Annotated in this window: 56 protein-coding genes and 1 tRNA gene (2 of these 57 cut by a window edge); 22 read left to right on the top strand and 35 right to left on the bottom strand. The window is 68.4% G+C overall.

What is annotated here, in order from left to right:
- The 6 genes in view from ACYVG2_RS18075 to ACYVG2_RS18050 are tightly spaced (each overlapping or abutting the next) and all read left to right on the top strand, a layout consistent with a single transcriptional unit that may run on beyond the window.
- On the top strand, positions 1-243 hold the final stretch of the coding sequence (locus ACYVG2_RS18075) for an FHA domain-containing protein (RefSeq protein WP_460782245.1). The gene continues 468 nt to the left of window position 1, outside the view; the window shows 243 of its 711 coding nt (coding positions 469-711); its start codon lies off the left edge, out of view; the stop codon is at positions 241-243.
- Positions 240-761 carry an OCRE domain-containing protein gene (locus ACYVG2_RS18070; protein ID WP_460782244.1) on the top strand — a complete coding sequence of 174 codons (522 nt, stop codon included), beginning with the start codon at positions 240-242 and terminating at the stop codon, positions 759-761. The genes ACYVG2_RS18075 and ACYVG2_RS18070 overlap by 4 nt, the downstream gene beginning before the upstream one ends.
- Entirely contained in the window at positions 758-2,077 is a 1,320-nt protein-coding gene (eccD, locus tag ACYVG2_RS18065) for a type VII secretion integral membrane protein EccD (RefSeq protein WP_460782243.1), read from the top strand. Before ACYVG2_RS18070 ends, eccD begins: the two co-directional genes overlap by 4 nt.
- Positions 2,074-2,721: a hypothetical protein gene (locus tag ACYVG2_RS18060; protein ID WP_460782242.1), complete on the top strand. Its 648-nt coding sequence runs from the start codon at positions 2,074-2,076 to the stop codon at positions 2,719-2,721. The genes eccD and ACYVG2_RS18060 overlap by 4 nt, the downstream gene beginning before the upstream one ends.
- A complete protein-coding gene (eccCa, locus tag ACYVG2_RS18055) occupies positions 2,718-6,653 on the top strand; it encodes a type VII secretion protein EccCa (RefSeq protein WP_460782241.1) in 3,936 nt (1,311 codons plus the stop codon). Before ACYVG2_RS18060 ends, eccCa begins: the two co-directional genes overlap by 4 nt.
- The gene (locus ACYVG2_RS18050; protein WP_460782240.1) at positions 6,650-7,183 is read left to right on the top strand and encodes a hypothetical protein; all 534 of its coding nucleotides are present in this window, start codon (positions 6,650-6,652) and stop codon (positions 7,181-7,183) included. Before eccCa ends, ACYVG2_RS18050 begins: the two co-directional genes overlap by 4 nt.
- Positions 7,184-7,223: 40 nt before the next feature.
- Here ACYVG2_RS18050 and hisH read toward each other — a convergent pair whose 3' ends face one another.
- Genes hisH through ACYVG2_RS18030 form a run of 4 tightly spaced genes read right to left on the bottom strand, consistent with a single transcriptional unit; the run spans position 7,224 to position 9,940 of the window.
- The gene (gene hisH, locus ACYVG2_RS18045; protein WP_460782239.1) at positions 7,224-7,859 is read right to left on the bottom strand and encodes an imidazole glycerol phosphate synthase subunit HisH; all 636 of its coding nucleotides are present in this window, start codon (positions 7,857-7,859) and stop codon (positions 7,224-7,226) included.
- Entirely contained in the window at positions 7,856-8,461 is a 606-nt protein-coding gene (hisB, locus tag ACYVG2_RS18040) for an imidazoleglycerol-phosphate dehydratase HisB (protein WP_448967732.1), read from the bottom strand. Before hisB ends, hisH begins: the two co-directional genes overlap by 4 nt.
- A complete protein-coding gene (locus tag ACYVG2_RS18035; protein ID WP_460782238.1) occupies positions 8,458-9,552 on the bottom strand; it encodes a histidinol-phosphate transaminase in 1,095 nt (364 codons plus the stop codon). Before ACYVG2_RS18035 ends, hisB begins: the two co-directional genes overlap by 4 nt.
- Positions 9,553-9,565: 13 nt before the next feature.
- A complete protein-coding gene (locus ACYVG2_RS18030; protein ID WP_460782237.1) occupies positions 9,566-9,940 on the bottom strand; it encodes a LysM peptidoglycan-binding domain-containing protein in 375 nt (124 codons plus the stop codon).
- A 310-nt stretch (positions 9,941-10,250) separates the two neighbouring features.
- On the opposite strand from ACYVG2_RS18030, the gene lexA reads away from it, so the two are divergent.
- Positions 10,251-10,937 carry a transcriptional repressor LexA gene (lexA, locus tag ACYVG2_RS18025; protein WP_448967729.1) on the top strand — a complete coding sequence of 229 codons (687 nt, stop codon included), beginning with the start codon at positions 10,251-10,253 and terminating at the stop codon, positions 10,935-10,937.
- Between the two features lie 88 nt (positions 10,938-11,025).
- The gene (locus ACYVG2_RS18020; RefSeq protein WP_460782236.1) at positions 11,026-12,900 is read left to right on the top strand and encodes a S9 family peptidase; all 1,875 of its coding nucleotides are present in this window, start codon (positions 11,026-11,028) and stop codon (positions 12,898-12,900) included.
- A 5-nt stretch (positions 12,901-12,905) separates the two neighbouring features.
- Here ACYVG2_RS18020 and smpB read toward each other — a convergent pair whose 3' ends face one another.
- From smpB to prfB, 4 genes are all read right to left on the bottom strand, one after another.
- Positions 12,906-13,382: an SsrA-binding protein SmpB gene (smpB, locus tag ACYVG2_RS18015; protein WP_460782235.1), complete on the bottom strand. Its 477-nt coding sequence runs from the start codon at positions 13,380-13,382 to the stop codon at positions 12,906-12,908.
- Positions 13,383-13,471: 89 nt separating this feature from the next.
- Positions 13,472-14,386 carry a permease-like cell division protein FtsX gene (gene ftsX / locus ACYVG2_RS18010; RefSeq protein ID WP_460782234.1) on the bottom strand — a complete coding sequence of 305 codons (915 nt, stop codon included), beginning with the start codon at positions 14,384-14,386 and terminating at the stop codon, positions 13,472-13,474.
- Entirely contained in the window at positions 14,383-15,411 is a 1,029-nt protein-coding gene (ftsE, locus tag ACYVG2_RS18005; protein WP_460782233.1) for a cell division ATP-binding protein FtsE, read from the bottom strand. Before ftsE ends, ftsX begins: the two co-directional genes overlap by 4 nt.
- A 67-nt stretch (positions 15,412-15,478) precedes the next feature.
- Positions 15,479-16,588 carry a peptide chain release factor 2 gene (gene prfB / locus ACYVG2_RS18000; RefSeq protein ID WP_460782232.1) on the bottom strand — a complete coding sequence of 370 codons (1,110 nt, stop codon included), beginning with the start codon at positions 16,586-16,588 and terminating at the stop codon, positions 15,479-15,481.
- Positions 16,589-16,637: 49 nt separating this feature from the next.
- Between prfB and ACYVG2_RS17995 the strand changes: the two genes are divergently transcribed.
- On the top strand, positions 16,638-17,453 hold the full coding sequence (locus tag ACYVG2_RS17995; protein ID WP_460782231.1) for an endo alpha-1,4 polygalactosaminidase: 816 nt from the start codon (positions 16,638-16,640) through the stop codon (positions 17,451-17,453).
- Positions 17,454-17,512: 59 nt separating this feature from the next.
- Positions 17,513-18,730, top strand: a complete 1,218-nt coding sequence (locus ACYVG2_RS17990) for an MFS transporter (RefSeq protein ID WP_460782272.1) — start codon at positions 17,513-17,515, stop codon at positions 18,728-18,730.
- 10 nt (positions 18,731-18,740) lie between these two features.
- Here the strand turns inward: ACYVG2_RS17990 and ACYVG2_RS17985 are convergent, their stop codons facing one another.
- The 13 genes from ACYVG2_RS17985 to phnD all read right to left on the bottom strand — a co-directional run bounded on the left by ACYVG2_RS17985 (position 18,741) and on the right by phnD (position 30,463).
- A complete protein-coding gene (locus ACYVG2_RS17985) occupies positions 18,741-19,193 on the bottom strand; it encodes a pilus assembly protein TadG-related protein (RefSeq protein WP_460782230.1) in 453 nt (150 codons plus the stop codon).
- Positions 19,190-19,645, bottom strand: a complete 456-nt coding sequence (locus tag ACYVG2_RS17980; protein ID WP_448967721.1) for a TadE family protein — start codon at positions 19,643-19,645, stop codon at positions 19,190-19,192. Before ACYVG2_RS17980 ends, ACYVG2_RS17985 begins: the two co-directional genes overlap by 4 nt.
- Positions 19,614-20,015, bottom strand: a complete 402-nt coding sequence (locus tag ACYVG2_RS17975) for a TadE/TadG family type IV pilus assembly protein (protein WP_448967720.1) — start codon at positions 20,013-20,015, stop codon at positions 19,614-19,616. Before ACYVG2_RS17975 ends, ACYVG2_RS17980 begins: the two co-directional genes overlap by 32 nt.
- 1 nt (position 20,016) lies before the next feature.
- Positions 20,017-20,214: a hypothetical protein gene (locus ACYVG2_RS17970; RefSeq protein ID WP_460782228.1), complete on the bottom strand. Its 198-nt coding sequence runs from the start codon at positions 20,212-20,214 to the stop codon at positions 20,017-20,019.
- A 40-nt stretch (positions 20,215-20,254) separates the two neighbouring features.
- Positions 20,255-21,193 carry a type II secretion system F family protein gene (locus ACYVG2_RS17965; protein WP_460782227.1) on the bottom strand — a complete coding sequence of 313 codons (939 nt, stop codon included), beginning with the start codon at positions 21,191-21,193 and terminating at the stop codon, positions 20,255-20,257.
- Positions 21,190-22,050, bottom strand: a complete 861-nt coding sequence (locus ACYVG2_RS17960) for a type II secretion system F family protein (RefSeq protein WP_460782226.1) — start codon at positions 22,048-22,050, stop codon at positions 21,190-21,192. Before ACYVG2_RS17960 ends, ACYVG2_RS17965 begins: the two co-directional genes overlap by 4 nt.
- On the bottom strand, positions 22,047-23,189 hold the full coding sequence (locus ACYVG2_RS17955) for a CpaF family protein (RefSeq protein ID WP_460782225.1): 1,143 nt from the start codon (positions 23,187-23,189) through the stop codon (positions 22,047-22,049). Before ACYVG2_RS17955 ends, ACYVG2_RS17960 begins: the two co-directional genes overlap by 4 nt.
- Positions 23,190-23,281: 92 nt before the next feature.
- Entirely contained in the window at positions 23,282-24,691 is a 1,410-nt protein-coding gene (locus ACYVG2_RS17950) for a prolyl oligopeptidase family serine peptidase (RefSeq protein WP_460782224.1), read from the bottom strand.
- A gap of 46 nt (positions 24,692-24,737) precedes the next feature.
- On the bottom strand, positions 24,738-25,706 hold the full coding sequence (locus ACYVG2_RS17945; RefSeq protein ID WP_460782223.1) for a PaaX family transcriptional regulator: 969 nt from the start codon (positions 25,704-25,706) through the stop codon (positions 24,738-24,740).
- A gap of 35 nt (positions 25,707-25,741) precedes the next feature.
- Positions 25,742-26,995 carry a cytochrome P450 gene (locus ACYVG2_RS17940; protein WP_460782222.1) on the bottom strand — a complete coding sequence of 418 codons (1,254 nt, stop codon included), beginning with the start codon at positions 26,993-26,995 and terminating at the stop codon, positions 25,742-25,744.
- A gap of 1 nt (position 26,996) precedes the next feature.
- The gene (gene phnE / locus ACYVG2_RS17935; protein WP_460782221.1) at positions 26,997-28,634 is read right to left on the bottom strand and encodes a phosphonate ABC transporter, permease protein PhnE; all 1,638 of its coding nucleotides are present in this window, start codon (positions 28,632-28,634) and stop codon (positions 26,997-26,999) included.
- On the bottom strand, positions 28,631-29,407 hold the full coding sequence (phnC, locus tag ACYVG2_RS17930) for a phosphonate ABC transporter ATP-binding protein (protein WP_460782220.1): 777 nt from the start codon (positions 29,405-29,407) through the stop codon (positions 28,631-28,633). The genes phnE and phnC overlap by 4 nt, the downstream gene beginning before the upstream one ends.
- 45 nt (positions 29,408-29,452) lie before the next feature.
- Positions 29,453-30,463 carry a phosphate/phosphite/phosphonate ABC transporter substrate-binding protein gene (phnD, locus tag ACYVG2_RS17925; RefSeq protein WP_460782219.1) on the bottom strand — a complete coding sequence of 337 codons (1,011 nt, stop codon included), beginning with the start codon at positions 30,461-30,463 and terminating at the stop codon, positions 29,453-29,455.
- A gap of 229 nt (positions 30,464-30,692) precedes the next feature.
- On the opposite strand from phnD, the gene ACYVG2_RS17920 reads away from it, so the two are divergent.
- Both ACYVG2_RS17920 and ACYVG2_RS17915 read left to right on the top strand, forming a co-directional pair.
- Positions 30,693-30,774 (top strand) — tRNA-Leu (locus tag ACYVG2_RS17920).
- A 46-nt stretch (positions 30,775-30,820) separates the two neighbouring features.
- On the top strand, positions 30,821-31,579 hold the full coding sequence (locus tag ACYVG2_RS17915) for a DedA family protein (RefSeq protein WP_448967696.1): 759 nt from the start codon (positions 30,821-30,823) through the stop codon (positions 31,577-31,579).
- Positions 31,580-31,596: 17 nt separating this feature from the next.
- Here the strand turns inward: ACYVG2_RS17915 and ku are convergent, their stop codons facing one another.
- Positions 31,597-32,403, bottom strand: coding sequence for a non-homologous end joining protein Ku (gene ku / locus ACYVG2_RS17910; protein WP_448967695.1), 807 nt, complete (start codon positions 32,401-32,403; stop codon positions 31,597-31,599).
- Positions 32,404-32,463: 60 nt separating this feature from the next.
- Between ku and ACYVG2_RS17905 the strand changes: the two genes are divergently transcribed.
- Positions 32,464-34,884 (top strand): ATP-dependent DNA ligase, encoded by a 2,421-nt coding sequence (locus ACYVG2_RS17905; protein ID WP_460782218.1) that lies wholly within the window; start codon positions 32,464-32,466, stop codon positions 34,882-34,884.
- Positions 34,885-34,892: 8 nt separating this feature from the next.
- On the opposite strand, the gene ACYVG2_RS17900 is transcribed toward ACYVG2_RS17905, so the two are convergent.
- The 4 genes from ACYVG2_RS17900 to murI all read right to left on the bottom strand — a co-directional run bounded on the left by ACYVG2_RS17900 (position 34,893) and on the right by murI (position 38,101).
- Positions 34,893-35,810, bottom strand: a complete 918-nt coding sequence (locus ACYVG2_RS17900; protein ID WP_460782217.1) for a cation diffusion facilitator family transporter — start codon at positions 35,808-35,810, stop codon at positions 34,893-34,895.
- Between the two features lie 97 nt (positions 35,811-35,907).
- Positions 35,908-36,498 carry an RdgB/HAM1 family non-canonical purine NTP pyrophosphatase gene (gene rdgB / locus ACYVG2_RS17895; protein WP_460782216.1) on the bottom strand — a complete coding sequence of 197 codons (591 nt, stop codon included), beginning with the start codon at positions 36,496-36,498 and terminating at the stop codon, positions 35,908-35,910.
- A 2-nt stretch (positions 36,499-36,500) separates the two neighbouring features.
- A complete protein-coding gene (gene rph, locus ACYVG2_RS17890) occupies positions 36,501-37,238 on the bottom strand; it encodes a ribonuclease PH (protein WP_460782215.1) in 738 nt (245 codons plus the stop codon).
- Entirely contained in the window at positions 37,235-38,101 is an 867-nt protein-coding gene (gene murI, locus ACYVG2_RS17885; RefSeq protein ID WP_460782214.1) for a glutamate racemase, read from the bottom strand. Before murI ends, rph begins: the two co-directional genes overlap by 4 nt.
- A 95-nt stretch (positions 38,102-38,196) precedes the next feature.
- Here murI and ACYVG2_RS17880 point away from each other — a divergent pair, with 95 nt between their 5' ends.
- Complete coding sequence (locus ACYVG2_RS17880; RefSeq protein ID WP_460782213.1) at positions 38,197-39,522, top strand: nicotinate phosphoribosyltransferase; 1,326 nt, start codon at positions 38,197-38,199, stop codon at positions 39,520-39,522.
- Between the two features lie 25 nt (positions 39,523-39,547).
- Here the strand turns inward: ACYVG2_RS17880 and ACYVG2_RS17875 are convergent, their stop codons facing one another.
- Genes ACYVG2_RS17875 through ACYVG2_RS17865 form a run of 3 tightly spaced genes read right to left on the bottom strand, consistent with a single transcriptional unit; the run spans position 39,548 to position 43,169 of the window.
- Entirely contained in the window at positions 39,548-39,814 is a 267-nt protein-coding gene (locus ACYVG2_RS17875) for a DUF3039 domain-containing protein (protein WP_033106861.1), read from the bottom strand.
- Positions 39,815-39,864: 50 nt separating this feature from the next.
- Positions 39,865-41,394, bottom strand: a complete 1,530-nt coding sequence (locus tag ACYVG2_RS17870; protein WP_460782212.1) for a hypothetical protein — start codon at positions 41,392-41,394, stop codon at positions 39,865-39,867.
- An 11-nt stretch (positions 41,395-41,405) separates the two neighbouring features.
- Complete coding sequence (locus ACYVG2_RS17865) at positions 41,406-43,169, bottom strand: ABC transporter ATP-binding protein (protein WP_460782210.1); 1,764 nt, start codon at positions 43,167-43,169, stop codon at positions 41,406-41,408.
- 235 nt (positions 43,170-43,404) lie between these two features.
- Here ACYVG2_RS17865 and ACYVG2_RS17860 point away from each other — a divergent pair, with 235 nt between their 5' ends.
- The 3 genes from ACYVG2_RS17860 to ACYVG2_RS17850 all read left to right on the top strand — a co-directional run bounded on the left by ACYVG2_RS17860 (position 43,405) and on the right by ACYVG2_RS17850 (position 45,510).
- Positions 43,405-44,097 (top strand): phosphocholine cytidylyltransferase family protein, encoded by a 693-nt coding sequence (locus ACYVG2_RS17860; protein WP_448967686.1) that lies wholly within the window; start codon positions 43,405-43,407, stop codon positions 44,095-44,097.
- 81 nt (positions 44,098-44,178) lie between these two features.
- The gene (locus ACYVG2_RS17855; protein WP_460782208.1) at positions 44,179-45,126 is read left to right on the top strand and encodes a hypothetical protein; all 948 of its coding nucleotides are present in this window, start codon (positions 44,179-44,181) and stop codon (positions 45,124-45,126) included.
- A 75-nt stretch (positions 45,127-45,201) separates the two neighbouring features.
- Positions 45,202-45,510 (top strand): hypothetical protein, encoded by a 309-nt coding sequence (locus ACYVG2_RS17850; RefSeq protein ID WP_448967684.1) that lies wholly within the window; start codon positions 45,202-45,204, stop codon positions 45,508-45,510.
- 14 nt (positions 45,511-45,524) lie between these two features.
- Here the strand turns inward: ACYVG2_RS17850 and ACYVG2_RS17845 are convergent, their stop codons facing one another.
- The gene (locus ACYVG2_RS17845; RefSeq protein WP_460782207.1) at positions 45,525-46,091 is read right to left on the bottom strand and encodes a putative immunity protein; all 567 of its coding nucleotides are present in this window, start codon (positions 46,089-46,091) and stop codon (positions 45,525-45,527) included.
- On the bottom strand, positions 46,054-46,494 hold the full coding sequence (locus tag ACYVG2_RS17840) for a DUF6194 family protein (RefSeq protein WP_460782206.1): 441 nt from the start codon (positions 46,492-46,494) through the stop codon (positions 46,054-46,056). The genes ACYVG2_RS17845 and ACYVG2_RS17840 overlap by 38 nt, the downstream gene beginning before the upstream one ends.
- Positions 46,495-46,573: 79 nt before the next feature.
- Between ACYVG2_RS17840 and ACYVG2_RS17835 the strand changes: the two genes are divergently transcribed.
- From ACYVG2_RS17835 to ACYVG2_RS17825, 3 genes are all read left to right on the top strand, one after another.
- Positions 46,574-47,278 carry a MerR family transcriptional regulator gene (locus ACYVG2_RS17835; protein WP_460782205.1) on the top strand — a complete coding sequence of 235 codons (705 nt, stop codon included), beginning with the start codon at positions 46,574-46,576 and terminating at the stop codon, positions 47,276-47,278.
- A gap of 119 nt (positions 47,279-47,397) precedes the next feature.
- Positions 47,398-48,993 (top strand): acyl-CoA carboxylase subunit beta, encoded by a 1,596-nt coding sequence (locus tag ACYVG2_RS17830; RefSeq protein WP_448967807.1) that lies wholly within the window; start codon positions 47,398-47,400, stop codon positions 48,991-48,993.
- Entirely contained in the window at positions 48,990-49,211 is a 222-nt protein-coding gene (locus ACYVG2_RS17825) for an acyl-CoA carboxylase subunit epsilon (protein WP_448967680.1), read from the top strand. The genes ACYVG2_RS17830 and ACYVG2_RS17825 overlap by 4 nt, the downstream gene beginning before the upstream one ends.
- Positions 49,212-49,430: 219 nt before the next feature.
- Here ACYVG2_RS17825 and ACYVG2_RS17820 read toward each other — a convergent pair whose 3' ends face one another.
- Genes ACYVG2_RS17820 through ACYVG2_RS17805 form a run of 4 tightly spaced genes read right to left on the bottom strand, consistent with a single transcriptional unit; the run spans position 49,431 to position 53,508 of the window.
- Positions 49,431-50,465: a hypothetical protein gene (locus ACYVG2_RS17820; RefSeq protein WP_460782204.1), complete on the bottom strand. Its 1,035-nt coding sequence runs from the start codon at positions 50,463-50,465 to the stop codon at positions 49,431-49,433.
- On the bottom strand, positions 50,462-51,628 hold the full coding sequence (locus ACYVG2_RS17815) for a sensor histidine kinase (RefSeq protein WP_460782203.1): 1,167 nt from the start codon (positions 51,626-51,628) through the stop codon (positions 50,462-50,464). Before ACYVG2_RS17815 ends, ACYVG2_RS17820 begins: the two co-directional genes overlap by 4 nt.
- Positions 51,618-52,280: a response regulator gene (locus tag ACYVG2_RS17810; RefSeq protein ID WP_448967677.1), complete on the bottom strand. Its 663-nt coding sequence runs from the start codon at positions 52,278-52,280 to the stop codon at positions 51,618-51,620. Before ACYVG2_RS17810 ends, ACYVG2_RS17815 begins: the two co-directional genes overlap by 11 nt.
- Before the next feature lie 28 nt (positions 52,281-52,308).
- A complete protein-coding gene (locus ACYVG2_RS17805) occupies positions 52,309-53,508 on the bottom strand; it encodes a class I SAM-dependent RNA methyltransferase (RefSeq protein WP_460782202.1) in 1,200 nt (399 codons plus the stop codon).
- Between the two features lie 23 nt (positions 53,509-53,531).
- Between ACYVG2_RS17805 and ACYVG2_RS17800 the strand changes: the two genes are divergently transcribed.
- Complete coding sequence (locus ACYVG2_RS17800; RefSeq protein ID WP_460782271.1) at positions 53,532-54,173, top strand: Maf family protein; 642 nt, start codon at positions 53,532-53,534, stop codon at positions 54,171-54,173.
- 78 nt (positions 54,174-54,251) lie between these two features.
- Positions 54,252-55,175, top strand: partial view of an acetyl/propionyl/methylcrotonyl-CoA carboxylase subunit alpha gene (locus ACYVG2_RS17795; protein WP_460782201.1) — the 5' portion only. Its footprint extends 843 nt past the window's final position; only the first 924 of its 1,767 coding nucleotides appear in the window; its start codon is at positions 54,252-54,254; the stop codon falls past the right edge of the window.

Raw genomic sequence — 55,175 nt, 5'->3', positions numbered from 1 at the left:
CACTCACTCGTCGCGATCCCCGATCTCACCCGCACGATCTCGAAGGTGCACATGCTCGTCCAGATCGGCACGGACGGATTGTCCGTCACCGACCTGGGCTCATCGAATGGGACATACGTAGAGGGTGCGGATGCGCCCTTGATCCCGCACCTCGCGACCGTCGTGCCGTGGGGAGCCGCGCTCCTTCTCGGCGATCGTCGGGTCACCCTGGAACAGCGACGACGCTCGACGGAGGTCTCGTGATCGACTACGACCAGACCCTGCTGGAGTCGACGCGCACGCACCGCGATCGACTCACCGCGGCCTTCGTGCACGGCGCGCAGCGCGACCGGCGCAAGGTCAACAACAACCTCAGGCGTCTGACCGGATCCATCATCCTGGGCGCTGTGATCTGCGCAGGCTGCCTGGGTACCGGCTTCGTGCTGAACATCATCGAGACGCAGCGCGAGGACAAGGCGATCGCCGCATTCCGCTCGGCGATCGCCTCCAGTCCGCTGCAAGCCGGTGACGGGCTTATCGAGGATGAGGAGACCGGTTATCTGATCGACACCGCGACCTCTGAACTCATCGATCCGCGCACGGGATTCATCGTGGACCCGACGACCGGATGGGCCACCGACCCGCAGGGACGCACGATCGATCCGCGCACGGGCTGGTACATCGATCCCGAGACCGGCTATTACACCGACCCGGAGACCGACGTCACCATCGATCCCGAGACGCTCGAGGTCATCGAATCGATCGAAGATCAGAAGGAATGATGGAATACACGCGCGTCACAGTCATCGGCAGCCGCCGCAAGGCGGACCTCGTGCTGCCGGACGACCACCCCGTCGACGAGTTGCTCCCGGAGATCATCGACCTGCTCGAGGAACCCGTCGCAGCAGGCTCCCCGCTCGTGCTTTCCACGCTGCTGGGTCAGCCGGTCGACGGACGCGCGGCGCTGTCCGATCAGGGCATCGACCACGGTGCGCTGCTCCGCCTCCTCCCCGCCGATGACGCACCGCGTCCGCCCGACGTCGCAGAGGTCACCGAGGCGGTCGCCGATGCGTCGGTCGGTCGCCCTGATCGTTGGAACAGCCGGCTCACGGCGATCGTGGTCGCATCGACGATCGCCGTGGTCACCACGACGGCCGGTCTGCTGCTTCCGCAGCCGGCGACGGCCGCGATCATCCTTCTGTCCTCCGTCTTCCTGCTCGCCGCCGTCGGTGGCGTCGTGCTCTCCCGGCGCGACAACATCTCAGGACAGCACGGCCTGCTCGGACTGTGCATCGGTGCCGCCCTGCCGCTCGGACTCCACACGGCCGTCTCCTTGCCTGCGCAGGGTGCCGCGGTGATCCCGGTCGCACTCGCGATCACCTGGGCACTGATCTGGGCCGCGGTGGCCGTCGTGGTCGGTATCGGCGGCCGGCATCCCGGAGTACTGACGGGCGCAGCGCTGGCCCTCCTGAGCAGCGCCGTCGTGCTTGTGGCGACGCTGAGCGCGGCGTCGATCCCGCTCGTGGCGGCGTTCTCGGGTATCGCGGCGGCTGTCGTCCTCGCACTCGCACCGTCGTTCGCCCTCAGCAGCGCGGGTGTGACCAGGCTGGACGACAGCGCCATGGACGGCGACACGGTCAAACGCACCGACATCGACTCGGCATTGGCCACGGCGTTCGCCTCGCAGACCGCTCTCGTACTCGCACTGACGCCCCCGATCGCATCGACGGCCATGATCCTCGGCGCCGGTGACACCTGGCAGGCCGGCCTCGCCGCAGCCCTCGTCATCCTTGTGCTGGTGCGCAGCAGACTCTTCCCCTTCGCGACCGCCCGCATCGCCCTGCTCGCGGCGACCGTGCTTCCGGCCGCCCACTGGTTGTGGACCACTGACATGCTGCCCCAGCCGTGGCCCGTCCTCATCAGCGGGGTTGTCGTCCTCCTTCTCGTGCTGGTCGCCGTCATGCGACCGTCTGCGGCAGCGCAGGCGCGTTTGCGGCGCTTCCTCGGCGTCCTCGAATCGTTGTCCGCGATCGCACTGATCCCACTCCTGCTCGGCATCCTCGGCATATTCGACGATCTTCTCGGAGCGTTCTCGTGAGCAGGTGGGGAGGGCTGCTCCAGGTCTGGTCGACAGCACGGCACGAGCAGGCGATCTCCGCCGAACGCGACCTGCGCGCGCCCCTCCCGGTGGTGCGTCGGATCGGATTCGCATCGCTTCGGGGCGGAACCGGATGCTCCACCGCAGCGCGTGGCGTCGCATCGACGCTCGACGGGCGCAGAAGCGGTGGTGTCCTGCTCCTCGACGCGGCCGACGCCAGCCCCACCCGGTCCCCTCTTTCGGACTCGGGCACAGGGCGCGCCCCCGAACTCACGCTCACCGACTGGGGCTCCATCGACGCCGCACGGCTCTCCACGATCTCGGCGTCATCTCACGTGCTGTGCTTGACGTCGACGACCGAACGGCCGGCGGTGCAACAGGCCCTGGACGCGGCATCCTCCGTGATCGCATCGGGAACGCCGACGGTACTGGTGGCGTCGTCCGTGCGCGGGAGGGCGACGCCCGCGGCGCGACGGATGCTCGCATCGTCGCCGGTCCCCGTGTTCCTCCTGCCCTTCGACCGCACCGTTCGCCTCGGTGAGCCCGGCGCCCGCAGCAATGCGAGCGCCTTCGCCCTCGCGACGCTGAGCGCAGAGGTCGTGCGCCTCGGCGGACGCTCCTCGACGGAGGTGCTGGTCGCATGACCCGGACGTTGTTCCACCGCCCCACACGGGTGACGGCGCCTCCGACTCCACCGGAGCCCGAACTCATCCCGCCGCCCCCGGCGCTCACCGATCAGGGCGGCGGCATGCCGCTGCAGTTCATGCTTCCGCTGATCGGGGCGTTGTCGTCCGTCATCATGATGGTCGTGCTGCGCAACGGACAGCCGTTGTTCCTCGTTCTGGCCGCCGTGATCTTCGTCGTCGCCATCGTCGGCGGACTCGGTTTCGCCCTGTCCGCACGCGGTCGGGCGGCACGCAAGGCCCGCACTCAGCGCGAGTTGTATCTCGACTACCTCGAGCGCTACCGGTCCGAGTTGCGTGAGCGCGGCGCCAACGACCGAGCCGCTGCGATCGCCGTGCATCCCGCCCCGGAAGCGCTCGTCGGCATCATGCGCGATCCGGCTCGCCGATGGGAACGCCGCCGCTCCGATGACGACTACCTCTCCGCACGGCTCGGCGTAGCATCCCGCCCGTGGTTCTCGCTCACCGTCGCCCGGAGCGACTCACCGCTCGAGCCCGCGGACCCCATCCTGCTGCGCGAGGCGGAGATCGTCGCACGCAGCCTCGACGCCGTACCCGAGATGCCGGCGACGGCAGATCTGAAGGACGCATGGGTCGTGTCCGTGGTCGGCGACCGTGACCGCGGCATGTCGGTGATCCGCTCACTGATCGCCCAACTGGCCACCGCGCACACTCCGGACGATCTGACCCTGGCCGCCGCCTACGCACCGCAGCACGCCGATCAGTGGAACGGATTCGATCTCCTGCCCCATGTGCAGGATCCCGGTCTCTTCGACGGCCCTGTCCCTGCACGCCGGATCGCTCCCGACATCCGTTCCCTCGCTGATGTCCTCGCGGGCGACCTCGGCAAGCGTGCCGGTTCCGCCGCAGGCGTGCAGCGCCACGGCCGAGGCGAGAATCCGCACGGACGCCTCCTCGTCTTCCTCGATGACCACGGGCGGGCCGCGTCGCGTCTGAACAGCCCGGATCCGCACCTGCGCATTCGTGACCTCAACATCACCGTCGTCCATCTGCTCGCAGACCGTCTGGATGAGCCGGACGACGTCGACATCCGCGTCACCGTCGACGACGACGGTGCGGTGATCACCTCACAGGCGTCTTCGGCCGCTCCCGCGCATGTCGCCTTCACGCCGGATCGGACACACGACGGGACGGTGACGACGCTGGCTCGCTCGATGGCCGCGTTCCGCACGGTGCACGCGTCTCGGCCGCAGAGCGGCACGACCGAGGCCTTCGACATCACCCAGCTTCTCGGGATCACGGATGCGTCCGCGATAGACCCGGATGAGCTGTGGACTCCCCGCTCGCCCAGCGCCTTCCTGCGCGTGCCGTTCGCGCTCGACGACAATGACCGCCCCGTCTTCCTCGATCTGAAGGAGAGCGCGCAGGAGGGCATGGGCCCACACGGCATCTGCGTCGGCGCCACAGGTTCGGGCAAGTCCGAGATGCTGCGCACCCTGTTGCTGGCCCTCGCCCTGGCGCATCCGCCTGAGGACCTGAGCTTCATCCTCGTCGACTACAAGGGCGGCGCGGCCTTCTCGCCTTTCCAGAAGCTGCCGCACGTCGCCGGTCTCATCGACAACCTCGCCGACGACCCTCAGCTCACCACTCGCGCACGCGCCTCGCTCCAGGGCGAGGTGGTCAGGCGACAGCAGCTGCTCAAGGATGCTGATGCGTCGCCCTCCATCACGCATTACCGGGAGCTCCGCAAGACTCGGCCCGATCTGCCGCCGATGCCGCATCTGTTCATGGTGATCGACGAGTTCGGCGAACTGCTCACCGCCGAGCCGGAGTTCATCGACCTGTTCCTGCAGATCGGCCGGATCGGCCGCTCCATCGGCATCCATCTGCTCCTTTCCAGCCAACGCATCGAGGCGGGCAAGCTGCGCGGACTCGACACGTATCTGTCCTATCGGCTCGGATTGCGGACGTTCAGCGAGAGTGAGTCGCAGGTCGTGCTCGGGACGACGGACGCCTATCGACTTCCGGCCTTGCCCGGTTACGGCATCCTCAAGGTCGACACGTCGCTGTATCAGCGATTTCGTGCGGGCTATGTGTCCGGTCCGGTGCCGGTCCGGTCCGCGCCTGCACCCAGCGAGGGTGAGCTCACACGCGTCTTCCGCGTGCCGACGTACAACGGCATCAGCCGGGACGACGACGATGACGGGCCATCGGCGAGTCCGGCGTTCACCACGCCAGAGGTCGGGCAGCTGCTCGTGGACGAGGCCGTTCTGCGACTTCGCGCCGACGATCGCACCGTCTCGTCGGCGTGGTTGCCTCCGCTGCCGGAGACCCTCGCTCTCGGGCAGATCCTGGGAGAGCGGGAGCGGACGGTCGCCCCGGAGACGCCGATCGGGCTGATCGACGATCCGGCGCACCAGAATCAGCAGCCGTGGATGCTCGATCTCACGCGCGGCGGCGGCCATCTCGCCATCGTCGGAAGCCCCCAGTCAGGGCGCACCACGCTGCTTCGGACCATAGCCGTGTCCCTCGCGCTCGGTCGCACCCCGGCCGAAGTCGCGGTGTACGGGATGGATCTCGCCGGCGGGGGACTTCGCCGACTCGAGCCGTTCCCGCATGTCGGCGGCGTCGCCACTCGATCGGATCCCGCGCGAGTGCGCCGGCTGATCGAAGAACTCGAGGCGATGCTCGCCACGCGTGAGCGCGTGTTCAAGGACTCCGGCATCGATTCGGTCTCGCAGTTGCGTGCACGGCACGCCGCCGGACAAGTGCCGCAGCTGTCGTCCGCAGACGTGGTCGTGCTCGTCAACGGATACGGCGCCCTCAGACAGGAGTTCGACGATCTCGATGCCGCGTTCACCGCTGTGATGCTGCGTGCGTCGAACTACGGCGTGCACATCGTGCTCGGACTCTCCCGGTGGAGCGAGTTGCGCATCGCCCACCAGTCGCTGTTCGGGACGAAGATCGAACTGCGACTGAACGACCCGACCGAATCGACGATCGACCGCTCTCTCGCCAAGACGATCAGCACGTCGACGCCGGGGCGGGCCCTCGCCGACAGCGGACTCCTGGGCCATGTCGCGCTGCCCGTTCTCGAGACGAGCAGCGACGAGGAACTGGGCGACCAGATCGAGGAACTCGGACGGCGGGTGGCGGCGTCGTGGGCCGGCCCGTCTGCCGCCCCCATCCGGTTGCTCCCGCAGGAGTTGGATCCGGAACAGCTGCCGGAGGCTGTCGACGAACCGGATGCCGTACCGTTCGGCCTGCGCCAGGACACGATGGCCAGCGCGTTCTGGGAGTTCCAGCAGGCGGATCAGCATCTGCTCGTGCTCGGCGATGCGCGCAGCGGGAAGTCGGCGACGCTGCGCATGATCGCCGCAGGTCTCATCGAGAGATTCACGCCGGAGGAGCTCGCTATCGCCGTGGTGGATTCCCGCGGCCACGTCGCAGAGGTCATCCCCGACGAATACCTCGCCGCACACGCCAGGACGGCGACGCAGGCGTCGGGCCTGGCGTCGTCGATCGCGACGGAACTCGCCCGCAGACCGCAGATGTCCGCGAAGGAACTCAGGAGCGTTCCCCGAGTGGTGCTGCTCGTCGACGACCACGACATCATCAGCGCGGGCGGCATGGAGCACCTGTCGGCGCTGGCGCCGCATCTGCCCACCGCACGCGACAGCAAGTTCCACATCGTGCTCGCGCGTCCCGTCGCCGGGTCGGTGCGTGCGATGTACGGCGCCTTCCTGCAGGGCATCCGCGACACCGGGGCAGCGCTGCTGATCCTGTCCGGCGATCGGAGCGAAGGGCAGATCATGCCCCGTCTGTACGCGGAGAGATTCCCGCCGGGGCGCGGACGCTATGCACGGCGCGGAGAGAGCCCGTTCGTCGTGCAGGTCGCGCATCTGCCCGACAGTGCGGAGGCGAGACCATGACCTCGTTGACGTTCCTCGGCACGAGTGGAGGCACCGGCACGACGACCCTCGCTGCTCTGAGCGTGCTGCTTCTGGTCGAGCAGGGCTCGCGGATCCCGACCGTCGTCGCGGAGGATGCGCAGTCGTTCGACCTCCGCCTCGGCACCCTCTCGTCGCCGGTGCGCGGGAGCGGGCACGAGCTGGTCGACGGCGGACGATATCAGGCCGGAAAGGCCGCGGCGGCGATCGAGCAGGGCCGCCTGGTCCTGGTGGGCGCATCCACTCCCCAGGGCGTCGCCGCGCTCGAGAGCAGTCTCTCGGACGTGGCGCAGCGCTTCGGCGCCCCCGGTCTCGAACGCACCCTCCCGGTGCTCTGCTCGGCGTTCGGGAGATCCCCGGCCGTCGCCGGCCGCGTGTCCATCCCCTTCGACGCGCGTCTCGCCGTCGGCGCGCCGCTCACGAAGACGCTTCCGTCCCTGCGCGCACGGACGAAGACCGCACTGAACATGCAGTGGCTGCCCGTCGTGCGGGAGACCTACGGTATCCGGTGACCTGTGCGTCACCGGCGCGGCTCCTCGTCGGAGCGGTTCTTCAGAGACTCTGAACCCAGTTGCGCAGCAACTGGATGCCGGCGTCTCCCGACTTCTCAGGGTGGAACTGCGTCGCTGAGAGCGGGCCGTTCTCGACCGCGGCGAGGAACGGCGTGCCGTACGTCGTCCATGTGAGCGCGGGCTGCGGGAACGGGGGGATCACGTCGAGCTCCCAGCTCTGCGCGGCATAGGAGTGCACGAAGTAGAACCGCTCGTCCTCGATACCGCGGAACAGTATGCTGCCCTCGTCTGGCGTGACGGTGTTCCATCCCATGTGCGGCAGAACGGGCGCGTCCAGTTGCGTCACGGTTCCCGGCCATTCGCCGAGGCCTTCGACGTCCTGCCCGCGTTCCACACCGTGCGAGAAGAGCACCTGCATGCCGACGCACACTCCGAGCACCGGCCGGCCACCGGCGAGTCTGCGCTCGATGATCTCGTCGCCGCCCTTGGCGTGCAGCGCCTCGCGCACCGCAGCGAACGCGCCGACGCCGGGCACGAACAATCCATCGGCCTCCAGCGCGGCCGTGCGATCACCCGTGAGCGTCGCATCGGCTCCCGCCGCGATCAGCGCCTTGACCGCGGAGTGGACGTTGCCTGATCCGTAGTCGTAGACCGCGACGGTGGGCCTGCGTGTCACAGTGCGCCCTTGGTGGAGGGGATGCCGACCACCTGAGGGTCGAGCGCCTTGGCCTGGCGGAATGCGCGTGCGAACGCCTTGAACTCCGCCTCGGCGATGTGGTGCGGGTCTCGGCCGCCCAGCACTCGCACGTGCACTGTCAGCCCCGCACCGAACGTGATCGCCTCGAAGACGTGCCGCACGAGCGAACCGGTGAAGTGGCCGCCGATGAGGTGGTGCTCGAATCCTGCAGGCTCGCCTGAGTGGACGAGGTAGGGACGGCCGCTGATGTCGACGACCGCCTGCGCGAGAGCCTCGTCGAGCGGCACGAGTGCGTCGCCGTATCGGGAGATGCCGGATTTGTCGCCCAGTGCCTCGCGGATCGCCTGGCCGAGCACGATCGAGATGTCTTCCACCGTGTGGTGAGCGTCGATGTCGGTGTCGCCCGACGCGCGCACGGTCAGGTCGGTGAGCGAGTGCTTCGCGAACGCCGTGAGCATGTGGTCGAAGAACGGCACAGACGTGTCGATGTGACTCTGCCCTGTGCCGTCGAGGTTGAGCTCGAGCTCGACGGTCGACTCGGACGTGCTGCGGGTGCGGGTCGCGGTGCGGGAAACGCTCATGACGCCGATCCTATCGAGGCCAGCGCGTCCAGGAACGCCGTCGTCTCGGCCTCGGTGCCGGCGGTGACCCGCAGGTGGTTCGCGATGCCCACGTCGCGCACCAGCACGCCGCGCTCGTAGAGTGCCTGGAACGTCGCCTGCGGATCTGCCACTCCCCCGAACAGCACGAAGTTCGACCATGACTCGTGGGGCTCATAGCCGAGCGCTTCCAGGGTCGCGGTGATCCGGTCGCGCTGCTCGACGATCTCGTCGACCATGCCGAGCATCGTCGGCGCATTGCGCAGCGCAGCCACGGCGGCCGCCTGGGTGAGGGCGCTGAGGTGGTACGGAAGCCTGACGAGCCGGAGAGCGTCGATGAACGCCGGGTCGGCGGCGAGATACCCGACCCGTGCGCCGGCGAACGCGAACGCCTTGCTCATCGTGCGCGAGACGGCGAGACGGGGGCGACCTTCGAGAAGCGTGAGAGCGGATGCCGACTCTCGGGGCGCGAACTCCTGATACGCCTCATCCACCACGACGACCCCGCTGGACGCCTCGTAGACGGCCTCGATCACGTCAAGGCCAAGCGGGGTGCCCGTGGGGTTGTTGGGCGTGCAGAGCATGATCACGTCGGGGTCTGCGTCGATGACTTGAGCCACCGCGTCCTCCACGGTGATCGTGTAATCGGGCTGACGCTCCCCCGCGACCCAGCGCCCCCCAGTGCCCTGGGTGAGAAGGGGGTACATCGAGTACGTGGGAGCGAAGCCGAAGACCGTGCGCCCCGGCCCTGCGAAGGCCTGCAGAATGTGCTGCAGCACCTCGTTCGAACCGTTGCCCGCCCAGATCTGCGACGCGTCGAGGCCGTGTCCGAGGTATTCGGCGAATCCTTCGCGCAGGGCCGTGAACTCCCGATCCGGGTAGCGGTTCACGTCGCGCAGGGCGACGGCGATGTCGTCGAGGATGTCGCTCGCGACATCATCCGGAATCGGATGCGTGTTCTCGTTGACGTTCAGCGCGACGGCCAGCGGGGCCTGGGGTGCGCCGTAGGGGGTGAGACCGCGAAGATCGTCACGGAGGGGTAAGTCGCTGAGTGAAACAGTCACCCTCCCCATGTTAACGGTGAGATCAGCCGGCGTACTCCGCCGGGATCGCGAGCTGCTGCCCGACCTGCAAGGAGCCAGCGTTCAGAGCGTTGAGCTTCTGGATCTCACTGATGACCGTGCGAGGGTCTTCGGCGGGGGCGACATCTTCGGCGATCGCCCAGAGCGTGTCGCCCGGCATGACGGTCACAGTGTCGAAGACGGTCGCCTCAGCGGCGTCGCCCGAAGCGAGCGCCGAACCGCCGCTGATCGCGGCGAACCCGATGCCGGCCGCCAGAGGGAGAGCTGCAAGAGCGAGCAGAAGTCGACGCCCGCGCGCCGTCAGCCGGAGTCGCGTCGGTGCGCTGGAAGCGGCACGAACGGGAAGAGCTGCTGGGGCGCTGATGCTGATGGTGCTCATGTGATTTCTCCTCTGCCTCTTGGCTGCCTCGGGACTTGCGCCCTTTGGCGTAGCGTTCGCATTCGCCGCTCGGCCGGGAGCGGGGAATGCGAAGCTACGTACCGAATGTATCTTCGAATTCGAACATCTGTCAAGACTTATTCGAAACCCATCCACCGAATTCACCGACACGCTCGAACAGATCTTCCGTTTCGGTGCGATTCTCGGATACGGTTTCGATACGAACACCACACCACGGGCCACCGACATTCGAAGATGAACGCCGGTGGACACGAACGCCAGCACCGTGAAAGCGCACGAAGGAGCACCCATGAGCGACATCTCCGTCCCCGGCCCTGAGGCTCCGCGCACCCGTCGGCGCAAGAACCTCAGCGCAAAGCAGCTGGCGATCCTCGAGGTCATCCAGACCTCGATCGCGCGGCACGGATATCCGCCGAGCATGCGAGAGATCGGCGACGCCGTCGGGCTGAAGTCGCTCTCCAGCGTCACCCACCAGCTCGGGCAGCTCGAGCTGAGCGGCTACCTGCGACGCGACCCTGGCAAGACGCGTGCCATGGAAGTGCTCATCGACCTGCCGGGCACGAGCGGCGAGAATCCGGCGGACTCCGCCACCCCCGTCGGCGACGCGGCGATGGTGCCGCTGGTCGGTCAGATCGCGGCCGGCATCCCGATCACCGCCGAGCAGCAGGTCGAAGAGATCTTCCCGCTGCCCCGCCAGCTCGTCGGCAAAGGCGATCTGTTCATGCTCAAGGTCTCCGGCGAGTCGATGATCGACGCCGCCATCTGCGACGGCGACTGGGTCGTCGTGCGCACGCAGAACACGGCGGAGAACGGCGAGATCGTCGCGGCCATGCTCGAAGGTGAGGCGACGGTGAAGACGTTCCGTCAGCGCGATGGCCACACCTGGCTGCTCCCCCGCAACTCCTCGTTCGAGCCCATCCTCGGCGACGACGCCGTGGTGCTGGGCAAAGTCGTCGCGGTGCTGCGCGCGGTCTGACCGCATCAACAGGTCTTCCGCTCGCCGTCGCCGAGCGCGCAACCAGCGTGACGCGGCGTGTCAGGCGGACGGCGAATAGGCTCGAGGCATGCAGCCGTACGGAACCTGGCCCTCCCCCTTCCACGCCGCCGACATCGCATCATCCGCGCCGCGCATCGACGGCGCCAGGTTCGTCGGCGATGAGATCTGGTGGGGCGAGTCCGTGCCGGCCGAGGGCGGCCGCGTCACGGTGCGCAGCTCGAACGGCACGGTGCTCCTCCCCGAGCCGTGGAGTGCCCGATCGCGCGTGCACGAGTACGGCGGTGGGGCATGGACGGCGGATGCGGACGGCACGCTGTTCTTCGTCGATTCCGGTGATCAGCGCGTGTACCGGATGCCGCGTGGCGGGACGCCGGAACCGCTGACACCGACCGGCACGGACGGAACCTGCCCGAACCATGGCGGGCTGCGTCTGCAGCAGGGGCGGCTGCTGGCCGTGCGTGAGGATCTCTCGGTGGAGCCGCACCGGCGGGCGATCGTTGAGATCCCGACCGACGCGTCCGCCGCCTCGGACGAGACCGCGATTCGTGTGCACCTCCAGGGCAGTGCCTTCTTCGCACACCCCGCGCTCTCACCGGACGGCACGCGTATCGCGTGGGTCGAGTGGAGCGGGCGACGGATGCCGTGGCAGGAGGCCATGCTCTGCGTCACGGAGCTCGGCGGGGATGTCTTCGCCGACACGCGCGCACGCGCGGCGCTGCAGCCCGAGTGGATCAGCGACACAGAACTCGTATACGCGGACGACCCCACCGGACGCTGGAATCTCTATCGACGGGAGATGAATGGGCTCGATGCGGGCGCTCCGGAGCCGATCGCGCCGGCGGACGCCGACACCGGCTACGGCCTCTGGGTGCTCGGGAACCGCTGGTACCAGCCGCTGGCCGACGGCCGCATCGTCGCCGTGCGCACGAACGGCTCGGACGAGGTCGTGCTCATCGGGCACGACGGGTCGGAGGATCGCATCGAGGTGCCGGCCACGGCCCATGTGAGCGTCGATGACGCGTCCGGCTCGCGCGTGCTCCTCTCCGGCGGCGGCGCCGGTGTGAGCGCGGGCCTGTGGTGCGTCGACGTCGACTCCGGCGCCGTCGAACGGGTGCGCGGCGGACGACCGGTCGACGAGGACTGGATGCCCCCGGCGACCCGCATCACATTCGACGGTGCGAACGGGCCCGTCCACGCGTTCGACTACGCACCCTCCAACCCCGACGCCACCGCGGCCGAGAGCGAGCTCCCGCCGTACATCGTGCTCGTGCACGGCGGACCGACCGCGCACGTCGCGGGCGCGGCATCCGCCGCCATCGCGTTCTACACGACCCGCGGGATCGGCGTGCTCGATGTGAACTACGGCGGGTCCACCGGGTACGGCCGCGCGTACCGCGAGCGACTGGACGGCCGGTGGGGCGTCGCCGACGTGGACGACGTACTGGCCGCCGCACACGGACTGGCCGATTCCGGTCGTGCGGACCCGCACCGCATCGCGATCCGCGGCGGGTCGGCGGGAGGGTGGACGGTGCTCGCGTCACTTGTGCGCGGAGGGGTGTTCTCGGCGGGCATCAGCCGCTACGGCGTGACGGATCTGCGCGCGCTCGCGGAGGACACGCACGACTTCGAGAAGTACTACCTGGACGGCCTCGTGGGTCCGTTGCCCGCGGCCGAACAGGTCTACATCGATCGCTCCCCGCTCACGCACGCGGAGCGGATCGACGTACCGGTGCTGCTGCTACAGGGCGCTGACGACCGGGTCGTGCCGCCGTCGCAGTCGGAGTCGATCCGCGACGCCCTTGCGGCGCGCGGCATCCCGCACGAGTTCGTCGTCTACCCCGGTGAGGGGCACGGCTTCCGTCGTGCAGAGACGATCATCGACGCCCTGGAGCGTGAACTGCGCTTCCTCGGCGAGGTGTTCGGCTTCGAACCAGAGCTGTAGGTCGGCTACTCGCCCACGCGGTTGCGCATGCGCATGGCGCGCTGGGCCTCGCGGGTGTCCTGGCGTTCGCGCAGCGTCTGACGCTTGTCGAACTCGCGCTTGCCCTTCGCGAGGGCGATCTCGACCTTCGCCCTGCCGTCGGAGAAGTAGAGCTTGAGCGGGATGAGCGTGTAGCCGCCGGCGGACACCGCGTGCTGCAGCTTCTCGATCTCCTCGCGGTGCAGCAGCAGCTTGCGGATGCGCTTGGACGAGTGGTTCGTCCAGTGCCCCTGCGAGTACTCCGGGATGTGCACGGAGTCGAGGAACACCTCGTTGCCCTTGACGAACGCGTACCCGTCGCTGAGGTTCGCGCGGCCCTGCCGCAATGACTTCACTTCGGTGCCGGTGAGCACCATCCCCGCCTCGTACGACTTCTCGATGTTGTAGTCGTGACGTGCGCGACGATTGGTCGCGACGACCTTCTCCCCGCGTTCCCTGGGCATGATGCTCTCCTGATCCGTGCCGCGCCGAACGCACGACAGCCCATCAGTCTACAACGGCGAAGGCCGCTGCCGGGACGCGCGGCCGGATGCTACGTGCGCAGCCACCGGCGGATCGCGAACCCTGCCGACAACGCGGCCAGGATCACGCCTATGCCGATGAGCACCGGCACGACGAACGCAGCATCCTGCATCGTCACCCAGGTGGTGATGAACGGCACCCTGCCCTTCAGATAGCCGTTGACACCGAAATGCACGCCGGCGATGACGGCCCCGCTGGCGAGCACGGAGCCGATGAACGCCGCGAACACGCCCTCGAGCACGAACGGCGTCTGGATGAACCGGTTCGAGGCGCCCACCAGGCGCATGATGCCGATCTCCTTGCGTCTGGCGTACGCGGACAGTCGGATCGTGGTGGCGATCAGCAGGATGGCGGCGATGAGCATGAGCACGGCGATGCCGACCGCGATGTAGGTCGCGACGGTGAGCGCGGAGAAGAGCGGATCGAGGTACTGCAGCTGGTCGCGCACCTCCTCCACGCCGCTGATGCCGGCGAACGCCTCGACGATCACCTGGGACTGGCCTGGGTCCTTGAGGGTGACGTAGAACGTCTCCGACATCTGCTCCTCGGTGAGCACGCTGGCCTGTTCCTCACCCAGAAGTTCGGTGATGTTGGCGTAGGCCTCCGCCTTGGTCTCGAACCGGAGGTCGCCGATCAGTGACGCCAGCGGATCCGCTTCGAGCTCGGCTCGCACCTGATCGACCTGCTCGGGTGTGGCGGCGCCGTCGATGCAGCTCTCACCGGTCGAGACCGTCGAGCACATGGAGACCGACACCTGCGCGCGCTCGGTCCAGTAGTCGCGCATGGTGCTGATCTGGCCCTGCATGAGTATCGCCGCGCCGACGAACGTCAGCGACACGAACGTCACCAGCACGACGGAGATCACCATCGAGATGTTGCGCCGAAGGCCCCCGAGTGCCTCGGTGAGGATCAGACCCACCCTCACGATGTCGGCCCCACTTCCTCGTCGTCCTTGCCGTCGGAGAGTCCGAGGCGATCGGCGACACCGAGCTCGGCGACATCGACATCCGGCAGCACGATCGGATGCGTGCCAGGGCCGACGTTCGTCGGAGCCTGCTCGGCCGCCGGAGCCTGCGCGGATGCCGTCGCATCTGCGACCGGTGCCGCGGGAGCGTCAGCGCTGCGCGCCGCCTTCATCTGCGAGATCATCTCGGCGGTGAGGGGCTCGAGCGACTCGGTCTGACGCTGCACCTCCTGCACGGCGGTGAGGGCAGCGGTCGCAGCGGCGCCGCGTTCCTGCTCAGGGACGAGCTGCGGGATCATCGAGCGGTCGCCGTAGCCGCCGTGCACCTCGTCGCGCACCATCTCGCCGTCGCGCAGCTCGATCACGCGGCGCTGCATCTGGTCGACGAACGCGGCTTCGTGCGTGGCCATCAGCACCGTCGTGCCGCCCGCGTTGATGCGTGCGAGCAGCTGCATGATGTCGACCGAGGTCGCAGGGTCGAGGTTTCCGGTCGGCTCGTCCGCGAGCAGCACCTGAGGGCGGTTGACGAGCGCGCGGGCGATCGCGACGCGCTGCTGCTCTCCGCCGGAGAGCTCATGCGGCATCCGCTTCTCCTTGCCTTCGAGCCCGACCAGCGCCAGCGCCTCCGGCACTGCCTGCTGCACGAACCCTCGCGAAGAGCCGGTCACCTGGAGAGTGAAGGCCACGTTCTGGAACACGGTCTTGGTGGAGAGCAGACGGAAGTCCTGGAACACCGAGCCGATGTGACGGCGGAAGTACGGCACCTTGCGGTTCGCGAGCGAGCGCAGGTCTCTCCCGAGCACCGCGACACGTCCGGCGGACGGCACCTCCTCGCGGAGAATGAGCTGGAGACAGGTGGACTTCCCCGACCCGGAGGCTCCGACGAGGAAGACGAATTCGCCCCGTTGGACTTCGAAGTCGACCCCCGAGAGGGCCGGTCGCTTCGTCCCGCGGTAGCGCTTGGTGACGTTCTCGAACCGAATCATGGCGTTATGAGCCTAAGCGCGCGCCTGTCGCTCGACGCGAGCGACACCCCATCGAGACGGAGAGAGCTCAGTCGTCATCCCTGCGCTTGCGCCAGCGAATGCCTGCCGAGATGAAGTCGTCCAGATCGCCGTCGAACACGGCGGCGGGGTTGCCGGATTCCTGGCCGGTGCGCAGGTCTTTCACCAGCTGCTGGCCGTAGAGGAAGTACGAGCGCATCTGATCGCCCCAGCTCGCCGTGATGTTGCCGGCGAGCTCCTTCTTCGTCGCCGCTTCCTTCTCCTTCTGCAGCAGCAGCAGGCGGGTCTGCAGCACGCGCATGGCGGCGGCCCGGTTCTGGATCTGCGACTTCTCGTTCTGCATCGAGACGACGATTCCGGTGGGGAGGTGCGTCAGGCGCACTGCCGAGTCGGTCGTGTTGACCGACTGCCCACCAGGGCCGGAGGAGCGGAAGACGTCGACGCGGATGTCGCCCTCGGGGATCTCGACCTCGGTGGCCTCCTCCATGAGCGGGATGACCTCGACAGCGGCGAAGCTCGTCTGACGCTTGTCGGCGGAGCCGAACGGGCTGATGCGCGCGAGGCGGTGCGTACCGGCTTCGACGGACAGCGTGCCGAACGCGTACGGAGCGTCGATCTCGAAGGTCGCGGACTTGATGCCCGCGCCCTCCGCGTACGAGGTGTCCATGACCTTGGTCGGGTACTTGTGCTTCTCAGCCCAGCGCAGGTACATGCGCATGAGCATCTCGGCGAAGTCGGTGGCATCGTCGCCACCCGCACCCGAGCGGATCGTGATGATCGCCGAGCGGTCGTCGTACTCGCCGTCGAGCAGCGTCTGCACCTCGAGCTGGTTGATGACGTCGGTCAGCGCGGCGAGTTCGCCCCGTGCCTCCTGGCCCGAGTCCTCATCACCCATCTCGTTGGCGAGTTCCACGAGCACCTCGAGATCGTCGAGGCGCTGCGCGATGCCGGTGATTCGGGCGAGCTCGGACTGGCGGTGGCTGAGGGCGCTGGTGACCTTCTGAGCGCGCTCGGTGTCGTCCCAGAGGTCGGGTGCGCCCGCTTCCTCACTGAGCCGGGCGATGTCCTCGCGAAGTCGGGAAACATCGACGACCTCGCTGATATCGCCGAAGGTGTGCCTGAGCGCCTGGATTTCGGCGGAGAGATCTAGTTCGAGCATGACACCCCAGCCTATCCTGCCGCGGTTAGTCTGAGGTGTGCGTATCCGCGTGAGCCGATCTGTCGCCGTCGCGGCCGCCGCCGCGAGCATGCTCGCCCTCACCGCGTGCACGGCGTCAGGGCCCGCCGCAGACCCCATCGACCTCGCGGTTCTGCCCCACGACCCGGTGTTCGATTACCAGCTCGGCGGAGGATACCCGCCCGCCGACGATGTCACGGTCGTCGTGCGCGATCGCACTGATGCGCCGGAGAGCGGCCTGTACTCCATCTGCTACATCAACGCCTTTCAGACGCAGCCGGGCGAGCTCGACGACTGGCCGTCGGATGCGGTGCTCGTCGACGACTCCGGACTGCCCGTGCGCGACCCGCACTGGCCGGACGAAGCGCTGCTGGACATCTCCTCCCCCGCGGGGAAGGAGATCGTCGTCGCCACCGTCGGCGATTGGATCCGGGGATGCGCGGCGGACGGATTCGACGCGGTCGAGTTCGACAACCTCGATTCCTTCACCAGGGCCGACGGACGGATCGCGATCGACGACGGCGTCGAAGTGGCGGCGAGACTGGTGACCGTCGCGCATTCCGCAGGCCTCAGCGCCGGCCAGAAGAACGCCGCCGAGTTCGCCGCCATGCTCCGCGAGGAAGCGCACTTCGACTTCGCCGTCAGCGAGGAGTGCGCTGCGTACGACGAGTGCTCCGCGTATGTCGAGACCTACGGAACGGGCGTGCTGAACATCGAGTACACCGACAATCTGGCCCGCCCGTTCACGGAGGTGTGCGCCGATGCGGACACGCCTCCGTCGACGATCCTGCGCGACCGCGACCTGGCGACGCCTGCCGAGCCCGCGCACCGCAGGGAGGTGTGCTGAGCGCGGAGTAGCGTGGTCGTGTGAGCAGCGCGTCGTCGGTCCTGAGAGAGTTCGGGCCGATGGTGTACCTGCCGACGATCCTGTTCGCCCTCGGCGAGGGCGCCGTCATCCCGCTGATCCCGGTGATCGCGGCGAACATGGGCGCCGATGTCGCCTCCGCCGCACTGGTCGCCTCCGCCCTCGTGATCGGGCAGCTGTGCGGAAATCTTCCGGCCGGGTGGGCGGTGGCGCGCATCGGCGAGCGCTTCACGATGGTGATCGCCGGGGTCGTCTCGATCGGCGCGGTCGTGGGGATGGTGTTCGCCCCCGTGCTGGCCGCGTTCGCGGCATCCGTCTTCCTGCTCGGATTCTGCGCGGCCGCCTTCGGCCTCGCCAGGCACGCCTTCATGACGACGCGCGTGCCGGTGGCGTTCCGCGCCCGTGCGCTGTCGTTACTGGGTGGCAGTTTCCGGCTGGGTGTGTTCGTGGGGCCGTTCGTGACGGCCGTCCTGCTGCAGGTCTTCGGCGACGAGCATGCTGCGATCTGGTTCTTCCTCGCGTGCCTGGTCGTCATGGTGGTGCTGGTGCTGTTCGGACCCGATCCGGAGAAGACCACACCGCCGGTCGCGCTGAGCTCCGCCTTCGCCGAGGACTCCGGTGAGGTGGTGACGGGGTCCATCCCGACCGTCGAGCGCGTGGGGATATTCCGCACGATGTGGCAGCACAGGAGCGTGCTCGGGAAGCTGGGACTCGCAGCCGCGTGCCTGTCGGGAGTGCGATCGGCACGGCAGGTCGTGCTGCCGTTGTGGGGCGTCTCGCTGGGGCTGGACGCGCAGACCATCGCCCTGGTCGTCGGCGTCTCGGGTGCCATCGACTTCGCCCTGTTCTACGCCAGCGGCCAGGTGATGGACCGATTCGGTCGCCTGTGGGCGGCGATGCCGGCCATGGTGCTGATGGGGATCGGGTTCCTCGCACTCTCCTTCACGCACGACGGGGACGCCGCGGTGCTGTGGTTCGGGATGCTGGCGGCGGTGCTCGGCGTCGGCAACGGCCTCTCCAGCGGTATCCTGCTGACTCTCGGTGCCGACACCGCGCCGAAGCAGGAGCCGGCGGCGTTCCTCGGCTCATGGCGGACGCTCACCGACGCCGGCGGAGCGATCGCCCCGCTGATCGTGTCCGGCGTGACCGCGATCGCGTCGCTGTCGGTGGCTTCAGGCGTGATCGGCGTCGTCGGCCTGCTCGGCGCGCTCGGGTTCATCCGCTGGATCCCCCGGTTCAGCCCTCGCCCTGACCGCTAGGTCGCTCGTCTCAGCGCAACGCCGTACGGCTCGTCGCCGTGGCTTCCAGCGGCACACCGCCAGGAACGAACGGCGAGAGCAGCGGTGGATGCCAGGCAGCTGCGACCGTGACGCGGGCTGTCACACCGTCGGGGGCGGATGCCGACACGAGAGCCGCATCGGTCGTCACGGCACCCACGATCGCGACCGCCTGCTCGTGCACTCCGGCGTCCGTCAGCTCCGCCCGTACCGATTCGCCGTCGACCACGAGGGTGAAGCCGTCCGCGCCGGCGAGCGCCGCGGCATCCGCGAGGGAATCGAGTCGCTTCTGCGCGATGTACAGGTCGGTCGCGCAGGTGCAGACGAAGATCACGGCGACCGCGAGCACGACGTATCCCAGCAGGAGCGGCAGGACGCTGCCGTCCTCGGCATCCCGCTCCTCCGCCTCTGTCGCGAGCCTCGAGAGAGAGGGACGGCGCATCATCCCGTGCCCCACAGACGCGAGACCTTCTGCGCGGCGGCGGCCTCGAGCGGGATGCTCGCCGCCCTGTCCAGCCCGAAGATCGGCGGCACGAACGGCAGCGAGACGCGGGTGGTGACGGTGACGATGACCGTCGCACCGGCCGATGGACACGCCGTGACTGCCGGGGTGCAGGTCATCGACACGTCGACGCTCCCCTGGTCGATCCCGTATTCCTCCAGCACGCTCGCGAGCACGGCGTCGCTGTTCGCCGCTGCGGAGTCGACGTCATCCGCCTGGCCGATCACCCGCGCTGTGTGCCGTGCGGCGGCCTCGACGCCGAGAAGGCTCTCCTGCACGGCGCCGAGCGTGATCACGAGGTATGCGAGCGGGACGAGCAGGATGACGCCGACCGTGATGAACTCCAGCGCCGCTGATCCGTCGTCATTCTTCGCCCAGAGTCTCCAGCGGGGCATCCGCGTTCACCTCCATTGCGTACGGGATGCCGAGCAGACCGATGATGGGCAACGTGGTGCGCACCGTCACGACCGCCGTCGGGTGTCCGAGCCGGTCGCTCTCCGCGACGGCGACGTCCTCGGCGTAGGCCGCACCGACCGCTCTGGTGATCGACATGCGTGTGCGGTCGGCGCCCTCCTCCAGCGCGGTGTCGGCGAGGGCCGCGTAGTGCGCTCCCTCCACGGCCGCATCGTGCACGACGTTGCGCACATACACCGCGAAGCCCAGTTGCAGCACGGCGAGGGTGAGGACGGTGAGCAGCGAGCCGACGAGCACGAACTCGACCGGGCTCGACCCGCGGTCGTCCGTCGCCGCCTCGCGCCAGCGCACGTCAGAGCCCGGACACTCGCGAGATCGCCTGCTCGAACAGTCCGGTCAGAGCCGGGCCGGCCACCGCCCAGATGAGCACGACGAGCCCGGCCGTCATCAACGTCACCAGAACCCAGCCGGGCACGTCGCCGGATTCGTCTTCGGCGAGCGCCCTGGTGTCGGCGGTGAGCGCTGCCCACCAGCCTTGGATTGCTCTCATCATCTGTCCTCTCATGGATGGGGTGGTTCAGGTCGTCGTCTCAGCCGAGTCCGAGTCGCAGGATGAACAGTCCGGGGAACACTGCGAACAGCACGCTCAGCGGGAGGATCAGGAACACCAGTGGCAGCATCATGTAGATCTCGCGCCGGCCGGCCTGTTCGATGAGCACCCGCTTGGCGTCCTCCCGGGCATCCGCCGCCTGCGAATGCAGCACGCCGGCCAGCGGTGCCCCGTGCTCGAGCGCCGCGATCACCTGATCGACCGCTCGCGACAACCCAGGCAGCCGCAGCCGTGCGGACATCTCAGAGAGGGCATCCGCCAGCGGCGACCCCGTGCCGACGGCGAGCACCACCTGTCGAAGCTCGTGGGTGAGCTCGCCCGAACCTATCGAGGCGACGCGGCGCAGCGCGTCCAGGAACCCCTCGCCCGCCGACAGGCAGAGCGCGAGGAACTCCAACGTGGTCGGCAGCTCGTCGCTGAGCCGCGACAGCCGCGCCTTGACTCTCGCGTTGAGCATCAGATCGACGGCCACCGCACCCGCGGCACCGACCAGCACCGGCAGCACTGCGGCGGGCGGCGTCATCCGTCCGGTCAGCGCGAGGATCACGACGAGCACGCATCCGGCGCCGAATCCGGTGACCGCCCACCCGAGTTGGCGGGCGCGGAAGGACGCGGGCGTGTCGTCGGTGCCCGCCTGTGCGAGGCGGAGCGCCAGTGCGTCACTGCCGCCGAGGCCGCGCGCGAACATGCGCTTGAGGCGCTCCCAGCCGTTTCCGCCGTGGAGGGGAAGGACTCCCGCTCGGGGAAGGATGCCGGTCGGCAGCGCTGCATCGTCGACGGCATCCCGCACGTAGGGAGCGATGCGGACCGTCAGGGACGCGGCACCCCAGCGCGGGGCGGCGGCGAGGATGCACAGCATCCCCGCCGCAAGCAGTCCGCCGAGGAGGAGCGCCATGGCGGCATCCGTGACACCGCTCATGCGAACCACCGTCTGGGCTCTGGAAGACGGCCGATGCGCACCATGATGCGGAATGCCACGACAGACACGGCCGCACCGGCGATGATCACGAGCACTCCCTCTGGGCTCGTGTACGCCTGCGCGCCCTCCGGTCGCAGGGCCAGGAGCCCGAGGATGACCCACGGTGCGATCACGCCGAGGACCGCCGCACCGCGGATCCAGGACTGCCGCGCTTCGACCTCGCCGCGCAGCGCGGCGTCCGCGCGCACGGACGATGACAATGAACGCAGCACGCCGGTGAGCTCGGTCCCGCCCACCTGGCGCGCCATCTTCAGAGTCTCGATGATCCGATCGGCGATGGGATCGGCCAGCGAGCTCTTCAGCCTCTCGATGCTGGTCTCGAAGCGTCCGGTCGAGTGCAGATCCCTCGCGAACACGACGAACGCCGGACGCACCATCGCAGGCGCCGACTCCGCCAGGGAGGCGACCGCATCCGGCAATGACAGCCCGACGCGGATCGAGGCGATCAGGAGATCGCAGACGTCCGGCCAGAGCTGTCTCCGCGCCTTGAGCAGCCGCAGTCGACGCGCCCGCAGGAACGCTATCGGAGCGGCCGCTCCCCCGATGGCTGCCAGCACCGCCAGCGTCGGGATGCCGGTGACCAGCCACGTGGCCGCGGCCGCAGCCGCCGCGACGGCGATGATGACGACCACGGCGGTGCGCTGCGGCACGGAGGCGTACCCTGCTTCATCCATCAGACGGACGAGCCGCCCGCGGCTGCTCGTCTCCCGCTGCTCCTTGTCGCGTCGCGGCCACAGCCATGGCGATGCGCACAGCAGGAGTCCGGCCGCGAGGATCGCGCCGATGAGCAGCGTCATACCGGTGGCTCCGCCCGGTAGATGGTTCGCGTGATGATGCGCCCCTCCACGACCTCTCCGGTCGGCGCGATCACCTCGGTGACGCGCCGGGCGCCCGCGGCGTCACGCGTGCAGTGCACGACCATCGAGACCGAGGCTGCGAGTGCCGGTGCGATGAAGGAGCGATCGATGTTGCGGCCGGCGAGCAGGGGCAGGATCGTCAACTTCTCGAGCGCCTCGACCGCCGAGTTCGCGTGCACGGTGCCCGCACCCGGTACCCCGGTGTTCAGCGCGAGCACGAGATCGAGCGCCTCCGCGTCGCGGACCTCGCCGACGACGAGGCGATCGGGCCGCATGCGCAGGGCCTCCTTCACGAGACGGCGCAACGTGATCTCGCCACTGCCCTCCAGACTCGCCTGACGCCCCTGCAGCGCGACGAGATCGGGACCCTGCACGGCCAGTTCGAAGGTCTCCTCCACTGTGATGATGCGCTGGTTGTCCGCGCACGAGGCGAGCAGAGCGCCGAGGAGGGTGGTCTTGCCCGCGTGGGTCGCGCCCGAGACGATCACGCTGAGCCCGTCGCGCATCGCCGTGCGCAGCATGTCGGCGACCTCCGCCGGCAGCATTCCCAGCTCGACCAGCGCATCGAGCGTGCGATACCGGGGCAGGAACTTCCTGATGTTCACAGCCCAGGAGCCGCGGACGACATCCGCGATGGCGACGTGCAGTCGGGAACCGTCCGGCAGCGAGGCATCGACGAACGGTTGGCTGATGTCGACGCGGCGGCCGGTCGCCTGCAGCATCCGCTCCACGAGGTCACGGATCATCGCGTCGGTCAGACGCAGCCCGATCCGCTCCGAGACGCCCTCGCGCGCGACGAAGACGCGGTCGGGCCCGTTCAACCAGATCTCCTCGATGTCGGGATCATCGAGGAGCGGCTGAAGGGGCCCGAAACCGCTGACCGAGGCGAGCACGTCGCGTACGCAGGCGATCTCGTCGTCGATCGTCTCTTCGCCACGCGACAGCGCGAGGTCGTTGTGCCTGCGGACCTCCGCCTGCGCGACGCGTCGCGCCTCTTCCGGCGCGAGCGAGGGATCGGTGCGCTCCGCACGCAGACGCCGGCGCACGCGCTCGGCGACGACGAGGGTGCTCTGGCTCACACGGGCATCCTCGCAAGAATCGACGCCCGACCTCGGAAGTTATCCACAAGGGACTGCTCAGAACCGTATCCCGCCGACGACGGCGGCGAGGTTCACCCAGCCTCGCGCTCCGGCCGGAGCATCGAGTCGGGACGGAACTGCGCGAACGTCCCCGTCCCCCGATCGAGGTCGCTCTCAGCCGCGACCTGATCTGCACGGGCGTTCAGAGCAGTCGTCATGGCGACGTTCGCCCAACGGCCGGTGTCGAGCCTGTCCTGCAACGCGCCGACGACGGCGGCGAGCTCGGCATCCGAGTAGGCGCAGTGCCCCGGACGATCGACGAACACCTGCCGGAGCTGCGCGTTGGCGCCGGCGTGACGGACTCGTTCGGCGTACGTCTGCGCCTGGGCGACGGTCGGCGCGGTGTCTCCGGTCTCATGCAGCGTCAGGACCGGCCCCGAGATCTGGCCGGTCGGCGTCGCATTGCGCTGCATGTACTCGACGGCTGCCGTATCGGCAGAGATGCGATCCGCACTCTCGAGGAGATCCAGGTCCTCTCTCAGGTCGAGACCGGCTTCGGCGTACAGCGCGCGAACGAGCTGCGCATTGTCTGATCCGTTCAGGGACTTCGAATAGTCGACTCCGGTGTTCCAGGAGAAGTTGCCCCCGGCGCGGGCCTCCAGCGGTTCTCGCGGAGAGATCACGCCGAACATGAACGCGCGGTACAGCTGCTCCTGCTGCGTCGCGATGTCTGCGCGTCCCGGCTCGACGGTGCCCTGCTGAGTCCACGGCGGTATCTGAGCGAGACTCGCGGCCAACGCGATGCGGGCGCGCCCCTGCGGGGTCTTCTGAGCCTCGTCCAGCACCTCGCGGAAGGCCGCCTGCCGCTGCGGCTCGTCCTGCACGTCCACGAGTTCCAGGCGATCGTCGTACGGCGCCAGCAACATCCGCAGCGCGAACGCGCCGTCCAGCGCCTGATTGAGCATCGGGATCGTGCCGGCGACCGACCCGCACAGCGGCAATGCCGCGTCGAAGACCGAGGGATGGTTCTCGAGCAGCGCGACCGAGGTGAGCCCACCCATCGACGACCCCCACGCGACCACGTGTTCGGGTTCGCCCAGCGAGGCGCCGGCGACGTCGGCGAGCTGCGGCTGGTCGACGAGCAGGTCCTGCACGCTCCATCCGGAGGTCGAAGGCTTCGAGCCGGCGAGTGCGTACCCCTCGTCGAGCAGCCAGGTGATGACGTCGGCATCCGGTCCGGCGACGGCCTCGCCTCCGGCGCTGCCCGAGTAACCGGGGCTCCAGACGAGCAGCGTGCCGTTCCAATCCGCGGGCGTCAGCAGCACGTACCGGCTGCCGCTGGCCAGGCTGCCGCGGGTCTCGCCGTGCTGCTCCGAGCCGGCGGTGGACGAGGCAGGAATCGCGCTCGAGGTCGACGTGGCCCCAGCGGTGAGGGGCGTGAGGACGAGCGCGCCGACGGCGATCAGGCAGGCGGCCGCGCGCGGGAAGAACGTTGAAGGCATGGTGATGTCCTTTGCCGGGCGTGCGAGCGCCCGAGGTGATGAGGGTTCAGCCCTCTGTCAGCAGCGACGTCGCTGCTGCGAAAGTGTGGTGGGTGACGTGTCCGGCGAGATCGTCACGGTACGGCCGAAGGATGCGCCGGACTGCCGACTCGGCCGCGGGGCCGAGTGCGTCGTAAACGGTTGCGCACACCGCGACGGCGGGATGCAGCGGATAGTCCGCTCCGAGCAGCTCGTCAGGCAGCTGCGGGTCGCTGCGACGCAGCATCCGCCAATCCGCCATGATCGACGTCCGGATACGGAGGGCCTCGTCGGCCGGACGCTCCGCAGAGTCCGACATCGCATCCAGCACAACCGTCGGACCATCGCTCTCGAGGCGTCGGGCGACGGGCGCCCAGCGATCGAGGAACCGCTGATAACCGGCGGCGCGCTCCTGGAGCTGGAACGCTCCCACGATCGCCTCCCGATCGGTCCCCCGGGGAAGACGTGCGGCGGTGAACACCGTCAACTGCTCGGGGCCGAGCTCGACAGGCATGCTCGAGAGCATTCCGGCGATCGATTCGGACGCGTCTCCCGGTCGAAGCCACAGGGCGTCGTACAGCGGGGCGAAACGCAAGAGCCGGAGCCGATCGCGCAGCGCACGTCGCGTCCCAGCGGCGTCCTCCGGTACGGAGTACGCCACGACCGTCCAGGTTCCATCCCACTCCGGTATGCGGTGGCTCAAGAAGAGCACGCGCACATGCGAGTCGATGATCTCGCGCGTCATGGGCGCCACGGCGTACTCCGTGTGACGTCCGGACCTGGCGCCCACGAGGAATCCCCGCTGGGCGAGTCTCTGGATCGCGCCCCTCGCACCGGCCGCACTCACATCGAAGAGCCCGAGAAGGTCCACGAGCGCTGCCGAAGGCAGAGATTCGGCCTGCGCGAACCAGTAGTCGCCGAGCAGCACCGACAGCAGCTGCTGAGAGTGCGCACCGCGCTGAGAGCGCGGCAGAACTGTCTCGGAAGGCGACGGCATGGGGCGATTCTGTCACGTGTCCACTCCGCACCGGTTCAGCGGGTCGGGTGCAGCGTCAGCGGTGCGCAACGCGGTCCGTATTCGAGCCAGTTCATCATCGTCACCTCACCGGCGAGCTCGAATCCTTCGGTGCGCTCGAGGATCGTCTGCAGCGCCACGAGGAGTTCCAGTCGCCCCATGGTCGCCGCCGGACATCTGTGGGCGCCACGGCCGAACGCGAGATGGGAGTTGCCAGGGCGGCGGAGGATGAAGTCGTCCGGAGCGTCGAACACCTCCGCGTCCCTGTTCGCCGACGGGAACAGCAACGCGATCGGCTCCCCCTCGCGCACGAGGCGCCCGCGTAAAGTCGTGTCGCGCACCGCGGTGCGCGCGAACACCCGGTACGGGGCGTGCAGACGCAGGAACTCCTCTATGGCGGCAGGAAGGTCGTCGGGGTGCCGCCGTAGATGCCGCTGCAGGTCCTGATCCTGCGCGAGGTGCACAAGGCAGCTGCCGAGTGCCGCCTGCGGTGCCCCCATCCCCGCGACGATCATCTGCCTCACCGTGGCGACGGCGGTCTTTCTCGTGATGTGGTTCGCCGGATCCTGCGCGGCCGCGTCGAGGCTCGCGACGAGATCTAGGTCAGGATCCGGATGCTGTGACAGCCGGTCCTCGTAGACGCCTTCGGCGATCTCGTAGAGCTGCGCGCTGCATTCCGCGATGACGGCGTCATCCATGTCCTGGATCGCGAAGGAGTAGCGCACGCCCACCTCGCGGATGCGTCGCGTCAGTGGTGCGGGGACACTCAGGAACGCGGCGAAGCAGTCCATGACGTACGGCGCCGCGAAGTCGCTGACCGCATCGGGGGCGCCGCTGCGCAGCATCTTCGCGACGAGATCCTCTGCGCTCGTGCGGAACGCCGCCTCGTGCGCTCTCACGACGCTGCGGCGCAGCACCGGATCGATCGCATCCCGATACGCGGTGTGCTCCGGCGGGTCGAAGTGCAGCGGGGGGCGCCGCGAGCTCCGCGGGACGTGAGGCACGACGTTCTGCACTGACGTGATGAACAGCTCGTCGTCCTGGGCGATGCGCACGACGTCGTCGTACGTGGTGGCAGCCCAGAACCCTCCGAACTCCTCACTCCACGGGAACGCGTTGCCGGCGCGCAGCGCCGCATAGTCGGCGTGCGCGCTGCCGAACTCCTCCTCCAGAGCCGGCGCCCACTCCGAGCCGCGCTCCTCGCGCGTTCGAGCATCCGGCTTCGCGGCGACGGTGTCGTCGGAACCGTACCCGAATGGACATGTCGCCACGTCAGATCACCTTCTTCCGCGCCCAGCGCGCGACGGACTCGAGCGCCACGACCACAGCCACCAGGCAGATGAGGATGCCCGCCGTCTTCTGATAGTCCAGGGAGGCGACCGATTCGTCGAGGAGGAAGCCGATACCGCCGGCCCCGACGATGCCCAGCACTGCGGACTCGCGCAGCGCGAGGTCGGACGTGAACAGGCTGTTCCCGATGAAGCTCGGCACGAACTGCGGCCACACGCCGCTGACGAACACCTGCAGCCGATTCGCCCCGGTGGCCTCGAGCGCGCGAAGCGGCGCCGGATCGACCTTCTGCAGCGCGTCCGTGAAGAACTTGGCGGCAAGGGCCGTGCACGAGATCGCCAGGGCGAGGAACCCTGCGAACGGCCCCAGCCCCAGCGCTGCCACGAACACGAGCGCATAGATGATGTCGGGAACGCCTCGAACGAGCACGATGATTCCCCGCAGAAGCAGCGACAGCGGCGCGAACCGGATGACCAGGTTCGTCGAGAGCACTGCGATGACGAGGCCGAGCACCACCCCGAAGGTGGTGGCGGTGAGGGCCATGATGACGCTCTCGAACACGCCGCCGAGGACGTCCATCGTAATGATGGGCGGCACGAACCCGGAGAGCAGCGCGAGAGCGTTCTCCCCCGCTCGCTCGAGTCGCGCGGGATTGAAGCCCAGCTGCATGAGCGAGAACGCGAACAGCGCGACGGCGACGAACGCACCGGCGGTGCGCAGTGTTCGCCCGCGGCTCCAACCGGTGACGACCGGATCGGTTCTGCGTCCGTAGAGCTCGGTCGCCGTGCCGGTGTCGGCATGCTCGGCCACCGCGCGTTGAACGGCGTACGACACGACCTCGAGCACGAGCAGCATCCCGATGATGACGAGGATGATGCCTGCCGCGCGGGGATAGTTCAAGGATCCGATGGCGGTCTGCAGCGCGACACCTATGCCGCCGGCACCCACGACGCCGAGCACAGCGGACGCGCGGATGTTGATGTCCAGTCGGTACAGCACGAGCGACGTCATCGCCGGCAGCGCGCGGCTGAAGGTCGTCGCGACGAAGTTCTGAAGTCGTCCCGCCCCCACGGCGGCGACGGCGTCCTTCGGCGACGGATCCTGCTCCTCGAACACATCGGCCATCATCTTGCCGATCATCCCGACCGAGTGCACTGCGATGGCCATGCCGCCGGCGAGCGGTCCGAGCCCGAAGATCCTCACGAAGATGAGCGCGAACACGAGAGAGGGCACAGCGCGCGTCACGACGATGATGAGCTGTGCGATCCATCGCACGACGCGCGGACCGGTGAACGTGCTCGCCGCGGCGGCCGCGAGGAAAACGGACAGCAGCGCGGCGATGCCGGTGCCCGCGATCGCGATCCACAGCGTCTCGAGCGCACTGGAGAGCAGGCTGGGAACGCTGCCGGTCGCTGGTGGCAGCATCCGTTCGAGCAGCCGGGCGATGTCGCCGAAGCCGGCGGCGAGCGCCTCCGGGCGGATGTCGATCCACCACACACCGAACGCGGTGACTGCGAGATAGGCGAGCGGGATCGCCCACGTGGTCGCACGCCGGACCGGGCGCGTGTCGTCGCCCGCCCGCCGTCCGACGCGGGGAGGATCTTCGAGTGTCTGCGTCATGCGCCGGATGCCTCGGCGGTGCGATAGACCGCCCTGAGCTGGTCCTCGGTCGTGTCGCTCGTCGCGGCGTCGAGGACGATCCCGCCGTCGCGCACGGCGACGATGCGATCACTCACCTGCAGAGCGAGGTCGACCTGGTGGAGCGAGCAGATCACGGTGAACCCGTCCTCGGCACTGAGCCTGCGCAACATGGCCAGCACCGACACGCTCGCGGTCGGATCGAGCGAGGCGACCGGCTCGTCTGCGAGGACGATCTCCGCGTCCTGCAGCAGGCTGCGAGCGATCGCCACGCGCTGCTGCTGGCCCCCAGAGAGCGTGTCGCAGCGTTGGAAGCGCTGATCGACGAGTCCGACGCGCTCGAGCTGCACGGTCGCGCGCTCGCGCAGCGCCCGTGGATAGCTCGCCACTCCGTAGCGCGGCATCCGCAGCGCCCCCAGTGAACCCATCAGCACGTTCTCGACCGCCGAGAGGCGCCCGACGAGACCGAACTGCTGGAAGACGAAGCCGACGCGGGCGCGAAGTCGCTGCAACTCACGGCGACTGCACGTCGCCGGGTCGATCCCGAGCACCTCAACGGATCCGCCCGTCGGTCGATGACTGCCGTTGATCAGGCGCAGCAGCGTCGACTTGCCGGCCCCCGACGGACCCACCAGGGCGACGAACTGCCCAGGCGAGACCTCCAGATCGATGCCCCGCAGCACCGACTTGGCGCCGAAGCTCTTGTCGAGGTCGCGTATGACCAGGCTGCGGGCGGCGGTGTCTGTTGTCGTCATCTGCTTCTCGGATTCAATCGTGAGCATGCTCGCTTGCACCTTCGGTCAGTCCTGGCGGCAGACTTCTGCCTGAGTGGATTCGCAGATGTCGCGAATGGTGTCGTAATCCCCGTCGGTCGCCGGTTCGAACGCGAACGCACCGGTGCCGCCCCACTCGCACGCCATGGCGCCGACGTACTCGTCGCCCCACGGTGCGGGAGCCTCGCGCTGGGCGTCGTCGCACAGACCGGCCTCGGCTGCCGTGACCGCGTCGTGCTCGAGGACCGCGTCGACGATCTTCTGCTTCAGGTCCGCGCTCAGCCAGTCTCCGACGACCAGCGGCGTGCCGGGGATGTCCGGTGACGTCCACACCGTCTCGGTGTCCCCTTCAGCGATCAGGCCCCGCGCGGGCAGGATGTCGGTGATGAAGGTGCTGGCCACGAAGGCGACCTCGCAGTCGCCGGCGAGCATCTGCGTGACCGCCACATCGTGCTTGCCCGCGAACACGGGCGTGATGTCTGTTTCGGGGTCGATACCCGCATCGAGCAGTCCCGCCGCTGCCGCGAGGTAGCCGGTCGTCGATGCCGGATCCGTGAAGCACACGGTGCGGCCGGCGACATCCTCGATCGAGGTGATGTCCGACCCCGCGGCGACGACCCCGACTGAGTTCACGGCCCCCGAGCCCGGTTCCGGGGTGAGCTGATCCATCGCGACCGGAGTGACGTCGGCGACGTCCTTGGCCAGGTAGTACGAGAATGCGCCGTACACGGCGATGTCGACGCGTTCGGCGGCCTGCGCCTCGATGACGCCGGCGTTGCTGCTGACCGCCTCGATGCGGGTGGTGATGCCGGTGCCCTCCTCGATCGCGGCCACCAGAGGCTCGAACGACGCCTCGAGTGCCTTGCTGTCATCTGTGGGAACGACGGCGAAGACCAGTTCGGTCGGCGTCTCGGCCGTGTCATCGGCCGGGCGAGCGTTGGGGCTTCCGCCGCAGCCGGCCAAGGCGAGGCTGAGGATCGCCAAGGACGCGAGGTAGGGGGTCTTGCGCATCATCGGGCTCTTTCTGTCGTCGGTCACGGCGGATCCGAATCCGTCATACGGCACTTCTATGTACTGTCGATCTAGAAACTGTGGCCTATTGCTCATCGCTGAACCAGGGCCGAATTTCGGGTTAAGCAGATTCCAGCATCAATTGTTGAATGTGTCAATCATTTCCGGCGATGCCCTTTCGGGGTTCCCCTCATCCGATGCGAGGGTTCACCCGCCTTTTCCGCACCGAACTGCGCCCCTAGACTGAAAGCACAGCGCGGGAGTGGTGAAATTGGTAGACACGCAGGATTTAGGTTCCTGTGCCTCAGGGCGTGTGGGTTCAAGTCCCACCTTCCGCACAGCACGTATCGATTGACCGCCGCACGACCTGCTCGATGGGACACCATGCATCAGATCGCCCTCATCCCCTGGCTCGACCCTGAGCTCATCATCGGCGCGGCCGGACCATGGGCACTGCTGGTGGTCTGCTTCATCGTGTTCGCGGAGACCGGTCTTCTGGTCGGGTTCCTGCTTCCGGGCGACACCCTGCTCGTGATCGCCGGGCTTCTCACCCACACGAACAACGTGTTCGGTCTGAACATCTGGTTCGTCGCGCTGCTGATCGCCCTCGCCGCGTTCGTCGGCGGTGAGGTCGGGTATCTCATCGGCCACAAGGGCGGCCCCGCCGTGTTCGAGCGCAAGGAGTCCGGACTCTTCAGCCGCAAGAACGTCGAGCGGACGAATGCGTTCTTCGAGCGGTACGGCGGACTGACCGTGATCCTCGCCCGATTCGTGCCGATCGTGCGCACCTTCGCACCCGTCGCAGCGGGCGTGGGGCATATGCCGTGGCGCAAATACAGCCTCTACAACCTCATCGGCGCCCTCCTGTGGGGCTTCGGTCTGACGATGCTCGGCTACCTCATCGCCTACATCCCGTGGATCGCGCACCTCGTCACCGAGTACATCGACATCATCCTGCTCGTCGCCGTCGGCGGCACTGCGGTGATCACGCTGTGGCACTACTTCTCGGAGCGCTACAAGGTCAAGAAGGAACTCGCCGCCGGCGGCGACGCGACGGTCGACGCGGCTGAGGCCGAGCACCTCACGCTCGACCCTGAGGTCTTCGACCGCGCTCCCGACCTGGACGGCGACGGCAAGCACTGACTCTCAGCGAACGGCGCTCACCCGGCATCCTTCTTCTTCGCCCGCGAGCGCTCGACACTCGCCTTGAGAGCCTCCATGAGGTCGATGACCTCACCGCCCTTCTCGTCCTCGCCCTCCTCGGCGAAGGTCTCCTTGACGTCGAACGTCTCGCCCGCCTCGATCTTCGCGTCGATCAGGGTGCGAAGCTCCTTCTGATACTCGTCGACGAACGACTCGGGATCGAAGTCACTGGAGTAGCTGTCGACGAGACTCGATGAGAGCTCGAGCTCCTTCTTCGAGATCTTCACGTCCTCGTCGAGTGACGCGAACTCGGCCGCGCGCACCTCGTCGGCCCACAGCAGCGTCTGCAGCACGAGCACATCCCCGCGCACCCGCAGTGCGGCGAGCCGCGTCTTCTGACGGAGCGTGAAACGCACGATCGCCGTTCTGTCGGTCTGCTCGAGGGTCTTTCGCAGCAGCACGTACGCCTTGGGCGACTTGGAATCCGGTTCCAGGTAGTACGCCTTGTCGAGCGTCAGCAGATCGACCTGCTCGCTCGGAACGAACTCGACCACATCGATCTCACGGCTGCGCTCGGCCGGCAGCGCGTCGAGGTCCTCCTTGGTGAGGACGACCATCTGGCCGTCGTCCTCGTAGGCCCTGTCGATGTTCTGGTAGGCGACGACCTCGCCGCACACCTCGCACGTGCGCTTGTAGCGGATGCGCCCGCCGTCCTCATCGTGCACCTGGTGCAGGGAGACATCGTGATCCTCGGTGGCGGAGTACACCTTCACCGGCACATTCACGAGCCCGAACGTCAGGGCTCCCTTCCAGATCGACCTCATGAGACCAGTACACACCGCGGGAGCAGTCGAATGCCAGAGGGTTGCGGTTACTCTTTCGTCATGGCAACAGGCTGGCAGGTCGTCGAAGTCGACGGACGTCGTGTGCGCCTGACCAACCTCGACAAAGTGCTCTACCCGGAGACGGGGACCACCAAGGGCGAGATGATCGCCTACTACACCGCGGTCGCCCCTCGGATGCTTCCGCTCCTGGCCGGGCGGCCGATCACGAGAAAGCGCTGGGTGGAGGGCGTCGGAACCGCGGATGCCCCGGCGGATGCGTTCTTCGCGAAGCAGTTGGATGCCGGGGCGCCGAGCTGGGTGCACCGGATGCCGATCGAGCACTCCGGCGGCCCGAAGGAGTATCCGATCGCGGATGACCTGCCCACGCTGGTGTGGCTGGCCCAGGTCGCGAGCATCGAGCTGCATGTTCCGCAGTGGCGGTTCAGCGCATCGGGCGAACGACGCAATCCCGATCGTCTCGTGCTGGACCTCGACCCCGGCCCCGGTGCCGACCTTCCGCTGTGCGCGCATGTCGCCGGGCTCGCCAGAGACATCCTGCGCGACATCGGCCTGGAGCCGCTACCCGTGACGAGCGGCAGCAAGGGCATCCACCTCTACAGTCATCTGGACGGCACGCAGACGAGCGACCAGGCCTCCGCGATCGCCCGCGAACTCGCCCGCGCCATCGAGGCCGACCACCCCGACATCGCCACCAGCACCATGTCGAAAGCGGTCCGCGGTGGCAGGGTGTTCCTCGACTGGAGCCAGAACAACGGCAAGAAGACGACCATCTCCCCGTATTCACTGCGCGGGCGCGCGCATCCGACGGTGGCGGCTCCCCGCACCTGGGACGAACTCGATGACCCCGACCTGCGCCAGTTGCGATTCGACGAGGTCATGGAGCGTGTCCGCGAGGGGATCGACCCTCTCGCGAGCCTGGTCGCGGCAGCGAGTTCAGATCTTCTCGAGCCGTATCGTGAGAAGCGCGACGCGAAGAAGACTCCGGAGCCCATGCCGCAGGCGCCTCCGGCACCGGATGCCGGCAGGCTCCCCCGCTTCGTGATCCAGGAGCATCACGCCAGGCGCACGCATTTCGACCTGCGCATCGAACGCGAGGGGGTCCTGGTCAGCTGGGCGGTGCCGAAGGGCGTCCCCGAGACGCCGGAAGGCAACCACCTCGCCGTGATGACGGAGCCGCATCCGCTCGAGTACTTGACCTTCCACGGCGAGATCCCGAAGGGCGAATACGGTGCGGGGACGATGACGGTATGGGACACCGGCACCGTCGAGCTGGAGAAATGGCGCGACGACGAGGTGATCGGCACGTTCACCGGTGCGGGTCCGCTCGGCCGTGCGCGACTCGCCCTGATCCGCACCGACGGGTCGGGCGAGAAGTCGTCCTGGCTGCTGCATCGCATGAAGGAGCAGAAGGATGCTGCGCGCCGCCCCGCCGCGTCGAAACGCCGCCGTGCGCCTTCCGTCGACGATGCACCGTCCGACACGACCCCCGTCGGGACTCCCCCGCGCCCGATGCTCGCCGAGTCGGGGACGGTCGGGCTGGTCCGTTCGTTGCGCGATCCATGGATCGAGATCAAATGGGACGGCATCCGTGCCATCGGCACCTGGGCGGAAGGGCGGATGAGCCTGCACGCGCGCAGCGGCACCGACATCACGGCGCGATATCCCGAGCTCACCGCTGACGGCGCTCCCCACCTCGCCGTCGAGGATGCCGTCATCGACGGCGAGATCGTCGCTCTCGACGCCTCCGGCCGCCCGAGCTTCAGCAGACTGCAGAGCCGCATGCATCTGACGAAGGCGCGCGAGATCGAGCGAGAAGTGGTCCGCACACCCGTCCGGTACCACGCGTTCGACCTTCTCCGGCTCGACGGTCATGACCTCACCGGCCTGCCGCTGCGCGATCGGCGCGCCCTGCTGGAGACGCTCGTGGACGGCATGGATGCGCCGATCCTCGTGCCACCGGTCTTCGACGACCTGGATGCGGCGCTGGAGACCAGCGCGGCATTCGATCTCGAGGGGGTCGTGGCGAAGGACTCCGGATCCACATACCGACCAGGCATCCGGTCCGGTTCGTGGCTGAAGATCAAGCACACCCGCACACAGGAGGTCGCGATCGCCGGCATCCGACCGGGTAAGGGCGACCGCGAAGGCCGCATCGGCTCGCTGCTGCTCGGGATCCCGGATGCCGAGGCAAGAGCCCTGCGGTACGTCGGACGGGTCGGCAGCGGCTTCACGGAGCGGATGCTCGGTGATCTCGCAGCCCAGCTGGAGCCGCTTCGCACGAAGAGCGCCGAGATCACCGGTGTTCCGGCTCCGGACGCGCGCGATGCGCTGTGGGTGCGCCCGATTCTGGTCGGCGAGGTCGAGTTCGCGAACTGGACGCCGGACGGCATCCTCCGTCATGCCCGCTGGCGCGGGCTTCGTCCGGACAAGTCCGTGGACGAGATCGTCGTCGAATCCTGATCCGCCCGTCAGGCGTGGGCCTCTTCGCACTCCCCCGCTTCGGCGGATTCGATCTGGAACGTCGAGTGCGCGACATCGAAGTGGTCGGTGAGGCAGCCCTGCAGCTCTTCGAGCAGCAGATCGGAGCGTCCGGTCGCGAGCAGCGCGGGATCGACCTTGACGTGGGCAGTGAACACGGGTGCGCCGCGCGTGAGCTGCCACACGTGCACATCGTGCACGCTGCGCACACCGTCGAAGGCGAGCAGGTGGTCGCGGATCTCGCTGACGTGCGTGTTCTTCGGGGCCGACTCGGCGAGAACCGAGAACACCTCGCGCAGCAGCGCGATCGCGCGCGGGATGATCATGACCGCGATCAGCAACGACGCGATCGCATCCGCCGGCATCCATCCGGTCGTGACGATGACGATCGCCGCGACGATCACGGCCGCCGAGCCGATCATGTCGCCGAGAACCTCGAGGTACGCGCCGCGCACGTTGATGCTCGTCTTCTGCGCGGCGCTGAGCAGCCACATCGCCACCGCGTTGGCGATCAGGCCGATCACCGCGACGACGAGCATGAGCGGACCGGCCACCTCGGTCTCGGCCGGCTCCAGCAGACGCTTCACGCCTTCGATGCCGACGAGCACCGAGAGCACGATGAGGATGATGGCGTTGATCAGCGCGCCGAACACCTCGGCCCGCTGATAACCGAACGTGCGTCGGTCATCCGCGGGACGCGCAGCGACAGCCGTCGCGATCAGCGCGACCACGAGTGCCGAGGCATCCGTGAACATGTGGGCCGCGTCGGCCAGCAGGGCGAGCGAGCCGGTGAGGATCGCGCCGACGACCTGCACCAGCATCACCGTCGCGGTCAGGCACAGCGAGATCGTCAGCAACCGGCGGTTGCTGAAACCGCGGATCCCTGTCCCGTGTGCGTGATCGTGCATGCATCCAGGCTACGGCCGGAACAGCGTAGGAGAGCGCCTATCCGCCTAGTCGGGAAGGGTAACGATTCTCAGTTGCCGAGGCGCGCGGCAGTCGCGGTCAGAGCGTCTGTAGCAGCGGGATGAGTGCCTGGAAGGCACGAGCCCTGTGCGACTGCGACTGCTTCTCCTGGTCGGAGAACTCCCCGACCGACCGCTCTGGGGCCTCCTGCCCGTCGGGGATGAAGATCGGGTCGTAGCCGAAGCCGCCCGAACCCGATGCCTCACGTGCCAGACGTCCCGGCCACACACCGGCGACGGTGTGCTCGGCTCCGTCGGGGATGACGAGCGCGATGGTCGAGACGAACTGCGCAGCACGGTGCGGATCGGCGATGTCGGCGAGCTGATCGAGCAGCAGCTCGAGGTTCGCCGCGGCGTCCTTCTTCTGCCCTGCCCAGTACGCGGAGAAGATGCCGGGCGACCCACCGAGCACATCGACGCAGATGCCCGAATCATCGGCCATCGCCGCGAGGCCGGTGTGCGCAGCGGCGGCGCGAGCCTTGAGCAGGGCGTTCTCGGCGAACGTCACGCCGTCCTCCACCGGCTCAGGACCGTCGTAGCCGACGACCTCCAGGTCGGGCCTTGTCATCGCGAGGATCTGCTGGAACTCCGCGACCTTGTGCGGGTTGTGCGTGGCGAGGACGATCCTCATCGTCACTCGCCTGCCAGCGCCTTCAGCTGATGCCCTTTCAGCGTCTCACAGCCCGCGAGGCCGAGCTCGAGCAGAGCGTCGAGTTCGCGCTTGTCGAACGGCGCCCCCTCGGCCGTGCCCTGCACCTCGACGAACAGTCCACGACCGGTCACGACGATGTTCATGTCGGTCTCAGCGCGCACATCCTCGACATATGGCAGATCGAGCATGGGTGTGCCGTCGATGATCCCGACCGAGATCGCCGAGACGGAGTCGAGCAGCGGCTTCGCGTTCTTGCCGATGAACTTCTTCTCGCGTCCCCACTCGATCGCGTCGGCGAGAGCGACGTATGCCCCGGTGATCGCAGCGGTGCGGGTGCCGCCGTCGGCCTGCAGCACGTCGCAGTCGATCACGATCGTGTTCTCGCCGAGCGCCTTGGTGTCGACGACCGCGCGCAGCGCGCGTCCGATGAGACGGGAGATCTCATGGGTGCGCCCTCCGATGCGGCCCTTGACGCTCTCGCGATCGTTGCGGCTGTTCGTCGCGCGCGGCAGCATCGCGTATTCGGCGGTCACCCACCCCTTGCCCTTGCCGGTGAGCCAGCGCGGCACCCCGTTCGTGAAGGATGCCGTGCACAGCACCTTCGTGCCGCCGAAGCTGATCAGCGCGGAGCCCTCGGCGTTCGCGCTCCAGCCGCGCTCGATCGTGATCTCGCGGAGCTGGTCGGTGGAACGGCCGTCGGCGCGGACGATGTCGGTCATGAGGTTCCTTCTGGGTTGGAGATACCGGCCTCAGCCAGTTCGGAGAGGTCGGGAAGCGTGATCACACCGGTCTGCACGTGCTGCACGTCGCGCACCTCGCGGCCCATGAGACGGTTGGCGAGCGCGGTGAACTCCTCGGTGGACTCCCCGGTGGCCTCGTACACGGCGCTGGCGACGGCATCCGGCGGTGCGAGCAGATCGCCGCGCACGAGCTGACGGTACACGTCGCCGGCCGTCTCGTCGTCGCTGGAGACGAGGCTCACGCCGTCGCCCATGACGTAGCCGATCGCTCCGCGCAGGAACGGATAGTGCGTGCATCCGAGCACCAGAGTGTCGACGTCGGCGTCACGCAGCGGAGCGAGGTACTCCTCCGCAACCGCGAGCACCTCGGCGGTGCCGGTGATGCCGGCCTCCACGAACTCCACGAAACGGGGGCACGCGGCCGTGAACACGGAGAGCCGCTCATTGACCTCGAGCATGTCCTGGTAGGCGCGCGATCCGATGGTCCCCACGGTGCCGATGACCCCGATGCGGTTGTTGCGCGTCGTCGAGACCGCGCGGCGCACCGCGGGCCCGATCACTTCGATCACCGGCACGTCGTAACGCTCCCTGGCGTCGCGCAGCATCGCGGCGGATGCCGTGTTGCACGCGATCACGAGCATCTTCACGCCCTGATCGACAAGGGTGTCGAGCACCTCGAGCGAATAGCGGCGCACGTCGGCGATGGGCTTCGGGCCGTAAGGCGAATGGGCGGTGTCGCCGATGTACACGAACGACTCCCGCGGCAGCTGGGCACGGATCGCGCGAGCCACCGTGAGCCCGCCGACACCGGAGTCGAAGATTCCGATCGGCGCGTCATTCATGACTACCGAGCCTACCCTTCGACTCGTACTGCGCGCTCAGGGCGGCGCCGTGTCCGCCGCGCTCGCCTACCCGCCGCGCTCACTAAGCTGAGCGCATGACCTCGTCTACGGCGCTGCTCACAGACCGATACGAACTCACGATGCTCGGCGCAGCTCTGCGGGACGGCACAGCCGCGCGGCCGAGCGTCTTCGAACTCTTCTCGCGGCGGCTCTCCGGCGGTCGACGCTTCGGCGTCGTGGCCGGCACCGGACGCCTGCTCTCGCTCATGCGCGACTTCCACTTCGGTGAGGATGAACTGCGGTTCCTGCACGACGGCGGCGTGGTGGATGCGGAGACGCTGAAGTACCTGGAGGACTACCGTTTCACGGGGTCGGTGCACGGCTACCGCGAGGGAGAGCTGTACTTCCCCGGCTCCCCCATCCTCACGGTGGAGGGCACCTTCGCGGATGCCGTCGTGCTGGAGACGCTCGCGCTGAGCGTGCTCAACCACGACTCGGCCGTCGCGACGGCCGCCTCGAGGATGAGCATGGCCGCCGGCGAGCGCCCGTTGGCCGAGATGGGCTCGCGCAGAGCCGCGGAGCGGTCGGCTGTCGCGGCTGCCCGCGCGGCGTTCATCGCCGGTTTCAGCTCGACGAGCAACCTCGAGGCGGGGCGGCAGTGGGGCATTCCGACCATGGGCACTGCCGCGCACTCATGGACGCTCCTGCACGATACGGAGGAGGACGCCTTCCGCGCGCAGATCGAGAGCCTCGGCACCGACACCACTCTGCTCGTGGACACCTACGACATCCGCACCGGGGTCGAGACCGCCATCCGCGTCGCGGGAACGGGGCTCGGTGGCGTGCGCCTGGATTCCGGTGACCTCCCGACGGTCGCGGCAGCGGTGCGCACGCAGCTCGACGAGCTCGGCGCCACCGGCACCAGGATCACGGTGACCAGCGATCTCGACGAGTACGCGATAGCCGCCCTCGCCGCATCTCCCGTCGATTCGTACGGCGTCGGAACCTCGGTGGTGACCGGTTCCGGATATCCGACGGCCGGGATGGTCTACAAGCTCGTGGCCCGCCAGGATCCGTCCGGATCGTGGGTCGGGGTCGCGAAGGCGTCCACCGACAAGGCCTCCAAGGGCGGGCGCAAGGCGGCGTTCCGCACCCTGCGCGACGGCGTCGCGGTGGCCGAGACCGTGGTGGTCTCCGATGGCTTCGAAGACATCAGCACCGGAGCCGAGCACCCCGATTCCCGTTCGCTGCAGGTGATGCTCGTCGACCGCGGAGACATCGACGAGAGCTTCGAGGGGGCAGAGGGCACGGCGTCCGCTCGAGAGCATCACATGCGCGTGCGCGAGGAGATGCCGGTGCGTGCACTCGCGCTGAGCAAGTCCGACCCCGCGATTCCGACGGTGTTCGTCGACGCGGAGTAGTTCGAGGCAGGGCTCTCGAGCGCGGTCAGTTGACCATCGACTCGTAGATCTCCTTGCACGTGGGGCAGATCGGGAACTTCTCCGGATCGCGACCCGGAGTCCATTTCTTGCCGCACAGGGCGCGCACCGGCTTCCCGGAGATCGCCGACTCGAGGATCTTGTCCTTCTTCACGTAATGCGAGAAGCGCTCGTGGTCGCCCGGCTCGAGGTTCTCTTCGTTGAGAAGTTCTTCCAGTTCGCGATCAAGCGTTGCCACGCCGCCCTGATCGGGGCTGTCCAGCGGAGTACTCATAGCGGTGAGTCTAACCGTCCTCAGGCCTGCGCGGGGCGCAGATCGTGCACTCAGGCGGTCTCGACGAACTCCATCAGGCGTGCGCCGCCGCGGTCGTAGATCCGGCCACCAGCGAACGTGCCGAGCGCGAGGACCAGGGCGCCTGTGGCAAGGCCGACCCAGAAGGTCAGCGGGTTGTAGACGCCGTCGGTGATGATCGTCATGATGAACAGCCACAGCGTGGGAGCGCTGACGATCAGCGTGCCGATGAACGCGGCAGCCGGGCCGAAGGAGCCGCGCGATGCCGATCGTTGAGGCTGCTGGAACGGGCTGTCACCGGGCCGCGACACCGCGTACGGGGAGACGACGGAGGAGATGCTGGACAGGCCGAGACCAGAGAGGAACAGACTCGAGGCGAGCCCGATCATCGGAAGCAGCAGATACCAGCTCTCGATGAGCGCGAGCGTCAAGGGTATGGCGATCGCGAGCACGGGGATCGCCACCAGCCCGATCGGGACCAGGCGGCCCAGGCGATCAGGGAGACCGCCCACGCCGCTGGCGACATGCGTCCACAGTGCGGTCGAGTCGTACGCCACATCGTTGTGCGGGAGCCAGCCGAAGAACAGCGCCATGACCGAAACGGGCACGAGCGCGGCGATGTACAGCGGCACACCCGCGACGAGCAGCGGGAAGACCGTCAGAATCCCGGCGATGGGGACGACGATGATGTTCACGATGTAGCGGCGATCGCGCAGCCAGTACACCAGGCTCCGCGCGGCGATCGCACCGAAAGCGTTGCTGGGAAGCAGCGCGAACCAGCCGAGGCCCGCCCGTTCACGAGATGCCGCCGGTCGCTCGGTGGTCGTGAGCAGCCGGCGGACGACCCATGACCATGTGAGCCAGGCGCCGACCACCGTCGCCGCGGCGACGATCCCGCTGATCCACGCACCTGCGGTGTCGCCGGCGGCGATCGCGAACGGGAAGGCGGGGATCGCGGCGAACGGCGTGAAGCCGACGACGGTCGTCGCGATCACCACCGGACGGGGCACTGCGCCGTCCCATTCCAACGAGGCGAGGAACACGGCGACCGGGAAGGCCACGACGACGACCGCGAGGGCGAACAGCGCGGTGAGCTCGCGCGAACGACGCTCGGGCAGAAGGAGTGCGCTCAACGACATGCCGATGCGGGACGCGAGAGCGGACGCGAGCACTCCGAGGAGCGCGAAGAGCACGGCCGCGATCCAGGGAGCTCCCGACTGCACGACGAGGATCACGATGCACACGCCGACGGCGAGCAGCGCGAACGAGGGCACGCTGACCAGCGAGGCGAGCGCGAGGATCCACGGCATCTGCCGTTCGTCCACGCCGAAGACGCCGAACCTGCGCGCATCGAGCTGATCGACCGTCCCTGTGAGGATCGGGCCGATCAGGAACCCGAGCAGAACCGCAGTGCCGCCCAGAACGATCACGGTTCGGGCGACGGCGAGGGGCGCGTCGGCGAGGCTCAGTACGGCGATGCACACGGCGACCGTCACGATCGCCACCGCGGCCAGCCCGAGCAGGGTGCGCACAACTCGTCCGCCCCGGAGAGCGCCGAGCATCAGCATCAGCCTCAGTCGGAGAACGTGTGCAACCACTCGAGTCCCTCCACCTCGCTGATGCCGCCGGAGAGTTCGACGAAGCGCGCTTCGAGGGTCGACCCCGCACGCACCTCATCGATCGTCCCCTCTGCCAGCACATCACCGCCGACGATGATCGCGACGCGCGAGCAGACCCGCTCGACGAGGTCCATGCCGTGACTGGACAGGATGACCGTGCCTCCGTGCGCGACATACGCGCGGAGGATGTCGAGGATGACCGCGGAGGACACAGGATCGACGGCCTCGAACGGCTCGTCGAGCACGAGCACCCGTGGCGAGTGGATCATGGCACCCGCGAGCATGATCTTCTTCGTCATGCCCGCCGAGTAGTCGGAGACGACGCGGTTCAGGGCATCGGCGAGATCGAACGCACGGGCGAGATCCGCGGTGCGCTTGTCGATCACGTCGGCGGCCAGTCCGCGAAGCAGACCATAGTAGTGCAGCAGCTGGCGGCCGGTGAGTCGGTCGAAGGTGCGCAGACGATCGGGCAGCACGCCCATCAGGCGCTTGGCTCCGAGCGAGTCCTCCGCCTGATCGATGCCGCAGACGACGACCTGCCCCGATGTCGCGCGGAGCAGGCCGGCGAGGATCGACAGCGTGGTCGTCTTACCCGCCCCGTTCGGCCCCACGATTCCGTAGAAGGAGCCGGCGGGAACAGTGAGGTCGATGCCGTTGACCGCACGCTGATCGCCGAAGTCCTTGACGAGGTCGCGCAGGATGACGGCGTGCTCCGCGGATGCCGGGCCCGCGAGGGTTTCGGCGGCCGCTGCGGGCGTGGCGTCCTCGGGCTCGACGACCTCGGGTACGACGTCCTCGGGTACGACGACCTCGGGCTCGACGATCTCGGGCTCGACGACCGGTGGCTCCGAGGACGCCGACTCCTCGGCAGCCGGCTCGGTGGCCGAAGGTGTTGCGTCCGCGCTCTCCGCTGCCGCATCGGCGTGAGCCGGCTCGGACGAGAGGAGGTCGGCGAAGAGTACGTCCTCCGCGCCTGCGTCCTCGGCAGGGCGCGGAGCCGCGGGCTCGGGTGACGCGACCGTCTCAGCCGTCGGCGCTGCGGCGTCCGCCGCGACGACGGGCTTGGGTCGCGTCGCAGCACTCGTCGCGCGGGGCTTCGTCGTCCGCGCCGTCTTCTTCGGAGCCGGGCGCTTGGCGGCGGGCGTGCGCACAGGTGCCGCGGGTGCGGTCGCGGCCGGCGTCTCCGTCTTCGGCTGCGCCTGCTCGTCTGCGTCTGTCGCCTGGCCGGATCCCGCCGCATCGGCCTCGGCGGCTTTCGCCTCGGCAGCCTTCGCCGCAGCTGCCTTCGCGGCAGCGCTCTTCGCGGCGGCCGACTTCGCTGCCGTCGTCTTGGCCGCCGCAGCCTTCGCAGCGGCGGTCTTTGTCGCTGTCCTGGTCGCCGCGCTACGAGCGGCAGCGGACTTCGCCGCTGCCGTCTTCGCCGCGGTGGTGCGCGCAGCCGCTGTCTTCGCCGCCGCGGCCTTGACCTCGCCGGACTTGACCGCTGCGGCCTTCTCGGCCATCGTCTTGGCCGGCGTCTTCCCGGCCGGCGCAGCGGCAGACTTCGCCGCGGCAGATCTCGCGGTGCTCGATTTCGCGGTCGCCGTCTTCGTCCGCACCGCTGTGCTCTTGGGCTTCGGCGATGCCGATCTCGCCGGAGGCTTCTTCGCCGAGCCGTCGACGGGGGCCGCCGTCACGTCATCTGGCCCATCGGCGCGATCATCTGGAGAAGCAGTCACCGTCCTACGGTATCAATGGCACTGGACTTTCCGAGGGTGCGGCGAAACAATTCAGTGAACGCCTGATTCCGCAGCGCGCTGCACCTGTGCGTCAGGTGTGTACTCGATCACGAAATGGCAACGGCGACGGCCTGTCCCGGGGGTTCCCAGGGGGCATCGCTAACATGAACTCGGCACGAAGAAGTGTCTGGTCGGTGAACCGACCGTGAACACAGATTCTTTTTAAGGAGTATTCGTGACTCTTCAGACCGTCATCCTCGCCGCGGGCATGGGCTCGCGCCTCGGCCGCGCCCTCCCGAAACCGCTGACCGAGCTCAACGACGGACGCACGATCATGCAGCAGCAGCACGAGAACATCCGTGCCGTGTTCGGCAGCGACGCCCGCGTCACCGCCGTCGTCGGGTATCGCGCCGAGACGATCATCGAAGCCTTCCCGCACGTCAACTACGTGCACAACGAGCGCTACGACGAGACCAACACGTCCAAGAGCCTGCTGCGTGCCCTCGGAGCCACGGGCAAGGGCGGCGTGCTCTGGATGAACGGCGACGTGGTGTTCGACCCGCGCATCCTCGGCCGTGCGATCGAGTTCATCGAGCGCGACCAGTCGTTCGTGGCCGTGAACACCTCCAAGGTCAGCGACGAAGAGGTCAAGTACACCGTCACCGCCGAGGGCTTCATCGACAAGCTCTCCAAGAGCGTCAAGGGCGGGCTCGGCGAGGCCATCGGCATCAACTACATCTCCTCGACGTACAAGAAGGCGTTCATGCGCCAGCTTGCACGCGTCGACGACCAGGAGTACTTCGAGGGCGGCCTCGAACTGGCGATCGCCGAAGACGGCCTGCTGCTCGAGCCGATGGATGTGTCCGATCTCTACGCCGTCGAGGTCGACTTCGCCGAAGACCTCGAGCAGGCGAACCTGTACGTCTGATCACCGCTTCGCAGAGAGCCGCGCCCTGATGCAGGGCGCGGCTCTCTGCGTTCTCCCTGCCTGCGTATCTAGGATCGTGCTGTGGCTGAGAAGGTGCATAAGATCCATTCCCTCCCCGACGACTCCGCCTGGGACACGGGGATCCCTCCTGTGGGCTCGGCCGAGCATCCGACTGCCGTGCGCGGCCTCGACCGGGTGCTCGCGATCCAGCGCCCGCTCGTGCTGGCGCACATCCGCAGCATCCGCCTGCGCAACCCGCAGGCCACACCCGACCAGCTCGTGCGCATCCTCGAACGTCGCTATCTCGCCGCGGTGACCACCGGTGGCGCTGCCGTCGGCGCGACAGCGGTCGTGCCGGGGATCGGCACCGGGATCACCCTGGCGCTGTCCGGCGTGGAGACCATCGGGTTCGTCGAGTCGACCGCGCTGTTCGCCCAGTCTCTCGCCGAGGTCCACGGCATCGCGATCGAGAATCCCGATCGGGCGCGGGCGCTGGTGATGACGCTGATGCTCGGCAAGGAAGGTGTCGACCTGGTCGGCCAGCTCGCCAAGCAGGTCACCGGCCGCGGGGCGAGTCGTTCGTCCTACTGGGGCGAACTCGTGACCAAGTCGCTCCCGCGCGCGGCGGTGGGACCGGTCGTCGATCGGCTCAAGACGATGTTCGTCAAGCACTTCGCGGCGGCAGGCGGCGCGTCGTTCCTCGGCAAGGCGCTGCCGTTCGGCGTCGGGGCCGCCGTCGGCGGTGCGGGCAACCATCTGCTCGGCAGGCGCGTGCTCACGACGTCGCGCCGTGCGTTCGGTGTTGCTCCGGCCGTGCTTCCGGCTGAGCTCGAACCGGTCACGGGCGCCGAGAAGATCGAGACCAGGGTGCTGCGAGGCGCCCGCTACGCCGGGTCCGCCGTCGCCGGTGCTGCAGGCACTGTCGCGCGCGGGGCTGGGTGGGTGGGACACCGGGTCGGGGAACTCACGCATCTGAAGCGCAAGGAACTCGACGCAGGCGACTCGCACTCCACAGATCCCGGTTCCTGACGCTTCTCCCCCGTTCTTCTGGTCCGCCCTCCCGGGGCGCCTCGCACGTCGGATGCCGCTCCTACCGTGACGGTCATGTTGAGACCCGTCGATCCGAACGAGCTGCCCCCTCCGCCTGCATACCGCGTGCCGTGGCGGGTGATACGTGCAGACGCGTCGCATCCCGTCGTCATCAACGACGGGCGCGATGCAGCCGACTTCGTGCGGGTGTTCCGCGACAGCGGTGACGCGCCCGAGCGCACGCAGCTGTGGGGCCAAGTGCTGCCGTCCGAGGAGATCGAGCTGTGCCTGTGCGCATCCGGCACCGACGACGACGCCGTGGTCACGGTCGCCTGGTTCCGTCCCGCGGACGGGCTCGAGTACGTCTGGCGGTTCGTGGTGTGACGCTCACCGACCGTTCACTCGAGTTGCGCCTGAATGGTCCGGATGGTCGCGCCGAGGACGCCGGACGACAGCAGACCGGCGCCGAGCGGTCCGGCGGTGTCCTCACCGAGACGAGGAAGTCGCCGCAACGCGATCCTCGCCCGCTCGGACAGGCTCGCGAGCTGCCAGCGGATCTCTTCACCGATCGCATCCTCCCCTGCCCCCGCCGCGCCAGCCGCCTTCGCGGCGTAGGCGGCGGCGCCGAGCGCATGAGCGCCCATGTGGGCCACCCCCGATGCCTGCGCGGCGGCACGGGCAGCGGCCACCGCCGCTTCTCCGGTGACGGCGTGCGCGGCACGGCCCGCCACGAAACGCCGGCGGATCTCTTCAGCGGCGCTGAGCTCGCCACGGGCGAAGGCACGTGTGCGGGCGATCGCATCCCGCGGGCGCGCATCGTCAGGCGCCTCCACCTCGAACAACGTCAGCACACGCTCCGCGCAGTCCGCCGCCCACACGGCGACTGTTCGTCGGTCCGATTCCGACAGCGACTGCGGTGAGAGCCGGTCAGCCGGCACGACGGTCAGCTCTGATGTGCGCGGCACGATGCGCGTCGTACAGGAGTTCCACGACCGCATCCGCGGTGAGCGGCCCCGGATTCACCACCGACACCCATCCGGCTGAGCCATAGAGCGGATGCGGGAAGAACACGTCGACATCCGCGGGCGTCGCGTCGCGCACGACCAAAGTCGACGCGCGATCGCGTCCCACGTTGATGTTGACGCGGAACCGCCCTGGCGCGTCGAGATGCGAGCCGCCATCGTCGGGATAATCCTTCGTGACCACTGTCGCGTAGGGCTGCGTGCGCTCTGGCATGACGCCGTCCGGTGCGTAGTAGAAGAACGCGTCGCCCCATGACAGCTCGGGCATCGCCCCTCCGGCGTCCGGCGTCACGACGAGTGCACCGTCGAAGCGTCGAACGGTCTCCATAATCTGCTTCATCTGCATATCTCAATCCTGAGGTTCAAGTGCTTATGTGGACCTGGCAGCGATCTGCAAGGGTTGTCGGGTGCAGAACTCTCAAGGCATGATCCTCACGACCGTCGAGGTGGCGCGCGATGTCGGCTACTCGACGCAGCAAGTGCGCGACCTCGAGCGCATGGGCGTCATCCCTCCGGCCGCTCGAGGATCGAACGGCTACCGCCGCTACCACCACGCCCACATCATCGCCCTGCACGCGTACCGTGCCCTGGCATCGGCCATCGGACCGGTGCAGGCCCGCCGGCTGATGCCGATGCTGCTGAGCTGCCCGATCAACGAGGCCGCCGAACACGTGGACGAGCTCCACGCCGGCATCGCCCGGGATCGCGCACGCGTGCGGGAGGCACTGCGCGGTCTGGACGCGGTCGTGGCGGACGGCGCCGGCGTGTTCGAGGAACGCGACGCGATGACGATCGGCGAGCTGGCCGAGGCGCTCGGCGTCCGCAGCTCGGCGTTGCGGCACTGGGAGTCCGAAGGCCTCATCGAGCCGGATCGTGCAGACGGTTCACGGGCGCGGACGTATCGTGCACGCGCGATCACCGAGGCGAGGGTCGTGGCGGCTCTCCGCGCCGGCGGGTACCCGCTTCCGCCGATCGCACGCGTGCTGGCGCAGCTGCGCACGCACGGGCTGACATCTGATGCCCGGGATCTGCTTCACCGACGCCTCTCCGACCTGACCCGTCGCAGCCTCGCCCTGTTGGACGGGTCCGGGCATCTTCACCGCCTTCTCGTGCTCCTGTCGCCCGAGTGACGATCGCCGTGATCATCGCCGACGCGCCACTTATCGCGCCGCGACCGGCGGGTCTTGCCAAAGGATCTGCCGACCCGTTGTGGCGAGCATCCAACGTCCGCCCGCCCGCCGCCGCTAGTGTGGAATCCGTGACGGACACCCCTGACCTCTCCACGACCGCCGGCAAGATCGCCGACCTCCGCGCGCGCTACAGCGAAGCAGTGGTCGACGCCGAGAAGACGGCGAAGGAGAAGCAGCACGCCAAGGGCAAGATGACCGCCCGCGAGCGCATCGAACTGCTCGTCGATCCGGGCAGCTTCGTCGAGTTCGACGAGTACGTGCGCCACCGCACCACGGCGTTCGGCATGGACCGCAACCGCCCGTACGGCGACTCCGTCGTCACCGGCATCGGCACCATCCATGGCCGCACGGTCGCGGTCTACTCCCAGGACTTCACCACGTTCGGCGGCTCGCTCGGCGAGGTGTCGGGCGACAAGATCATCAAGATCATGGAGTACGCCCTGCAGGGCGGCATCCCCGTCATCGGCATCCTCGACTCCGGTGGCGCCCGCATCCAGGAGGGTGTGCTCGCCCTCAGCAAGTACGGCGAGATCTTCCGCCTGAACACCCGCTCGTCCGGCGTCATCCCGCAGATCTCGATCATCATGGGCCCGGCCGCCGGCGGCGCCGTGTACGGCCCTGCCCTCACCGACTTCGTCATCATGGTCGACAAGACCAGCCAGATGTTCGTCACCGGACCCGACGTCATCAAGACCGTCACCGGCGAGGACGTGGGCATGGAGGAGCTCGGCGGTGCGCTCACGCACAACACCCGCTCCGGCGTCGCGCACTACCTCGCGGAGGACGAGGACGATGCGATCGACTACGCCCGCACCCTGCTCGGCTTCCTGCCGGACAACAACATGGCCGAGATCCCCGGGTACGAGAGCGACTTCGAGTGGGAGACCACGGATGCCGATCGCACGCTGAACACGATCATCCCCGACTCCGCCAACCAGCCCTACGACATCCACACCGTCATCGACCACGTCATCGACGACGACTTCCTCGAGGTGCAGCCGCTGTTCGCCCCGAACATCGTCATCGGCTTCGGCCGCGTCGAAGGACGCTCGGTCGGCATCATCGCCAACCAGCCGTCGCAGATGGCGGGAACGCTGAACATCGAAGCCGGCGAGAAGGCCAGTCGCTTCGTGCGCTTCTGCGACGCGTTCTCGATCCCGATCGTCACCCTCGTCGACGTGCCAGGATACCTGCCCGGCACCGACCAGGAGTGGACGGGTGTGATCCGTCGTGGCGCGAAGCTCATCTACGCCTACGCCGAGGCCACCGTGCCGCTGGTCACGGTCATCCTGCGCAAGGCCTACGGCGGCGCGTACATCGTGATGGGGTCCAAGCAGCTCGGTGCCGACGTCAATCTCGCATGGCCCACCGCTGAGATCGCCGTCATGGGTGGCCAGGGCGCCGTGAACATCCTGTACCGCGGCGAGATCAAGAGGGCCGAGGAGGCCGGCGAAGACGTCTCCGCCGTGCGTACCCGCCTCGCCAACGAGTACACCTACAGCGTCACGTCTCCCTTCCTCGCGGCAGAGCGCGGCGAGATCGACGGCATCATCGAACCGGCGAACACGCGCGTCTCGATCGCGAAGGCGCTGCGCTCGCTGCGCGGCAAGCGCAGCGAGCTCCCGCCGAAGAAGCACGGGAACATCCCGCTGTGACCGCGCCGGAACAGCCATCGGCCGACGTGCGGATCGTCCGCGGCACCGCCGATGAGGAAGAGCTCGCCGCCCTCGTCGCGGTGGTCAGCGACGCGTACAGCACGGAGCTGGCGGATGCTGTCGCCGCGGAGCCGCGCATCTCGGCATGGCGGCGCACGCAGCGTCCACTGCGCACGCCACTGCGTCGCGACATCCCCTGGGGACGCTTCTCGGGCTAGGTGTCACGGGTCGCGTGAGCGGGCCGGATCCGTGTCCCCCAAAATACCTACAGACAACCTTCGCGCGTCCCAGCAGAATTAGATCAACGCTTCGCGTTCGGTCGGTCTCTTTGCCCCAGGGTAGGCAGACGGTGATCGACCATCTGCGGTCAGTTTTCGGGTAACTGCATCGCACCTGGCGAGGGGCGGGCGGCTTCGCCGCCCCTCGCCCATCTCAACTCATTCGCCGCCACTGGCGCGCGCGGCATCCGTCGCCGGTTCTCGCGGGATCTCGTGCCACAACCCGACAGAATCCTCGTCGGAGGAATCGCCGGAACCCGATCGGCCCACCACGGTCACCGCGGTCTGCGGGTCACGCGCGGCACGGATGATCACGCGACCGGCCTTGGCGCTGCGCAGCACGCGGGCGAGCTCGTCACGGATCTCCGCACGGCGATCCTCGTCGAGCTCGTCGAGGCCGCCTTCGTCGAACACGGTGACCGCGGCTCCGCGCAACCGCGCCTGCTGGATCGCATCGCGCACCGCATCGTTCAGAAGACTCGCGCCCCGCAGCTCGTCGCGCAGGCGTCCCTCGGCGAGCCGCGCCTCCAGTCGTTCCTCGTCCGTCAGCATGCCGCGTGCGGCGACCGTCCTGGTCAGGACGGGGCCCGCGACCGCGAGTGCGTACTTCACGCGGATTCGGCGCTCGCGCTGGCGCACGAGCTGGGTCGCATGCCATGCCGAGACCGCCTGCTGGATGTCGGCCAGATGCTCGGTGTCGTGCACGGCACGATCCCAGAACAGCACCAGCAGCTGCGCCACCACCGTCCACATGATCGATCCGACGAGTCCCAGCTCCAGTGCGACGAAAGGACCGATGCACACGGCGGACGAGACCGTGAGCGCGACGATCACCAACCAGCCCGCGATCGATCGACGCCGGACGATGCACACCACAGCGAGCAGGCCGAGCGCGCCGATGTACCAGGTCGCGAACGGGGCCGTCCGGTGCAGATGACTCAGCGATTCGCTGGCCATCACGGGGATCACCGCGGCGACGATGACAGCGACCGCACCCCACCACCGAGGCAACTGGGGTCCTGACGGCGCCTCGAGCAGCACCGTCGTCACCACGACGACGAGATACAGCAGGATCGCCGCGACCATCAGCAGCGGAGCGGTCGGCTGCACCGTCCACCACACGGCGCGCGCCGCGAAGTACACGGCGAACCCGATCGCGAGCGACGTGGCGACGCTGCGGACGGAGCGGTTCATTCGCGCCTCCATCCCAGCACCACGGTGGTGCCATCGCCGTCGGAATCGATCGTGGCCGTGCCGGCGACACCGGCCATCCGGGCGACGATCGACGCGCGGATGCCGAGCCTGTCCTCGCCGATGGCGTCCATGTCGAATCCGCCCCCGGTGTCCATGACCGTGACCGTGACACCGTCGTCGCCGTAGCCCTCCACGACGAGATGCAGTCCGCGTCCGTGCGCGTGAGTGACCGCGTTCCCTATCGCCTGACGGGCGGCGAGGACCAGGGCGCGCGCGACACGGCCCGGGATGAGGCCCGATCCCCCGCGCTCCTCGACGATCGCATCCGCACCGAGTTCGGAGAGCGCACGCCGCAGCTCGATCACGATCTGCGCGGTGCCGACCGGCTCGTCACTGCCCTCCTGCGCCACGGCCGCCTCGGTGTTCGCGAGCCGCGTCAGCGCCGCGAGCACGCTGTCGTGCATGAGCGCCGCCATCGCAACGCGCTCCTCCTCGGCGGCCGCCGCTGCCGCGGCACCCGCATAGGACGCCACCGCACGCCCGCGGGCGTCGTCGACCCCCGCGGCGACCGACCGGAACATCCACCCCAGCGACAGGATGACGACTCCCAGGATCAGAGTGAACGAGACGTCGAACGCGGTCTGCGTCCAGAACGAGCCGGTGAACTCCCCCTCGACGAGACGTACGTACCCGTAGACGACCGGCACGCACACAGCCCAGACCATCTGGATCCGCACCGGGAAGGCGAGCATGGCCGCCGCGACGCCGACGTTGACGAGGAAGAAGATCCAGGGCTGGTTGACGGAGCGATGATCGCTCGCGCCCACGGTGAGAGGCCAGCTGGCGAGCGCCACGAGATAGACGACGGCGAAAGATCCCGAAGCCAGACGCACCCCGCGACCGATCACGCACGCGACCAGCATCGCGATCAGCGGAACGTAGACGATCACGAGCAGCGTGACGTGGATGGCGGAGGTCCCTGAGGCCATGGCGCCGATCGCCGCGAACATCGCCTGCGTCCCCAGTACGGCCGAGCCGATCGCCACGACCGTGGCGAGGATGCGCTCCATCCGCTTGCCGGTGAAGCGCTCGAAGGCCGTCTCCGCGGCGCCCAGCGACGGGATCCGGCTCCAGGCGTCCTTGAGGACGGTGTCAGCCGGCATTGGAGGCCCCGTCGGCCGCCACGATTCCGTCCTCCATCGCGCGGCGGAGCAGATCGACCTTGGTCGGTGCGGGCCGACCGACCTCGACGTACTTCACGCGCACGCGGGTGATGTTCTCCTTGGCTGTCGAATAGGCGACTCCGAGGCGCTCCGCGACGACCTTCAGAGGGAGTCCGGCGGCGTACAGGCGGAGGACCTCGCGCTCGCGCACCGACAGCTGCGCGTCTGCGAACTCGCGATCACCCTCCACCGCACTGGCCCATTCGACGTTGTTGAGCGCGTCGCCGCGTGCGACAGTGCGGATCGCGTCGAGCACGTCGTCCAGCGCGGAGGACTTGCTCACCACGCCTGCGGCACCGGCGGCGAGCGCCTCGCGCACGGCGGCCGGCCGGTCGGCGACGCTGTGGATCACGACGCTGGCACCGTCGGAGACCAGAGCCCTCACGTTCTCGGTGACCGTCGTGCCGTCGCCGAGAGTCAGATCGAGCACCACGACGTCGGCAGGGGCGGAGACAGTGGAGGCACGCCATGCCAGATACGACCCGACGGTGCTGCCGGAGAAGACGACCGTCTGCTCGCCGTCGCGCTCGCACGCGAGCTCGAGCCCGAGGCGGACGGACTCGTGATCATCGATGAGGGCGACCCTGCTCATGGCTCCACCCTATCGATCTGCTGAGAGCTCACCGGCTGAGCAGCGCGATGACCTCGAAATGGTGCGAGTGCGGGAACAGGTCGTACCCCTGCAGCGACTCCACATTCCAACCGAGACCGCGGAACGTGCCGAGGTCGCGGGCCAGCGCCACCGGATCGCACGCGACGTAGACGATCGCATCGGGGCTCAGCGCATGCACGCCCTCTACGACAGCACGTCCGGCGCCGGCTCGCGGCGGGTCGAGCACGACGGCTCCGGTCCTGGTGTCGGACGGAAGGCCCTCCAGATAGCGATCGACCCGGGAAGTGACGGCGGCGACGTCGAACGGGTCGAGGTTGTGCTTCGCATGCTCGGTGGCACGACTGCTCGATTCCACCGTCACGAGGTCGGTGGCTCCGAGCTCCGCCAGTGAGGCGGCGAACAGGCCGACCCCGCCGTACAGGTCGAGGTGGGTCTTGGCCGGGTCGACGCGTCCTTCGAGGACGGAGCGCACGGCGGTGTCGAGCGTGTCGGCCGCGCGGGCGTGCACCTGCCAGAAGCCGTCCGCATCCACTCGGAACGTGCGCTCCCCCACCTGCTCCCTGATGACCTCGGACGGCTGGCGCCTGCCCCGCTCCGGGCGACGGATGACATGCACCTTGCCGTCCGAATCCTGGACCAGATCGATGCGACCGGGCTTCGCGTTCTTCAGCGAGAGCGCTTCGGCCGCGACGCGGCGTCGGGCGAGCGGATGCGACTGCACCGGGATCACGCGATGGCTTCGCGCGGCGAACGGGCCGACCACACCGTCCGCATCCACGTGCAGCGAGACGCGCGTGCGCCAGCCGGTGCCGTCGCCGTCGTCGATCGCCGCGATCTCCGGGGCTTCCAGGCCGGATCCCGCGAACTTGTCGAGCGCCTCGGTGAGCACCTGACGCTTGAGGGTGCGCTGATGCGCGAGGTCGATGTGGCCGAGATCCGCGCCGCCCGCGCGATCGGCGGGATCGCGTGAGATGTCGGCTTCCTTCCACACGTGCGACCGACGATGAGGCGATTCCTCGAGCACCTCGAGCGTCTCCGCCCGCCAGAACGACGACTTCGCGCCGTCGGTCACGCGGGCGCGCACGCGCTCACCGGGAACGGCGTCCGAGACGAACACCACGCGACCTTCGTGACGGGCGATGAAGGTGCCACCGTGCGCGATGCCGGTGATGTCGAGGTCGAGCGTCTGGCCCGCTGAAGAAGTCATCCCTCCAGGATACGGTGATGGACATGCGCGTATGCCTGGCCTCCACCTCTCCCGCCCGTCTCATGCTGCTGCGTCAGGTCGGTATCGAACCGCTCACGCTCGCCCCGCAGACGGATGAGGAGGCCGTGGCCACCGAGGCCGCTGCCGAGCGGGGTGCGCCGCTGCCCTCGGCAGAGCTCGTACTGCTTCTCGCACGCGCCAAAGCGGCGGACGTCGCGCATCGGCTCGTGGCGGAGCAACCGGACTTCGACGGACTCGTGATCGGCGGTGATTCGATGTTCGAACTCGACGGTCGCGTGTACGGCAAGCCCTACACTCCGCAGGAGGCGACGCGACGCTGGCACGAGATGCGCGGTGCGACCGGAGTGCTCCACTCGGGGCATTCGGTGTTCCGCGTCTCCCCCGGCGCCGCTGCACGCGAGGCCACCGCGATCGCGGAGGCATCCGTCACCTTCGCCGACGACATATCCGACGAGGAGATCGCGGCCTACGTCGCGACCGGTGAACCGCTGCACGTGGCGGGCGCCTTCACCGTCGACAGCCTCGGCGGTGCATTCATCACGCGCGTCGACGGCGACCCGTCCACGGTCGTCGGCATGTCCCTGTCGACCATCCGCCGACTGGCCGGTGAGCTCGGCGTGACCTGGACGGATCTGTGGTCGTAGGGATCCCGCCACGTTCTTGCGTGTTTCTTGTGGAGAGTCGTCAAAAGTATCGACGTCGATCTCGCTAGGCTGACATTCATGCCTGATATCGCCAAGGTCCTCATCGCGAACCGCGGCGAGATCGCCGTACGCATCATCCGCGCCGCCCGTGACTCGGGAATCGGTTCCGTCGCCGTCTACGCCGACCAGGATCGGGATGCTCTGCACACCCGCCTCGCGGACGAGGCGTACTCCCTCGACGGCGACACCAGCGCCACCACCTACCTCCAGATCGACAAGATCCTCTCCGTCGCGCGCCGCGCCGGCGCCGACGCCGTCCACCCCGGCTACGGCTTCCTGGCCGAGAACGCCGAGTTCGCCCGCGCCGTGATCGGTGCGGGCATGATCTGGATCGGACCGTCGCCCGAGGCGATCGAAGCGCTCGGAGACAAGGTCACCGCGCGCCACGTCGCCGAGAAGGTCGGCGCCCCCCTCGCCCCCGGCACTCCGGGCCCGGTCGAGAGCGCGGACGAAGTCGTCGCCTTCGCGAAGGAGCACGGCCTGCCGATCGCCATCAAGGCCGCCTACGGCGGCGGTGGACGAGGCCTCAAGGTCGCGCGTGAGCTCGACGAGGTCGCCGAGCTCTTCGAATCGGCGACCCGTGAAGCGGTGGCCGCGTTCGGACGCGGCGAGTGCTTCGTGGAGAAGTACCTCGACAAGCCCCGCCACGTCGAGACGCAGTGCCTGGCGGATGCCGAGGGCAACGTCGTCGTCATCTCCACCCGCGACTGCTCGCTGCAGCGCCGCCACCAGAAGCTCGTCGAAGAGGCACCGGCGCCGTTCCTCACCGAGGAGCAGAACCGCCAGCTGTACGAGTCCTCCAAGGCGATCCTGCGCGAGGTCGGCTACGTCGGCGCCGGCACGTGCGAGTTCCTCATCGGTGCCGACGGCACCGTCTCCTTCCTCGAGGTGAACACGCGACTGCAGGTCGAGCACCCGGTCTCCGAGGAGGTCACCGGGATC

Source organism: Microbacterium shaanxiense (genome assembly GCF_054779995.1).
This window is presented reverse-complemented; position numbering and strand designations above follow the sequence as displayed.

What these genes read in the sequence shown, in the direction of transcription:
- eccD (WP_460782243.1), top strand. Translation starts at nt 758, where the DNA reads ATGATGGAATACACGCGCGTCACAGTCATCGGCAGCCGCCGCAAGGCG.
- eccCa (WP_460782241.1), top strand. Translation starts at nt 2,718, where the DNA reads ATGACCCGGACGTTGTTCCACCGCCCCACACGGGTGACGGCGCCTCCG.
- ACYVG2_RS18050 (WP_460782240.1), top strand. Translation starts at nt 6,650, where the DNA reads ATGACCTCGTTGACGTTCCTCGGCACGAGTGGAGGCACCGGCACGACG.
- hisB (WP_448967732.1), bottom strand. Translation starts at nt 8,461, where the DNA reads ATGAGCGTTTCCCGCACCGCGACCCGCACCCGCAGCACGTCCGAGTCG.
- ACYVG2_RS18035 (WP_460782238.1), bottom strand. Translation starts at nt 9,552, where the DNA reads ATGGGGAGGGTGACTGTTTCACTCAGCGACTTACCCCTCCGTGACGAT.
- ACYVG2_RS18030 (WP_460782237.1), bottom strand. Translation starts at nt 9,940, where the DNA reads ATGAGCACCATCAGCATCAGCGCCCCAGCAGCTCTTCCCGTTCGTGCC.
- lexA (WP_448967729.1), top strand. Translation starts at nt 10,251, where the DNA reads ATGAGCGACATCTCCGTCCCCGGCCCTGAGGCTCCGCGCACCCGTCGG.
- ACYVG2_RS18020 (WP_460782236.1), top strand. Translation starts at nt 11,026, where the DNA reads ATGCAGCCGTACGGAACCTGGCCCTCCCCCTTCCACGCCGCCGACATC.
- smpB (WP_460782235.1), bottom strand. Translation starts at nt 13,382, where the DNA reads ATGCCCAGGGAACGCGGGGAGAAGGTCGTCGCGACCAATCGTCGCGCA.
- ftsE (WP_460782233.1), bottom strand. Translation starts at nt 15,411, where the DNA reads ATGATTCGGTTCGAGAACGTCACCAAGCGCTACCGCGGGACGAAGCGA.
- prfB (WP_460782232.1), bottom strand. Translation starts at nt 16,588, where the DNA reads ATGCTCGAACTAGATCTCTCCGCCGAAATCCAGGCGCTCAGGCACACC.
- ACYVG2_RS17990 (WP_460782272.1), top strand. Translation starts at nt 17,513, where the DNA reads ATGGTGTACCTGCCGACGATCCTGTTCGCCCTCGGCGAGGGCGCCGTC.
- ACYVG2_RS17985 (WP_460782230.1), bottom strand. Translation starts at nt 19,193, where the DNA reads ATGATGCGCCGTCCCTCTCTCTCGAGGCTCGCGACAGAGGCGGAGGAG.
- ACYVG2_RS17980 (WP_448967721.1), bottom strand. Translation starts at nt 19,645, where the DNA reads ATGCCCCGCTGGAGACTCTGGGCGAAGAATGACGACGGATCAGCGGCG.
- ACYVG2_RS17970 (WP_460782228.1), bottom strand. Translation starts at nt 20,214, where the DNA reads ATGAGAGCAATCCAAGGCTGGTGGGCAGCGCTCACCGCCGACACCAGG.
- ACYVG2_RS17965 (WP_460782227.1), bottom strand. Translation starts at nt 21,193, where the DNA reads ATGAGCGGTGTCACGGATGCCGCCATGGCGCTCCTCCTCGGCGGACTG.
- ACYVG2_RS17960 (WP_460782226.1), bottom strand. Translation starts at nt 22,050, where the DNA reads ATGACGCTGCTCATCGGCGCGATCCTCGCGGCCGGACTCCTGCTGTGC.
- ACYVG2_RS17950 (WP_460782224.1), bottom strand. Translation starts at nt 24,691, where the DNA reads ATGCCTTCAACGTTCTTCCCGCGCGCGGCCGCCTGCCTGATCGCCGTC.
- ACYVG2_RS17945 (WP_460782223.1), bottom strand. Translation starts at nt 25,706, where the DNA reads ATGCCGTCGCCTTCCGAGACAGTTCTGCCGCGCTCTCAGCGCGGTGCG.
- phnE (WP_460782221.1), bottom strand. Translation starts at nt 28,634, where the DNA reads ATGACGCAGACACTCGAAGATCCTCCCCGCGTCGGACGGCGGGCGGGC.
- phnC (WP_460782220.1), bottom strand. Translation starts at nt 29,407, where the DNA reads ATGACGACAACAGACACCGCCGCCCGCAGCCTGGTCATACGCGACCTC.
- ACYVG2_RS17915 (WP_448967696.1), top strand. Translation starts at nt 30,821, where the DNA reads ATGCATCAGATCGCCCTCATCCCCTGGCTCGACCCTGAGCTCATCATC.
- ku (WP_448967695.1), bottom strand. Translation starts at nt 32,403, where the DNA reads ATGAGGTCGATCTGGAAGGGAGCCCTGACGTTCGGGCTCGTGAATGTG.
- ACYVG2_RS17905 (WP_460782218.1), top strand. Translation starts at nt 32,464, where the DNA reads ATGGCAACAGGCTGGCAGGTCGTCGAAGTCGACGGACGTCGTGTGCGC.
- ACYVG2_RS17900 (WP_460782217.1), bottom strand. Translation starts at nt 35,810, where the DNA reads ATGCACGATCACGCACACGGGACAGGGATCCGCGGTTTCAGCAACCGC.
- rdgB (WP_460782216.1), bottom strand. Translation starts at nt 36,498, where the DNA reads ATGAGGATCGTCCTCGCCACGCACAACCCGCACAAGGTCGCGGAGTTC.
- rph (WP_460782215.1), bottom strand. Translation starts at nt 37,238, where the DNA reads ATGACCGACATCGTCCGCGCCGACGGCCGTTCCACCGACCAGCTCCGC.
- murI (WP_460782214.1), bottom strand. Translation starts at nt 38,101, where the DNA reads ATGAATGACGCGCCGATCGGAATCTTCGACTCCGGTGTCGGCGGGCTC.
- ACYVG2_RS17880 (WP_460782213.1), top strand. Translation starts at nt 38,197, where the DNA reads ATGACCTCGTCTACGGCGCTGCTCACAGACCGATACGAACTCACGATG.
- ACYVG2_RS17875 (WP_033106861.1), bottom strand. Translation starts at nt 39,814, where the DNA reads ATGAGTACTCCGCTGGACAGCCCCGATCAGGGCGGCGTGGCAACGCTT.
- ACYVG2_RS17870 (WP_460782212.1), bottom strand. Translation starts at nt 41,394, where the DNA reads ATGCTCGGCGCTCTCCGGGGCGGACGAGTTGTGCGCACCCTGCTCGGG.
- ACYVG2_RS17850 (WP_448967684.1), top strand. Translation starts at nt 45,202, where the DNA reads ATGTTGAGACCCGTCGATCCGAACGAGCTGCCCCCTCCGCCTGCATAC.
- ACYVG2_RS17840 (WP_460782206.1), bottom strand. Translation starts at nt 46,494, where the DNA reads ATGCAGATGAAGCAGATTATGGAGACCGTTCGACGCTTCGACGGTGCA.
- ACYVG2_RS17835 (WP_460782205.1), top strand. Translation starts at nt 46,574, where the DNA reads ATGATCCTCACGACCGTCGAGGTGGCGCGCGATGTCGGCTACTCGACG.
- ACYVG2_RS17820 (WP_460782204.1), bottom strand. Translation starts at nt 50,465, where the DNA reads ATGAACCGCTCCGTCCGCAGCGTCGCCACGTCGCTCGCGATCGGGTTC.
- ACYVG2_RS17815 (WP_460782203.1), bottom strand. Translation starts at nt 51,628, where the DNA reads ATGCCGGCTGACACCGTCCTCAAGGACGCCTGGAGCCGGATCCCGTCG.
- ACYVG2_RS17810 (WP_448967677.1), bottom strand. Translation starts at nt 52,280, where the DNA reads ATGAGCAGGGTCGCCCTCATCGATGATCACGAGTCCGTCCGCCTCGGG.
- ACYVG2_RS17805 (WP_460782202.1), bottom strand. Translation starts at nt 53,508, where the DNA reads ATGACTTCTTCAGCGGGCCAGACGCTCGACCTCGACATCACCGGCATC.
- ACYVG2_RS17800 (WP_460782271.1), top strand. Translation starts at nt 53,532, where the DNA reads ATGCGCGTATGCCTGGCCTCCACCTCTCCCGCCCGTCTCATGCTGCTG.